The following is a 56969-nucleotide window of genomic DNA, read 5'->3' as shown; positions in this document are numbered from 1 at the left end:
ATTCGCTACTAATGTTATCGATTTTGAATTCTCCTTTCTAAAAAGGATTCTTTCATACGTAAAGGGTTTACGTATGAAAGTTGTACTATATATTATGTGGTAAGGGATTATAAGGCGAGTGTTTTCACGTGAAAATAAGCCAAATAACACATGTGGAAAATGAATTGCTTATAAAAGAAGATGTAAATGAAAGGAAATGATCGTATGTATAAGTACACAATTTGCTTCATTAGAAAAGGAGATAATATACTGCTATTAAATAGAAACAAAAAGCCGACAATGGGAATGTGGAATGGTGTCGGAGGGAAAATAGAAGAGTATGAAACGCCATACGAAGGAGTTATTAGAGAAACGTTTGAGGAAACGGGAATAGAGCTTCCAAGTGTAACGTATAAAGGGAATGTTATGTTTCAAGTTAAAGACGAACCTTTGGGTAGTGAGGGAATGTATGTATTCCTTACTGATTTACCAGATGGAGTACATATTGATACGCCAGTAAGCACAGATGAAGGTATATTAGAATGGAAGTCAATTGATTGGATATTAGATGGTGATAATAGAGGTGTAGTTAGCAATTTGCAAAGATATTTACCAAGAGTATTAAAAGAAGAAAACAATTTAGAGCATACATTCACATATGATAACCGGAATATTATTGATTACACAACTACACTTTTGACAGAAGATGATACGAAAAAACGATATGAAAAACATCTCATTTCTCAATAGGATAAGATGCGTTAAAATAATAAGAAAAAGCCAAGTCCTTTATTGGGACTTGGCTTTTTTTGTAGGGAATGCTAATTCAAATTTTACTCTTCATAATTTGCTTTAATAATAAAGCGGTGTTGCTTCACATCGAAATATCCTTTTTGCAAGATGATTTCATGTATGCGATACAATTCCTCGGTATAGCTGTCTACTGTAAATTCAGGAATTTGCCACGGAATTGCTTGCAAGTAATAGACAACAGAACCGACATCATAAAAACGCTGAAGAGGGAACTCTTCCTTCGCTTCTAAAATTGTAAATCCGCTTTTTCTCAATTCACTACATGCCGTTTCGAGTGACCAACTTGAAAATTCGCTATTCAGCGGTGTGCCAAACTGCTCATTCAGTTCCGCACAATCAAGACCACCGACTTGTTGTGTAAGAAATGTTCCATTGGTGGAAAGACTTCTTTTCACTTCAGAAGCAGAATAGGATTCATGTTGATTCACAATTAAATCAAACTGACCATCTTGAAATGGTAAAGCAGTATCATCAGTCACTTCTACGACTATAACTCCTAAAGGTTCTAATTTCTTTCGTGCAATTGGGACATTCGGAGCATAGCCCTCAGTCGCATAAATAGTTGACGGGAACGGTTGTAACATAGATAAAAACTCTCCGCCACCAGTCCCCATATCTAGCATTGATTTTGCACGTTGCATAAGCTGGAAAGCAGTGCTACCGTATGACCATGATAGGGGCTCGCTATTCATACGGCCAGTTTCTGAAATGAAAGAAAAATCCCAGCCGCTAAAGTTAGTCTTTGCACTTTCTAATAGTGCTGAAAATAATGGATCACGTTTCATAATATGTCCTCCTATTTCGTTAATGAATGATATAGTAAGAACAGAGAAATGGAGGACCTCTTGTAAAGATGAAGAGGTTTTACGTTTCGTGTTCGAATAGATTCATACAAATTCGCTCCTTGCGAGAATAATTATTTATATATTCGGGATAATCGAGTGAAAATCCTTTGAACTATAAAGGGAAGGTAGATATTTAATGAAGAATTGGATTGAGTTTACAGACAAAGAGTACGACCGAATATGGGATAGGGTATATAGTGATTTTGAGTTTTCACCAAGTATGTCTATATTCCCATCATTTAAGGTGCCAAGTCCTTTTATAACATATGATATTTCTCATTACTTTGGAGAATCGGTAGATTTAAATGTATATGACGATCTGGAAGAAAAAGCATTACTAGTTTTTAAAGAGAATACAGTATCGAATGAATATATAATGGCACTTGATTGGCAACATGAATGTTACTGGGTAAATTCACATTTAAAGTTCGATAGAAATGAATTTGATGAGTGGACAATCCCGATTTTTCCAACTGGAGATTACTATTTCTTTATTCAGAAGGACTTTAAGTGGGGGTATTTAGGGCATCCGTGGGAGGAGAGTATAACGATATTTGGAAAAGAATTAATAGATGCTTTTGATCAACATAAACCGGAAATGTTTCATAAGATTTTAAGGCAGGGTTAATGTTTAAAAGAGAAAAAACGTTTATACTTCCAAATGAAGTATAAACGTTTTTATTATTAGCTGTTTTCATATAGATTGTTGCTTTCTTTACAAATACTTAAAAACAAAAATCTTTTGGTAAAGTGCCATTTTTTATCACCGTTCTTAATCCATGTTTCATAATCCAAGGATTAACAGGATGGTTTTTATCGAGTAATTCTCGCAACCATCGAAAAACGAGTTCTTTATCTTCTTTCGTAATATCATTAATGTGATTGGCTACAGATTTTTGAACATAATTAGAAGGGTCATTCATTAATGGCTCAAGAAGCTTTAAATTATTTCTGAAGTCACCTTTCAAAGCTCCTATTTTTTTTGCCCAAGGAAGTCTTGGCCTAGTACCTTCTGAAGCTAATCTTCTAATGTGGCTGTTTTCATCACGTAACCATTGCTGCAATATGTCCAAGGTTTCTTCATGGTATTTTTCAAGATAAGGACGAATGGCATATTCAGCAGTATTTCTTTTTGTTATTTCATACATTGCGTTGAATGAGGAGTCAAAATCGTTAAGCCCATATTTTTCAACGTATTTTGCGATAGGCATATACATATAACCCTTTGTAAATGTGCCGACTTCTGTTGTATTTTCTGGTCCTAATGTTTTCAGTAATATATGTATTGCTTCATTAAAATCTTTTTGTAATGCATTGTGTAATTCATCTGCTATTACTTCTATACGTTGCTTTAACTCTAAATTTTCAACTTTATATGTTACGGTAGATACAAAGTTTCTTTTAGAGAAATTAGGATCGTGTTTACAAATAGAATCAGCCATTTTTTCTGCTAATTCTTTGTTAAATAAAAATTTTAACGGAACATATTTGCCCATTTTTTCACCCCATTGGTCGGATAAAAACAATGTTTATTTTTTAATCGACAATCCATACACCAAAGTCTCACTAGGAGTCGTAATACTAAAACCTGTCGTCTTATAATCAAGTTTCACCGTATCACCAGTGTAATCTGTCGTGAATGAATCCATTTGTACGATAAGCTCCGCATCTTCATATACAACATCATCCGCATTATATGTATCCCAAATTAAATCGACATCAACGAAAATACTGCAAGAGTTTGTCATAGTTCCTCTAATGCGAATGATCTTTTTGTCTTCACGTACTAGTCTATGTATAGCTGCTTTTGCTTCATCAGTAATACGAATGTTCATGTAATCCCAACCTTTATTTATATTTCCTCTATTATTGCAAAAACAGGAGAAATAGGGAAGGGAGAAGCATTGCATTAAAAAAACGAGCAAACAATTTTGTTTGCTCGTTTTACTTTATTTCAGTTCACATTTATCAAGTGGAATGACTTTCGTTTTCTTAGTAAATTTATAACCTAACCATAGTACTAAGAAGAGTGGTAAACCGATGTAAGAAACGAGTACACCGTTCCAGTCGATAGATGCTCCTGTAAATGCTCCGTAGTTTTGACCTAAAATAACAATAACACAAAGTGTAAATGCAAAGATTGGACCGAACGGGAACCATTTCGCTTGATATGGTAAATCTTTCAAATCTTTCCCTTGTGCAATATAGGCTTTACGGAAACGGTAATGACTAATAGCAATCCCTACCCAAGCAATAAATCCTGACATCCCAGAAGCATTTAATAACCAAATGTATACAACACCGTCACCGAATAAAGAAGCGATGAAAGCGACGCTACCAACTACTGATGTTGCGATTAATGCGTTAACAGGTACACCGCGGCTATCTAATTTCCCTAAGAACTTTGGTGCTTTTCCTTGGCGAGCTAAATCCCAAAGCATACGAGTTGATGCATACATTCCAGAGTTACCAGCAGAAAGTACTGCAGTTAAAATAACAGCGTTCATAACAGAAGCAGCGAAGGCAACGCCCGCTTTTTCAAATACAAGTGTAAATGGACTTACTGTAACATCACTTGCTGCAAGGCTTTCAGTCGTATAAGGAATTAATAAACCGATAACGAGAATTGCTAAAATATAGAATAATAAAATGCGCCAAAAGATAGAACGAATTGCTTTCGGAATATTGCGTTCTGGATCAGCAGTTTCACCAGCAGCTACTCCTAATAATTCAGTTCCTTGGAATGAGAAACCAGCAGCCATAAATACACCGATAATTGCCATGATGCCGCCATTAAATGGTGCATCTGCAACAGTGAAGTTTTTAAAGCCAACAGATTCGCCGCCCATAATTCCAAAAATCATCATAAAACCGACAATTAAAAAGATAATAATAGTAACTACTTTAATAAGTGCGAACCAATATTCAGATTCACCAAAACCTTTAACAGATAAATAGTTTAAGAGAAAAATAATAGCTAAACAAAGTCCACTCCAAATAAGAGAAGGGGTATCTGGGAACCAAAATTTCATAATTAATGTTACGGCCGCTAGTTCAGCTGCAATCGTAATCGCCCAGTTATACCAATAGTTCCATCCAAGTGCAAAACCAAGTGATGGATCAACAAATTTTGTTGCATAAGTACTAAAAGATCCAGTAACAGGCATGTAAGCCGCGAGTTCTGCTAAGCTTGTCATTAAAAAATAAACCATAATTCCAATTGCGGCATATGCGACTAATGCACCGCCAGGACCAGCTGAATGGATAACACCACCACTGGCAAGAAATAATCCGGTACCGATTGTACCACCGAGAGAAATCATCGTAAGGTGACGAGATTTTAATCCGCGTTTTAATTCACCTTGTCCTTGTGTAGTTTGCGTTTTAGAGGTAGATTGATTTGTTGCGCTATTCATGTTCAACACTCCTTTTCTTGTAGGTTAGGAAGGAGCGGGGGAGAAAAATACAAAAAACCGCCAAAGGAATTAGGCGGAACGTTTCACAAATAACCACCCCATCATACCCTTCCGTTAAGATAGCACACCACGTTTACACGGTAATTTTGTAAACGTGACAGTTCTGTTCCTTTCGGAAACAGCCCCAGCTCATATTTCCAGAGAAGAAATATAAACTTCGGCAACTTTTCCTTTCAAACGGAGTCAGTGACATTCGCTGTGTCTCGTCCATTTTACTTTTAAAAGTCGCAACCTCTACCTCATCGGATTGATGAGGATTTATATATTGCTAAGATATTTAATATATGGCAATTGTAATGACTTTCTGAATATATTGCAAGGAATTTTGTTAGGAAAAGTCAAAAAATATCGGTTATTGTATAGGAAACGCTTGCAAAACTCCACCCGAACCTACTATTATGTAGCAATAAGCAAAGAAAAAATTGTTATACAAATGTTTCGCAAAAAATATTGAAAAACCCTTTAAAATTAAAAGAAAATTCAGAAAATATAATTCGACATAACTATCAGAAGGGGATTATTCCTTAAATTCGTTTCAAAGAATAAGTATAAATTCGATAAATAGAATGAATATTCTTTTTATTTCTGATAAAATTGAGGTATTGTTTAATTGAAAAGGGGATATCATTATGAAATTAGAAACGGAAAGATTATATATAGTACCGTGTACAGAAGAATGGATTCAAATTGCGGATAATCAAGGATACAATAGTGGTCCGCATATTGTAGGACATATAGAAAATATGAAACGAGATGCGGCTTCATTACCGTGGGGACCGTGGTATGTTATTCGGAAAGAGGATGATGTTGTTCTAGGTGATATAGGATTTAAAGGGAAACCGAATGAGCAACATACGGTAGAAATTGGTTACGGATTTATTGAGAAATATTGGAATAAAGGGTATGCAACAGAAGCAGTTAGTGAATTAATGAAATGGGCTTTTCAAACAGGGGAAGTGGAAACGATTATAGCGGAGACACTCCTTGATAATTATAGCTCTATTCGTGTCTTAGAGAAATTACATATGAAAAGAGTAAATAGTACTGAAACGATGGTCAATTGGAAAATAGAAAAATAAAAAATACCGCTCGAAGTAAATCGGGCGGTATTATTATTAATTATGGTAGCATTTGTTTTTGATCTTTCGGATAGCCGGCTGTCGATACGTTAGAACGATTGGAATGATTACGAACAGCAATAAAAATAGATATAATAACGACAAGACCAACTGCAACGTAAGAAAGTGAAATAATAGTTGGATCTACTTTAAATGTAGTAAGCAGTGTACGTATATTCGTAAAGATAATAAGTCCGCCAACGAGTACGCCAAGTAAATGAGAAGGAACGATGCGTACTAACCATGCGGCGATTGGTGCGGCAACAATACCACCAAGCATGAGGGCAAATACCCAAACCCAGCTTACTTGTTCCCAGCCAAGTGAAATGAAAAAGCCAATCGTTGCAGCGAGTGAAACAGGAAATTCACTCGTATCTACAGATCCAATAACTTTTCTAGCTTCATTTCCTCTTGCAAGAAGAACAGGTGTCGTAATCGGCCCCCAACCACCGCCGCCAGTTGAATCGACGAATCCAGCGAATAAGCCAAGTGGTACAAGTTGTTTAGCAGACATACGCTTATTTGAAGAAACAATTTGTTTTTGAATGATGAATCGTAATAAAATATAAACCCCTAAAGTAAATAAAAATATGGAAATGTACGGTTTAATTACATCACCAGGTAAATTGCTTAAAAAACATGCCCCAATAAATGCGCCAATTGCTCCTGGTAATGTAAGTCTGGAAACTGTATATTTATCAACGTTTCCAAATTTGATATGAGATGCACCAGAAGCGGCGGTTGTAACGACTTCAGCTAAATGAACTGATGCGGAAGCTACAGCTGGTGCGATACCAAACATTAATAATAGTGAGGTAGACGTTACCCCGTACGCCATACCAAGTGCGCCATCAATCAATTGAGCGAAAAATCCAATAATAGCAAAGACAATTAATTTCTGCATAAATAATCCCCCTGTAATAATAAATGAAAAAGACACTTTTCCCGTATGAGAAAAGTGCCTTTGGTTTTTCCAATCAGCAATAATTAAATTTGTTTTATTATAATACACATTAATCGTATAAATCAACTGGGTTTTAAAGTTTTTTGAATTGAACGAAAGAAAAATAAAATATACAATAAAAGGATGGAGAGAAAGGGGAGAAAGACTATGTTAGCATTTGATCATCTCGTTCACGCAGTGCATTGTACACCGGAAGAAGCAGCAAAACAAATGCAGGAGCATGGATTTCATACTGCATTAGGCGGTGAGCATACGACTTGGGGTACTTGGAATAGTTTATGTTATTTTGATTTATCATATATAGAATTTTTAGCAGTTCAGCATGAAGAAAAAGCGAAAGAAGCAGAAAATCCATTAGTACAAGAAACAGTGGTGAAATTAAAAAATGGAGAAGGGATGCTACAAATCGCAATTCGAACAGATGCAATTGAAGAACTAGCAGTTAAATTTAGTAAGCACGGCTTACATACGATAGGACCATTTGAAGGGAAACGGATGAGAAAAGATGGCCGGCTTTTAGAATGGAAAATGTTATTTGTAAAGCAAGAAGAGAATGGACCGAAATTACCATTCTTTATACAGTGGAATGAAACGGATGAAGAAAGAAGAAACGATTTACGTAAAATAGGGACGATCACTGAACATAAAAATAAAGTACAAGAAATTGAAACGATTCATTATACGGTGAAAAATGTTCGAGAAACAGTGCGGAAATGGAAAGAAGTAATGGAGCTAACTGCAAATTCAATCATACAAAATGAAGAATGGAATGCTGAGTGTCAAAGTGTATCGTTTGGTGATGTTCATGTGCAGTTTTGTGAACCAGTTGGAGAAGGGCTAGTACTAGAACGTTTGAAGCATCATGGCGAATATCCATTTGCAGTGGAGTTTAAAGGGGAAAATAAACGAGAGTATGAAGTGTTAGGTAGTTTGTTCGTATATTAATAGAGGTGAGTTTTGTGGAAGAAATGTTAAGAGAGATAGAAAGAAAACTAGAGTGGTCACGTATTGTAAAATGTACAGTTATTACAAAAGGTTTTTCACATGAAGAGAAGTATAAAATTGACCTAGAGAATCGAGAAACTTATTTTGTAAAAGTGTGTGATTCTTCTAATTATGAACGAAAACAAGAAGAATATATGTATATGAAACAATTGGAGTTATTACATATTCCAACGCCGAAGTTAATTCATTTCATAAAACTTGAGGGATTAAATAAATGTGTTCAAGTATTTGAATGGACCCAAGGTGTAAATGGTCAAGAGAGCTTAAGCAAGCTATCGGTGGAAGAACAGTATAATGCAGGAAGAAAAGCAGGGGAAATATTAAAGAGAATTCACTCGATAGAAAGAGAAAGTGCAAGTAATAAATGGGAAATATTTAGGTGGAATAAGTATGAAAGGTACATAGAGGCATTAGCAGATTATGAGGTGAATTTTCTGGATTTGAAGCCAGTATTAACCTTTGTAGAAAATCATAAAGACTTATTGAAAAATCGGCCTATCACATTTTTACACGATGATTACCACCCAGCAAATAGTATGATTCATAATAATGAATTTATCGTTATCGATTTTAGTGGATATGATTTTGGCGATCCAATACACGATTTTTATAACGTAGCGATTTTTACTACAAGAATAAGCAAACCATTTGCGGTTGGACAAGTTCACGGTTATTGCGGAGGCGATCCGTCAATCCACTTTTGGAAACTGTATTCATTATATGCAGCGATGACATTCCCAGCGGATATCGTATGGACAAACCGAACTACACCACATTTAGTAGAGGATATGAAAGAAAGATTGAACCGAATTATAGAAGATCATAATCATTTTTCATCTTATATTCCAAAATGGTATCAATCACAACATGAGGATATAATAAACAATAAATAACGGAGGGATTCATTTGGATAAAATTGCGGTAATTTCAGATATACATGGTAATATTCCGGCATTAGAATCAGTACTGAAAGATATTAAATTAAGAGGAATCGAACGTATTATTTGTCTTGGAGATTTAGTAGGAAAAGGTCCGCATTCTAGCGAAGTAATTGAAATCGTTCGTAAAGAATGTGAAGGAACCGTAATGGGAAACTGGGATGATTTCATTACAAAACCGACTGAATTTGAAGCGTTAAAATGGCATCAAAAACAATTGTCAGAAGAACAAAATGAGTATTTAAGAAGCTTACCATTTTCAATCGAGTTTTATATGAGTGGGAAACTGATTCGTATGTTCCACGCTTCACCGAGAAGTTTGTATGAAAGAATTCAACCACATGCAACAAGAGAAGAGCGTATTAGTATGTTCGAAAATAGTGAGCTCACAGAGAATATAGAAGGGGAAAGAAAACCAGATGTCGTTTGTTACGGTGACGTTCATCAGGCGTATGTGCAAAATTTTAGAGGGAAAACGTTATGTAATGCTGGTAGTGTAGGTAATCCACTTGAAATTACACAAGCTTCCTATTTAATTTTTGAAGGAACATACAATGAAAAAGAAGCAGCAAGCTTTTCCATTCAACTCGTACGTGTACCATATGATATTGAACTAGCCATCCGATTAGCTGAAGAGTTGGATATGCCAGAAATTGAGGAATACAAGCAGGAGTTACGGACTGCTTTATATCGAGGGTTTAAAGGGAAATAAGGAAAATATAAATCAATAAAAATATATCTATCATAACTTAAAATATATCAACGATTTTTTTAAATATATCGATTTACCAACAAATAGCGATGAATTTAATTTACTGCAATTATATTATGTAAACAATATACAGGAGGGAATGTCATGCTCCGAAAACAATACATGAAAGAAATTGCTGATCATATTTTAAATTTAAATTTAACTCATCCAACAAGAGTTGGAGTGAGTGGTATTACAGCTTCAGGAAAGACAACATTTGCAAACGAACTGGCAGAGGAAATGAAAAATCGGGGAGTGCAAGTAATACGCACCAGCATTGACGATTTTCATAACCCGAGAGTGATTCGTTATGCACAAGGAAAAGAGTCTGCAAGAGGGTATTATGAAGATGCACACGATTATACAGCTTTCAAAGAAAGGCTATTAAAACCTTTAGGACCTAACGGGAATTTACAGTATGAAACGATTTCTCATAACTTAATAACGGACATGCCTGTACATAATACGCCGCTAGTGGCGCCGCAAACTATGGTGCTAATAGTAGATGGAACATTTTTATTGAAAAAAGAAATTGAGTATCTATTTGACTATAAAATTTTCATAGATACAGATTTTGAGATTGCGAGAAAACGTGGTGCAGAGCGCGAGACTGAGGCTTTTGGAAGTTATGAAGAAGCAGAGAAAATGTTTATAAACAGATATCATGCGGCTTGTAAGATGTATATAGATGAGCATAATGCGAAAGAATGTGCAAATGTTATATTTCAGAATAGTAATTTTGATGATCCGGTAGTTGTATTTAAAGGAATTTAAAATCTTTTATATAACAAAAAGTTCGTGAAAGGGGATGCGTCGGGTGGATAAAAAAGATAATCCGAACGATTGGCCTGTATGGGCGAATGAGTCAGTAGAGATAGTTAATGCAAATCCTGATTGGCAAGATAAAGGCCGATATGAAGAACAGCAACTTTATGAACTGCTTACTCCTCTCGGTATTAGCAAAGTAATACATATAGGAAGTACATCCATACCTGGTTTACCTGCAAAACCTATCATTGATCTAATGGCTGAAACAGACTCATTTGATAGAGTGCTCGATATTTCAGCAAAATTGGCTATATATGATTGGCATTATGTAGGCCCGGAATTAGATGAAAGACCTTGGAGAAGGTTCTTTGTGAAAGTGAAGAATAATAGGCGTGTAGCTCATCTGCATTTGATGGTTAAAGGAACTGAACGATGGGAGCAACAACTTTTATTTCGTAACCGCTTACGAGAAAATCCACAATTAGTTTATGATTATTCAAATCTAAAGCAAGAGTTAGCAAAAAAGTTTAACCAAGATAGAGAAGCATACACAAAAGCTAAAACAGAATTTATTAAACAAGTTCTAAAATGATTTAATTTTTGATTGTAACTACGTTTGAATATAAATGAAAAAAATACTTTATTTTATAGCCTAAACTTACATGAAATGCATGTAAACAAAGTGAGAAGCTTTGGTGTTCCAATGTATTTCCTTTTATTTCTCGGGAGAAATTTATATAATTGAATCAAGTTCATAGAAAGATAGGGACTAAAACTATATTAAAAGTCGACTTAATTTATGAGGGGAATTACAGGGGATAAGGCGAAAATAAGTTAAAAAACGTAAAAAGGGGACAGGGAATATAATGACAGAAGTGCTAGAACTAAAAGAAGAATTACAACAAATTCAAAATAATAATTATGCTGTGCCAGAAGACGTAGACGCATATCCATATGCACAGTGGATGTTAGATTATATCGGATCACCTGATGCTGAATTACGTGATGATTTGATTTATAGTACGCTTCACAAATGGATTACAAATGATGTATTTAGACAAAAAGAATTACGAGGATTAATGTTACAAGCAATTAGTCCTGATTATTTATTTTATAAAATTGGTGAAAAGGGCACAGATTCTGTTTTTAAACGTGCGTTCTCTGTTTTAATTCCACCACTTATTTTATCTGTTCATGAAAGAGAACCATTGTTATCTGAAGAACAACTGTACAGTGTAGCAGAACAAGTTCTGGAATATGTCTATTTAGAAGAAGATGTAAGGGGTTACGTAGAAGGAAAAGGCTGGGCGCATTCTACTGCACATGCGGCAGATGCACTAGATGCTTTAGCACGTACAATACAAAATCGTGAGTTTTCATATGCAATACTAGCTGCTGTTCGTCAGAAGGTTCGATTGAATGACTACGTATACATACACTTTGAGGATGAGAGATTAGTAACGCCAATTATGTCGTTGCGTAACCAAAATATTTTAACTGAAGAAGAGTGGAGCAATTGGCTACATAGTATAGCAATTGTTGAAGATATCCCACATCCTCAACATGATATTTTAGTACAAAATATTAGAGCTTTCTTAAGAAGTTTATATTTCAGAGCTTTAGAGAAAGAGGGCGCTACTGCCTTTACAGATGATATATTGGAGACTTTGGAGAAATTGCGTAGATATTAAAAAAGCAGAATATCTAGTCTATCACTAGATTCCATTATAAATGAGCATGTAAGCAAAGAATAAGATTAAAAAACCGATTATACCTGTAGGTTCCCTACAAAAATAATCGGTTTTTTTAGTTGAATTGAAATTTTAGACTTAAATATACACGAGCTTATATGTAATAACGAATGTATTAAATATGTAGTTGTGGATTTTCCTCATATAAACTATTAACATACTGTTTTAAATTCTTGATGAATAATAGAATCTCTTGACTAGGCATTCTAGCATGTTGAAGATGAAATATGTTTCCTTTTCCGATTTCTAATTCATTTGAAGTCAAAGTAATAGGGATATTCCTAAAGACATGCCATGGAAAATACAAGTGTACAAAAGTTTCTCTAAAATATATACCTGATTGACAAATTAATACTCCATCGGATCCTTTACTCAAATTACCAAGGACAGATGTATCTAAAAAAGCAATGATTTCTTCTTCTTTTGAAACAATGTAACGTGCCCCAATTTCTTTTAATTTTTTGTGTGAAATATGAGTGTCTACAAATAACCCATTATCAGGTTCTAATAATTCATTGTACGTCTCAAACAAAGAACAGGTTGATTTTATCTCATCAACTTTTATAACTGGATGTATATCATTTTGCTTTGAATTTTGGAATGAATTTGTAAGAGTTATAAGTAATTCTTTAAATAACAGTGGAGGATAATCACTTCCGTTAATATTAAAGCTTTTTTGTGCATCAAAAGATAAAAAGCTATCTTTATCAATTTCAATTTTTTGCACTTTATTTAATTGATCCCATTTAATATTTCCTTTACCTAACAGCCAATTTTTCCAGTATAAACCTGAATTTGTAAAGTAAACACCATATTTTCCTGATCCAAACAAGTTACAACTTAAAAAAGCAAAAATTTGGTCATCCGTTGGTATAGAAAAACGTTTTTTGGCAATTGATAAGAAATCTTTAGGGATTTTAGTAACATAAAATCTAGACTGCTGATACTCTAAACAAATATCAGTTAAACGATTAATATCTATATTCAACATAATCATTCTCCATTTCATATTTCTTTTCGATATAAATAAATTATAATATTATCAGGAAAATATTAACACTTAAATTAAGAGATACTCTATAGGATTCTAAAATGAATTTGTATTAGATTGAAAAAATTATGATCCGGGTTATCTCTTTGAGGGAGTGTGTTTTTGTGAACTTGATGGAGGAAGCACATAAAACCAACACCTTCCAAACATACTAATAAAATGTGTTGGAGGTGAAATTTATGGACAATAAAGACTTTGAAAAAGTTTATAATGATTACTTACATCAAGGAGAAGAGCAAGCTCAATTTGAAGTAGACAATGAAGTCAATTCAGGAGCAGAACAAATTGTTGCCGTTCGTAAAAATGATGATGGGGATTTAATTGCTTTTAAGACAAGTAGCGGGAGAGAGTTAGATTATATTACTGCTCTTAGTGAAGCGAAATCAGGGAAGTTAGCTCATGTGGACGTATTTCATAAGTATGGTAGAGATATTATACGTAGTGAACCTGATGGAATAAAGGAAAATAACTTAGATAATTTACCTTCATTTTAAACAGGTAAACCTCAAGAAGAGAATGTTCATTTGGATATTCTCTTCTTTGTTTTGCGAAGTTTTCCTTGCAAATAGACGGTTCATTTTTTAAGTTCGATTATACTTTTAAAGAGCACTCTAAACTTCTCTTTATCTTCTGCTGTAAATGGTTTCGGTCCCTTTGTACGCTTACCGCTTTTTCGAACCATTGCACTTAAATACCGTGTTTGTAACAATTGTTCAATGTTTTCATTCGTATACTTATAGCCTTTATGGTGTAGAACGATACAGCCTTTTGCTAAAGCAAGCGAAGCAAGACCGTAATCTTGCGTTACGATTAAATCTTCTTTTTTTGCTAACTGCATAATCCGATAATCCGCAGCATCTGCTCCAGAATCAACATAAATTGTTTCTACACCTTTTGGTTGTTCCGCATTAGAATAATGAGAAAAGCTAGTAACGAGGGTAACGGGAATTTCTGCATTCGTAGCCTCATAAATAATCACATCTTTTACAGGACAAGCATCTGCATCAACGTAAATCTTCATTTTATCACTCCTATGAATAGGTTCGTGTTGATAATAATGGTAGATTTTGCTTTTGTCAAACGAGACTTCTTTACATAATGTTATTTCCCACAAACCAAAATAGCCTCACGCAAACGAGAAATACCTTTTTCAATTTGATCAATATTCACTTTCCCGTAAGATAAACGAATATAACCGTCTTTAGCACCGAAAATACTACCCGGCATAAAGGCGATTTCTTGTTTTAAGCTTTGCATAATAAGTTGTTTTTCGTTTATAGGTTCGTTTAATTTTCCCCATATGTATATACCACCGGTCGGGCTTGAGAAAGAGATTTTATCGTGAAGTTGCTCGTTTAGGGCACGAACGATAATGTCTCTTTTTTCTGCAAGTTGTTTTCGTAACGGTACGATATGCGACTGAAATGGTACAGTTTCGAAAAATTGTTGTATAAGCCACTGCGGGAATATACTCATCCCTAATTCCATTTGGTGACGTGCATCTGATAATCGCTCTACGACAGACTGCGGAGCGACAAGCCAGCCAACTCGTAACCCTGGCGCAATCATTTTTGATAAGGAATGAACATAAATGACAGTTCCGTTTTCATCAATCGATTTTAAAGTAGGGCAAGGTTGTTTATTTTCTAACGTAAGTAAACTAGACGGATCATCTTCAACGATCGCAATTCGTAAGTCTGCGCAAAGTGATAGCAGTTTCTTTCTACGGTTTGGATGCAGCATCGTTCCCGTAGGGTTTTGGAAATTTGGATTTAAAAAGATCATTTTAATACGATGCTTTCTATATAACTCTTGCACATCGTCTGGATTAATACCGTGTTCATCGACAGGTAATGGAAAAATACGAATACCTGCCGATTGGAATAACGGTAATGAATAACAGTGTGAAGGGCTTTCGAAAGCGACTGCGTCACCTGGATTTAATAAACATTGTACGATAAGGTGAAGTGCTTGTTGGGCGCCGGATGTAATCATTATGGATTGTTCGGTCGCTTCAACTTTTAAATATTCCTTCATATATTTTACTACCGCTTGTCTTAGCGGGAGATACCCCTGGGGATGATCGTAACTTAATGACTGCGTTAACGGTTGTTCTCGCAAAATTGTTTGTAGTTGATCGTGAGGATAGAGATTACAACCGAGCTCTCCGTTTGCGAAATCTATAATGTTCTCATTTTGTTGTACTTCTGCCCGAATATGGCGAAGTAACGGTAAGTTTGGTAAAAAAGTACCACCTTGTACGAAACCTCTCCAGTTCGGCGTTAATGTTGGAGAAACGCCCCACATATGTGTACTCACACGTGTACCTTTACCAGTCGTACTTTCTACAATTCCCATAGCACGTAGTTCATTATAAGCAGTTGTTACCGTACTTCGGTTTACATTTAACTGCGTAGCTAATTTCCGTTCTGAAGGGAGGAAGCTACCTGGGGGAAGTTCTCCGTATGTAATACGTTTTTCAATAAAGTCAACAACTTGCTGATAAATTGGGATTTTACTGTCGTTATCTAGCTTCCATTCCATACAAACGCCTCCGCAAATCTTATATACATTAAGTATAACAAATTGGCTGGGTAAAAAAACAGCCAATTGGATGGTGTTATATCCAGCCAATTTTACTATGCTAAATAGGGAAGGGGAGATTCGGATGAAACGATGGCAAATGGAATGGCTCCTAGTATCAGTAGCATTAGTATGGGGAGCAAATTATACAATTGGAAAGTATGGCGTGGCATATATGTCATCCATTCAATTTAATAGTTTACGATTTTTAGTAGCATCACCGGTATTATTACTTATTACATTTTTAATGGAACGCTCATTACGTATTGAAAGAAAAGATTGGTTACGATTACTAGCAGTCGGTATCGTTGGAACGACAATGTATCAAACGATGTTTATGCTATCTGTAAAATATACTTCAGCAACGAACGCCTCATTATTAATTGCGATGTCACCTATATTTACAGGGATATTAGCAGTATTGCACAAACAAGAACGTTTTTCGATGAAAGTACAAATTGGTTCAATAGTAGCGTTTATTGGTGCAGCATTCGTTTTATTAACAGGGCATACGGGAGGAGCTACATACGAGTATGCGTGGCTCGGAAATGTAATTGGATTAGTCGCAGCAATTGCGTGGGGATGGTATCCCATTTTAGCGCAACCACTTATCACAAAATACTCCGCAATGAGAGTCACATCATGGTCTACTTTAATTGGAATTGTACCTCTCGTTATATACTGTTTATTCAACGTAAATACATTAACGTGGCCAGTAGATACGCCAAGCTGGGGATCACTAGCATATTCAATCGTCTTTGCGACAATCTTCGGACTTGCAATGTGGTATGTCGGTATTAGTAAAATAGGTTCAACGAAAGTAATGGTTTATATGTATCTCGTACCATTGTTCGCAGTTATCTTTGCAGCTGTAACAATTGGAGAGCAAATCAATATGATGCAACTTGTTGGCGGTCTTATAATCTTCATCGGCTTATATGTTGTAAAAAAAGGCGGAATCAAAAAGCCAGCTCTCAATTTGAAAAAAGTGAGCTAACAGTAAAAAGGATCTCTTTCATATAGAAGGAGATCCTTTTTTATTTCGAAATAAAAGTGCTTGTTCAACGGCCCATTTTTGATGATCATGAATTAAATGTTCTATAGCAAGCGATGGAGACATCCATTGTAAAATATGGTCTTCTTCATGAACTTCAACTTCATGTATCTTCTTTTTCGGCATAAAAATATCGTGCTGCATTACCGATAGAACGATCAATTTCAATCGCCCAACCTAATTCCTCTAGTAATTCACGATGTAAACATGCTTCTTTCGTTTCCGTACTTTCCATACCGTCACCAGGTAAAAAGTAATGTTCTCCTTTTTCGATGATAGCTATTTTTGAGCAAGTATTGTTAAAAATAACCGCATAGCAACTAGGCCGTAATACATACTGGACGGTAGGGTTTTTAGAGATAAATGTCGGTTTCGAAATCATAAAACACGACCTTTCTCTATAAAATACATAAAAGGGATATTAAGGTAAATGTAGAATTATGTAAGTATAATCTTATATGAGTGGAGTGATATCAACATGATAAATCGAAAGTGTTCACGATGTAAAGAAATAACAGGTACATTGCATGGTGGTAAAAAAATTAAAGAAGAATTTCTATGTGAAGACTGTTTGCAAAAAGGAATTGCGAGTGGGGAAATCGAATTATCACAAGTGGAGCAAGAACAAACCTCGTATCTTTCTATAAAAATATTAAAAATAATGAGTGTTATTTATTTAATAGTATCTATTATAACTGCTTTTTCTGCTGGAGCACTTATACAGGATCCAGGGCTTGGTGGAATATCATTTTCAATAACAGGTGCAGTTGGTGTTATGATAATTGGATCGATATTCCAGTCTGTTCTTGTATTTTCAGGTATTTGGGTATTCATTCTGTTAGTCGAAACGGTTATTAAAATATATGAAAAAATGAAGTGAGTGAGAGGGAGAAATACATGCGAGTAAGAAACATTCAAGGGGAAGATTATGTAAAGATTCATTCTGTATTAAATGATTGGTGGGGCGGAAGAGACATGGCTAGTATGTTGCCAAAATTGTTTTTCGTCCATTTTCAAGAAACGAGTTTTATCATTGAAGAAGATGGCGAAACGTTAGGTTTCTTATGTGGATTCTTTTCACAAACATATAAAGATGAAGCATATGTTCATTTTATCGGTGTAAATCCGAAGTTTAGACGAAAAGGAATCGCATCGACGTTATATTCTTATTTCTTCGATGTCGCTCGTGCAAATAACCGTAAATTTGTAAAAGCGATAACGTCACCAGTTAATAAAAAGTCAATTGAATTTCATCAAGAAATCGGATTTCAAATTGAAGATGGGGATGATGAAATAGAAGGTGTATCCGTACATACAAATTATGATGGGAACGGCGGGAGTAGAGTATTATTTTTAAAAAATGTGTAAAGTAGGCTGACGTAAAGTTAGCCTTTTTGTTGTGAGGAGGGATAAATATGGAGAGTTCTCAAAGTAGAAACGAGTATTTACGACGTGTTTATAAAGTGCAAGACTATATAGAATCACATATAAATGATTCACTTTCAATTGAAGATTTAGCTAATGTGGCAGGCTTTTCAAAATTTCATTTTCATAGAATTTTTAAAGGGATGATGGATGAGCCGTTATCTCGGTATGTGAATCGTTTGAAATTAGAGAGGGCAACACACCTTCTTACTTATCGTACAGATATGACGCTTACAGACATTGCGTATTACTTCGGGTTCACAGATTCAGCAGTTTTCTCCCGGACATTTAAAAGTTATTACGGAGTAAGTCCGTCTCACTATAGAAATCACAATAGCAAGAATTGCAAAGACGTAAGTGAAACTTCTCAATACAATGAGTGTAAGAAGGTTCGAGGAGAGGTCGAAATTGTAACAGCGGACAAAGTAAACGTCGCATACATAAGACATGTAGGTACATATAAAGATTTAGCTATAGATTTTCCGAAAATGATAGAAAAACTATTTCATTACGCATCGGAGCAAAATTATCATGTATTTGAGGATACGAAAGTATTAACCATTTACCACGATCATCATGAATTTACTGAGGACTATCATTTAAGAACAAGTCTATGTATAACAATTCCAGATGAGTCCGCAGTAGAAACGAGCGACATTGGAATAATGGTAATACCTTCAGGCAAGTATGCGGTAGGTCATTTTGAAATATTCCAAGATGAATATAAAGGAGTATGGAATTTCTTGTACGGTGAATGGTTGCCAAATAGCGGATATAAACCGAAAGATTCGTATCCTTTCGAAGTATATAGAAATGATCCAAGGCAGCATCCCGAACATAAACATATAGTTGATATATATGTACCTATCGAACCTTTTTAATCATAGATTAAGGGGGAAGAACGATGAAAACTGCTGAACAGTTAGATTGGACTATAAAAGAAAACTATAAAAATATAAATGGTGTATTCGTTGTACAAAAAGGTAATGTTACTTTTGAAAATTATTATAATGGTTACGGTCCAGATGATGCACGTCATGTAGCATCTGTCACAAAGACGATAATCTCCGCGTTAATTGGGATATGTGTAGATAAAGGGTATATAAAGAGCGTTGATCAAAAAGTAATAGAATTTTTCCCAGAATATAATTGTAATTCATCTGAAATAACAGTACGACACCTTCTTACAATGACAGCGCCACATCCTTTCGTAGATTGGCAGGAACCGTTAGAAGAATTATGCACACAAAAGGATTGGGTGCAGTATACGTTAAATAGGGTAGGGAAAGGCGGAGAAATTGGATTTTTTAAATATTCATCTGCAGGAGCTCATTTATTATCAGCAATTATTACGAGCGCAACAGGAAAAAGTGCGCGTGAATTTGCGAATGAATACTTATTTCAGCCGCTTGGCATGAGAGAAATTCCAAACTACAATATGAAATCTTTTGAATTCGATGACTTATTCGGAAAAGATGTGAAAGGATGGGTTCACGATCCAAATGGTATTTCGACGGGCGGCTGGGGACTAACGTTAACAGTTAAAGATATGGCTAAGTTTGGACAGATGTATTTGAATGAAGGTATTCATAATGGAAAGGAAATTCTTTCAAAATCGTGGGTACAAGAATCAATAGCGATGAATTCAAATCAATACGGTTACTTATGGTGGTTACGAGAAGAAGATGGGGTCTTTTCATACTGTGCCATGGGTGATGGTGGGAATATGATTTGTTGTATTCCGGAGAAGGAATTGGTGGTGGCGATTGCATCTGAGATTATACCGGAAGCGAAGGATATATGGGGGGAGCTAATTTCAAAATATATTCTTTCTAGTGTACAGTCAAATAATTAAATTTAGTTTAAAATATGGTATGAATTGGAATTTTGTACCATATTTTTTGCTATTATATATAAGTAAGAGATTTCACTAGATGGATAAAAGACGTTGTTTGAAAGGTGAGGGTATGATGACAAAGTCTAATGTTGTAGAAATCATTTCAGCTTTAGTAGCTATTATCGGTGTGTATGTACTAATAAATGCACCAGAAATGGGGAGTAAGGCAACAAGTGAATCTGTTGCAGAGCAGGGCGGTCATATGGATACAAGTACGTATTTAGCTTTATTACAAGGATACGGAAATTCTTATACAATTCTAGGCGCGACTTGTTTATTTATGGGGTTGCTCAGTTTAATTTCGATCATTTCAATTCAAGTATATAAAAGTAAATAGAGGTTGAAAAAACAATGCTCCTGCCAAATTGACAGGAGCATTGCTCGTATAAATAAGTATTTTCGTAGATGTGTACTTATCACTATGACTTAGTTGAAATATTTTTCAACCCCTCTTTATCGTCTTCATTACTGTCGAATTCGATAAAAAGTTATGTCACAAGTTGCAAATTTGGATGACGTTATATTAACTATAGAAAAAAATGAAAAATACCCGTAACTTTTTACAAGGGAAAATCGTTAAACAAAAGAAAAGGTTTTTAATCATGCGCTTGATTGAATGGGGGAAAAAGAATGAAGATTCTAATACTGGGCGGTACACGTTTTTTAGGAAGGGCTTTCGTAGAAGAGGCTCTGAATAGAGGGCATGAAGTTACATTATTCAATCGTGGAACAAATAAAGAAATTTTTCCTGAAGTGGAGCAGTTAATTGGTGATAGAACTGATGATGTTTCAAGTTTAGAAAATCGAAAATGGGATATGGTCATAGATACATGTGGATTTTCTCCTCATCACATTAGGAATGTAGGAGAAGTACTTAAAGATAATATAAAGCACTATACATTCATCTCAAGCCTTTCCGTATATAAAGATTGGATCCCGCATCACATAAAAGAAGATTATAAATTACTACCTGAACCACCAAGTGATAAGGTAAAAGCTGTAGAGAATGGTGAAATATCTCCTTATGAGTATTACGGTGCGCTTAAAGTATTATGTGAAAAAGAAGCAGAGAAGTATTGGCCGGGGCGTGTTTTACATGTAAGAGCAGGACTTCTTTCAGGAATGTTTGATTATACAGATCGGCTTCCATACTGGATTCAGCGCGTAGCAAAGGGAGGAAAAGTGTTAGTTCCAGGAAGGAAAGACCGTCCAGTGCAGTTCGTTGATATAAAAGACGTCGCAAGCTTTGGACTAAACATGGCAGAAAACAATAAAGTAGGTACATTTAATGTAACGGGTCCGAAAGATGAGCTGACGATGGAAGAGCTATTAAATATGAGTAAAAAGGTTACGAATAGCGACGCTGCATTCGTTTGGGTTGATGAATCGTTTATGCATGAGAATAAAGTACAGCCATGGACGGAAATGCCATTGTGGCTTCCAGAAACTTTTTCATTAGAAGGTGAAACAGATCCGTGGAAAGGTGGATTCTCTATTAATATAGAGAGCGCAGTTAAAGAGGGTCTTACTTTTAGAAGGTTAGAAGATACTGTTACAGACGTGTATGCGTGGATGAAGAGTATGGACGAATGGGAATTAAAAGCAGGTATTTCAGGCGAGAGGGAGAAGGATTTGTTAGAAAAGTGGTATCAATAAATTTAGAGGAGCCACATTGTATATACTGGATTGAACATAAGGGACCGCAAGGAGGAAAAAGGTTATGTGGAAAAATACCATTCGCAGTATTTCATCAAACTTAAGTTTGAAAAATCCCGCTACGAAGGATGAACTCGCTGAAGTTCAAAAAAATTTGCAGTTGGAGTTACCGAATGATTTATATCAATTATTACAGGAAACAAATGGTATAGAAGGTGAATATGGACAATTTATTTGGGATGCCTCAAAAATTAAAATTGAAAATATGAATATGAGAAATATAGTTGATTTTAAAGATTTATATATGCCTTTTGACTGTTTATTATTTTTTGCTGATGGCGGAAATGGTGATTTGTTTGGCTATTCCATTTTGAATGGAATAGTGCAAAGAGATGATATATATGTATGGAACCATGAAAATGATAGCAGAACGTGGGTTGCGCCTTCTTTAAAGATTTTTATGGTGTGGTGGGAGAGTGGAAAGATAACAATTTAAACATAGTATCAAGAAAAAACGCCTTGTTAATAAAGAAACAAGGCGTTTTTCGTATATAAATCTACCACTCAATCGGTCTTTCTCCATACATTTCCCATAGCATAGGAAACATCTTTTTCAATCCTTCCTCGTCACCTTCATACCAGTCTAACTTGATATCAACTTCCTCAGATTGTTCTTCTGTTTCAAACTCTTTTGCTTTCACACTATCAGCTGTGCCAATTTCTCCGTAAAACACAACGTAGTCTTTATACCGCATTAGATAGCAGTAAGACCTCCACCTCAAAATCGAGCAAATACGAGGAAGACCCGTATAAATAAGTTGTATGAATTACATTTATTATTAGATTGTGTTTGTGACTATATTTTGGAAATTTTCTGTTGATTTACAATGTACGATAGTATATATTGTATATAAAGTATATATACAATATTTTTAAAAAGAGGTACTTGCATGCAAATCGTTATTACGAACACTTCAAAGGAACCTATTTATGAACAAATTGGTGTCCAAATAAAAAAACTTATTTTACTAGGTGATTTAAAGCAAGGAGATGCTCTTCCTTCAATGCGTCAGTTAGCAAAAGATTTAAGAGTAAGTATTATTACAACGAAAAGAGCATATGAAGAACTGGAAAAAGACGGTTTTATTTATTCAATTGTCGGAAGGGGGTCCTTTGTAGCAGAACAAAACATTGAAACTATGAAAGAAAAAAAATTAAAGACAGTTGAAGAAAAGTTGTGTGAAGCGATTCAAAATGCTAAACAAATGGATGTTTCTTTAAATGATCTAAAAGAAATGCTTACAATTTTATACGAGGAGGAAAACTCTTGGAAAACGTAATAGAACTTCAAAATGTCAGTAAATCTTTTAAAGGATTTCAAATTAAAAATTTTTCGATGGAAGTAAAAAAAGGATTTGTTACGGGTTTTATTGGGGGGAATGGATCAGGTAAATCTACAACGATTAAAATGATTATGAATCTAATGAACCCGGATAGTGGAAATGTCTCCTTATTTGGCATGAACTATTCGACTGATGCGAAGCGAATTAAAGAAAGAATTGGTTTCGTTTATGACGATAATGTGTTTTATGATGAACTCACATTAAAGGAAATTACTAAAATTATTGCGCCTGCTTATAAAAAATGGGATTTTAACCAATTTACATATTATAAAGATCTGTTCGAATTACCATTAAATAAAAAAATGAAAACATTCTCCAAAGGAATGAAAATGAAAGCCTCTCTTGCAATTGCCCTTTCACATCATGCTGAACTAATTATTATGGATGAGCCTACTTCCGGACTCGATCCGGTATTTAGAAGAGAATTATTGGATGTTTTACAAAATATTATGCAGGATGGTGAGAAAACTATCTTTTTCTCATCTCATATTACAACGGATTTAGACCGCATTGCCGATTATATTACATTTATTCAAAATGGGAAGCATATTTTTACAAAAGATATTTATGCCATTGCAGAAGATTATATTTTGGTCAAAGGACCACTAGATATGTTAGATTTTGATACCGAGCGTGAATTTATATCTGTATGTAAGGCAAATACAGGTTTCGAGGGATTGATTGAAAATGTAAATTCTATCGAAACTTTATTTAATAAAGAAGTGGTGATTGAAAAACCAAGTTTAGAGGATATTATGTATTTCATGAAAAAGGGGGAGTCAAGATGCTTAATTTAATTAAAAAGGATTTGATTTTACAAAAAACTTTTTTACCTGCTTATCTCTTATTTCTAGTTACCTATTTGTGGGCCGGCATGGATGTAGCATATGTCATAATCATTTGTAGTGCCGTTTTTGTAATTAACACATATCAATCTGATGATAAAGATAATGCTAATATTTTAGTAAACTCATTACCGTATACTAGGAAGGAAATTATAAGTTCAAAATACGTTGGAACCTTATTTTTTACAATAGTAATCATCCCATTTTGTTTAGTTGGAAAATATTTCATTTTAGACAGCATGGAATTTCAACTTTCCTTAGAAAGTTACATCCTAGGCTTCTTGGCAGTCATGCTGATTACTGCATTTTACATCCCATTTTTTGTTGCATTTAAAGTGAAAACACTTGTACCAGTTTTTATACTTTTATCTATTGGAGTTATATATTTAATGCGAAATACTCCATATTTATTAAATAAATATGCTAATGGCGTACTGACCTTTTTAAAAGAGATTTCAGATTTGAAATTATTTCTTATATTTGCTGTCATAGCAGTGGGGTGCTATGGGGTTTCATGGATATTATCTATTCGTATCTATCAGAACAAGGCTCTTTAATAGCAAGTTCTAAAAGGAGGATCATTTAAATGACATCAAAAAAAGGGCGTCCTATTCGAATACGAAATTGGCTGAAAACTCTTGGAGCATTTTTCGTTATGCAACTAATTTTTATCATCCTTGATATGAATTCGTGGATACTGAACTTCAAGGAAGGAGGAGTTGGGGAGCGTCTCGTTAATTCAGAGTTCTTTACGGAATGGTTCGCTCCTTATAAAACAAAGCAATTTAACGTATTAACGGTAGTTATGGCTATTTTATTATTCCTAAATGTATTAACAAGTGCAATAAAAGACGCTTTTTCTAGAAAAAGAATTAATTAGCACATAAGTTGACCTTGCGTCTTTTTTAATAATGTCTTAACAATATTTAAAAACAATAGGGGAAAGATAAAAACTCCATTTATTGAAGTTTTACTTTATCTTTTATAATGATTCCTTAGAAATTATTTGATTTTTCAGTTTTATGTATTGACAATGTTTCCATTCGTCCCCCATAATGCTTCTCTAGTGTGTGCAGTGATTGTGACATATGTATTTATACTTGTGATGACAAATGATGCGTATTGTTTTTGGAAAGTTAAAAAATAATTGAATGAAATAGAAAAATTTAGTAATCTTATTTGTACAGCACATACATAATAGTTTTGTAATGATACATTGGAGGGGTTTGTTGTGGATCTTACGTTTAAAGTAGAGGAAAAATGTTTTAATTACCGAGTCGGAGCAATTTGTAAACAAGGTAGTAAAATACTTATCCTTCAAGATGAAGGTGAAGAGTATTGGTACGTACCAGGCGGAAGAGTGAAAATGCTAGAAAATAGTGAAGATGCATTAAAACGAGAGCTTGCAGAAGAACTAGGCGTACCTATTGAAGTGAAGAGATTAATATGGTCAGTAGAAAACTTCTTTACACTTTCTGAGCGAAAGTTTCATGAGATTAGTTTTTATTATGAAGTAGAATTGCATGAATTACCTGCAAATGGGGCGGATCAATATATTCTTGAAGAAGAAGGTAGAAAATATTTATTTAAGTGGGTGCCGGTAGAAGAGTTACATGCATATAACTTACAGCCAGCGTTTATAAAAGATAAAGTAAAGGATGTATCAGTTCATACAGAACATATCGTTTTACAAAAGTAAACGTGTTTGGAGGGGGAAACGGTGAAGGGGACTAAAAAGGAAATACATATAGACGACAAAGTCATTCGTTACACACATATCGAAAAAGGTTCTAATACGGTTTGTTTTATGTTTTCAGGTTCCGGTTACAATTATGATAAACCATTATTCTATTATGCAACGATGCTTATGCTTGAAAATAAAATAGATGTAGTACATATTCATTATTCCTACGATGGACAATTAATGGAAAAACCAATGGAAGAAATAACGAAAATAATGATGGATGATATTAATCCAATAATGAATGAAGTAACACAAAATGAGCAGTACAACTATACTATGTTTTTAGGGAAATCACTTGGAACGATTCCAATTGCGAATGATTTAATGAAGAGAGAAGAATTTTTACGGTCAAAAATGATGTTGCTTACACCATTACTAACTTTTGATTCTATTTTTGATTCGATCTTACATAGTCATCACGAAGGGCTTTTAGTAATTGGAGATAAAGATCATCAATATAATGCAAATCAAATAAATCAGTTACATAAAACGAATTTACAGATTGAAGTTGTCAAAAACGCTAACCATTCTGTAAATGTTGGAGAATTTGAAACCGAGAATTCGATTGAAGCGATAGCAAAAATAATAGAAAAACTTAAAGAAGTTGTTAGGAAAAACTAACCTATCAATACATGCAAAAAGAGGTGCGAATGGCACCTCTTTTTTATTTAATAAGCCTTCAAAACACGAAGCAAATAATCCTTCCGATTTAGCGGATTAAAGTCAACACGTTTTCGAGTAGGGAAGGGAGCCTTCAGTTTATTGTAACCAGATGGCTTCGTTGTGAAGATACCTTCTCCTTCAGTAAATGAATGGAGCATTCGTTTAAAATCCTCTGTTTTTGCAACAGGTAATGATCCTGTTAAATGGTAAGAATCATTATGCAACGTAGGCTCTGCAAAAGTTGCTGGGATAGCAGCTAGTTTATACATTGCGGTACTAATTGCGTGCTCTGGAACAGTTAATTCAAATTCATTTATTGGTTCAAATACAAATGTTTTGGCTTGTTTTAAAGCATCCATTAATACGAGCGGTGTTAAATTTCTAAAGTCACTCGCTGTTGTAACAGGACTGGCATAGCCGGTATGTGTTAATGTGACGATAATGTCCGTAACTTCCCATCCAAATAAACCTTGTTTTAACGTTTGAAATACTGTATCTTCAATCGCTTTATGAAATGCTAAAGGCAGTGATCCAAGTTCAACACCTAAGTTATACGTTATGCCAGAGTTAAGCGCGCCACGTTCAACTTTGAACCCAATTGTTGCGTAAAAAAGATTTTCTTTTTCACCCATTACTTCAACGCTATTCCCTAAGTCAATTGGTTTTTCAATACATACAACTCGCGTGTTTGAAAAGGTAACTTGTAGACGGTATTTTTCATAAAGTGTTGTTTCAATAACTTCTTTTTGCACTTCACCGAAAAGGCGAATGTATAGTTCATTATGAACATTGTCTTTCCAAACCTTAATGAGAGGATCTTCTTCGCATAGCTCCATAAGTGCAGCGTATAAATCATGAATTCGTTCTTTAGGCACTGCTTCAATAGCAGCTTCCATTTGTGGTTCGGCAAAGTGAATATCCTTTATATAATCCGTCCGCTTACCGATAATATCACCAATTTTAATATTCGTAAGTCCCCACACTTTGCAAAACTCTCCGCTTTGAACAGTAGAAGATTGAACGGCATCTCCATTATGAAACATGCACATTTTTTTAATCTTTTCCTTATGTGGTAGAGACTCTCCACGCTGTATATCAACATATTTTCTAACGTGTAAACAACCAGAAAATAGTCTTACGTAAGCAATCTTTTCGCCAGAAGATTCACGTTCAATTTTAAAAACAACACCGGATAATGTTTCATCTTGTGCCGATTTAGTAGCTGGAATTAAGGCTGAAATATTTTTAAGTAATTCAGTTACTCCTATACCTGTCATTGCTGAACCAAAAAAGATAGGAAACACATTTGCTTGCTGTATTTGCTTTTCGAGTTCTTTTCTTAATAGTGCATCCGGTATTATTTCGTTATTTACATATGACTCAAGCAATGATTCGTTAAATGGTGCTAATCGTTCAATACAATCGTCATAGGATTTATATTCAATAATCCGAGCGTCCTTTGTACCTTCGTTTTCTACAGAGTAGAAGGGGGATGCTTCATTTGAAAGAAGCTCTTTTATTTGTTTCACAACTTTTTCAGTATTTGCGCCACTACGGTCTATTTTATTAACAAATAATATAGTAGGTATGTTTAATTTCTGTAATGTCCGCATTAAAATCTTCGTTTGTGCTTGCACACCTTCAACGGCAGAGATAACTAAAATCGCACCGTCTAAAACGCGGAATGATCGCTCCACTTCAGCGATAAAATCAGCATGTCCAGGTGTATCAATAACATTTACTTTTAAATCATCAATAAAGAAAGAAACGACAGATGCTTTAATCGTAATTCCGCGTTGTCTTTCTAATTCCATTGAGTCAGTTTGCGTATTACCACTATCTACTCGGCCAATTTCTTTAATCACATTCGTCTCATAAAGAATTCGCTCAGTCAAACTCGTCTTGCCAGCGTCTACGTGCGCGACAATCCCTATATTTATTGTTGTCATATATAAATATCCTCATTTCATTTTCCATGTTCATTTCCTCATTTCTATTTGTGTATTGCCGCATTACAATCACTCTCCAGTCATTTGAATTATTACTATTATAATGTAATTTACATTTTTTGTAACGTCATAAAACGTCTTATTTTGGAAAAATATTAATAGACGAATTTTAAAAAAATAAATAGTGAAAACAAAATGCTTGCATTATAAATCGATATAGATTATATTAATTGACATATCAACTATTGATACATCAAATATTTTTGTTTTGCATGTAAAGGAGGGGTAATTTGACAAGTTCATGCTCAAAAGAAGCAATAATTTTATATAAATTACACTTTCTAAATAAAGAAGTAAGTTCGAAGTTTGAAGGGTGTACGGGTATGAGTCAATCTAGACTAGAGCTTATACTTCAGTTATATGAAGTAGATGAAATTAGTCAAAAAGCACTTCAGCAAGAAGTGAATATTGATAATGCCGCGATTACGAGGCATTTAAAACAGCTGGAAGCAAACGGAATGATTACAAGACGTAAAAATCCAGATGATAACAGAATTACGTTAGTTTCTCTTACAGAAGAGGGGCGAAATAAAATTCAAGTGTATCAAGAGGAAAAAGAGCGTTTCGCTACTTCAGCATTTAAAGGATTAAGTGAAGAAGAACGCGACAATCTTTTAACGATGTTAGACCGCATTCAAGAAAATATAAAAGAACTTTAAAAAAGGGAGAATACAACCATGACTAACTTAGTAAAAACAAATGATTTTAACGAAATTTTAACAGGACGTCGTTCAATTCGTAAGTACGATCCTTCAGTAAAAATTAGCAAAGAAGAAATGACAGAAATTCTTACAGAAGCAACACTTGCACCATCTTCAGTAAACATGCAACCATGGAGATTCCTTGTTATTGAAAGTGACGAAGCAAAAGCAACACTGGCTCCACTTGCAAAATTCAATCAATCTCAAGTAGAAACATCTTCAGCGATGATTGCTGTATTTGGTGACTTAAACAACTTTGATAACGCAGAAGAAATTTACGGTACAGCAGTAGAGCGCGGACTTATGCCAGCTGAAGTAAAAGAAGATCAAATGAAAAAACTTTCAGGTTACTTCTCAATGGTTACACCAGAAGTAATGAAAGATACTGTACTAATTGACGGTGGTCTTGTAGCGATGCAATTTATGTTAGCAGCACGTGCTCACGGCTATGATACTTGCCCAATTGGTGGATTTGAAAAAGACCAAATCGCAGAAGCTTTCGGATTAGACAAAGAGCGTCACGTACCAGTTATGTTAATTTCAATCGGAAAAGCTGCTGACAGTGGTTATCCATCAGTACGTCTTCCAATTGAAAAAGTTGCTGAGTGGAAGTAATTTTATAAAAAAACAGAAATAAGTGAGATATGAGAGGGGAAACACCATGATTATTATTCACGCAATATTTCAAGTAGATCCAGCAAAACAACAATCATTTTTAGAAGAAATTCAGCCACTACTTCATGGTTCAAGAGAAGAAAGTGGAAATGTATCTTACGATTTATATAAAGATACTGAAAAAGAAAGTGTTTATACGATGGTAGAAGTATGGAAAGATGAAGCAGCAGTTGCGAGTCATAATACGAGTGAACACTTCACATCTTTCGTTAGTAAAGCATCACAGTTTTTAACTGCTCCGCTTGATATAAAGGTTTATAGCGGTGAACTAGTAAAATAATATGGTTATAGAAGATGACTTTGGCGTATGCTGAGGTCATCTTTTTTATTTACTTATATTTAATTGCATGTTAATGTATACTTAATTTTTTAATATCTCTACCAATGGAAAAAGAATATACAAGCTATATGGAACTCTTTGTAGAGTATTGCTTCTTTAATTGTTCATGAGTATATCTTTGTTTTATTAATATAGAATGAAAAAAGGATACGTTAGAGCTAAACGATTAATGGGTAGCATGTTAATAAAAAATTACATGAGTTTAGTAAAAACTTATAATTTATTTTTAAGGGTGTGAAAATATAATGAAACCGGTATTGAAAAGCATACTTATTTCCTTTGCTTTTTCTGCAGTAGGGATGTGTTGGTTGCTGTTCATGTTATTTAGAGGAGGCGGAGACTGGTTATTGTCTTGGATAGGTGTATTAATGGCATATTTATCTTTATACACTTTAATAGATTTGTATTGTAAAAATACATACGAAAAAACATTAAATATAGTGCTTATAAAATCAACAGTTACTACCTTTAGTTTTGGAGTATTAGGAATCATATTTGGTATAATACACGAGCTATTAACACCATGGAGTCTCAGTTTAATGGTTTGGTATTGGTTGCTAACTCTACTTTTATTTTTAACGACCATAATATTATTAGTTATTTTAGTATTTGTAAATCGTAAAGATCAAAATTTCCCCGGGGTATATAGATTACTTATACTTCTAAATTTACTGCTTACGTTAGGACCAGTATTGTGGCCACTATTTCTTACTATTATTGGAAATGGCATGAACGCTAGTGCAGGATGGTAAAAGTGAATGAAATAAAAAGTTGATATAGGGTTTTAAGTATGTAAGAGAACGTGTTCTGATAAATTGAAAACACGTTCTTTTTTATTGTTAATCTTAATATGAACTCCTTAAATTTATAAGATAATTCGATTGGGAAAAAGATATGTTATTGGAACAAACATATATGTACCTTTGAAACGAACACAATTAATGAATCATCTTAAAAATAATAAAGACGAGGTGAAATGAAAATAAGGGCAGTTAAGTGGCTGTCCTTATTTTATATGCCCTTTTTATTTTCATGCATAGCTCTTTCTCAGTTTATCGTATCAAAATTTGAACGTAAGTATTTCGTAAGGAATGGATAAGAAAAAAGAGAGTTTTATCATATAGGATTAAAGTATAACTTGAATTAATCCTATATTAATAGAGGAGAGGGAGTCTTATGAAAAAATGTAATTCAATTAAGTTAGCAAGTTTGGCAGTTTTATTAGCGGGTACTACTCTATTCACACCAGGTTTTACTGTGAAAGCAGAGTCTGTTCAAAATTTATCTAGTCCGTCACAATCACATGATCAAAAGAATCGGAATGGTTGGAAACAAGTAATGCAGGAAACAGTACAGCTTGGAACCCCAGGAATATTAGCGAAGACGTCTAACAATGGAAAGATTAGTAGTTATACTGCTGGCGTCGCGGATTTAAATACAAAGAAAACAATGAAATCGGATTATCGTTTTCGGATTGGGAGTGTGACGAAGACTTTTACCGCTACGACTGTTCTTCAATTAGTAGGAGAAAATCGCGTGCAACTTGACGATCCAATTGAAAAGTGGCTACCGGGTCTCATTCAAGGAAATGGGTATGATGGCAATCAAATTACGATACGTCAACTTTTGAATCATACGAGTGGTATAGCTGAATATTTAAAGTCAAAAGACGCTGACATAATGAATTCGAGAAAAACGTATACAGCAGAAGAAATAGTGAAAATAGGACTTTCTCTACCCCCAGATTTTTCGCCAGGTAAAGGATGGGCGTATTCAAACACAGGATACGTAATATTGGGAATGCTTATTGAAAAAATAAGTGGCAATAGTTATGCAGAAGAAATTGAAAAACGAATTATTGAACCTTTGGATCTGTCAAATACGTTTTTACCAGGGAATTCACCCGTTATTCCAGGAAAGGATCATGCTCGTGGGTATATGAAAATAGACGAAACAAGTGAATTGAAAGACATGACGTATTATAATCCGAGTTTAGCTAATGCAGCTGGAGATATGATTTCAAATGCGGACGATTTAAATACGTTCTTTGCATCTTTACTCGGTGGTAAGTTACTGAAAGAACGCGAGCTAAAAGAAATGCTTACTACAGTTCCTATAGAAGGAAAAGGTCTTGGTGATGGATATGGTCTTGGGATCTATGAGACGAAACTTTCAAATGGTGTTTCAATTTGGGGTCATGGAGGGTCGATTCCTGGATTTACAACTTTTGTTGGCGGAGTAATTGGAGGCAAACATACATTGGCTGTCAGTATTAACTCTTTAGGTGCGATTGATATTTTAACACAGTTTAATAAAATGATGCAAGTTGAATTTAAGAAATAGATGAAAAGAAAGCGAATGGAATCCGGCTTTAGTTGTAAATAAAAGAGATGCTTTTTAATTTTGCAAATAAGGACAGTATTAGCATTCATGGTATGGCAGCAATCAAGTATATGTAGAACATAAATACGGATACAAGTGTAATTCAATCTTATAGTCTAGTATAAAAAAGATGTCAGTTGCATGACATCTTTTTTATTTTGGATCAAAGAGATATATTATAAATTTTGAAAATTGTTATTTTTGTAATCATTCCATATAATAAAGAGTATAGGGGATATACAGGGGAGTTAGGAATGGATAATACTTTAGTTAGTTAATTATTTTTGTTTTAATAAATAAAAGTAAATTGATGTGGAGTGAAATACATTGGGACAAAATCAGTTTAGATGGAGTAACACACAATTACGAGAACATGTTGAAGTAATAGATGGCACAAGAAGCCCGCACATTTTATTCAAGAATGCAACATATTTAAATTCCTATATGCGCGAGTGGGTGCAAGCAAATATTTGGATCTATGATGACCGCATTATATATGTAGGAGAAAAACTACCAGAGCAACTACACGAATGTGAAGTCATTGATTGTGATGGAAAGTATGTAGTTCCTAGTTACATAGAACCGCATGCACATCCATATCAATTATATAATCCTGAAACTTTAGCAAATCATGCGATGCAATTTGGTACAACAACTTTCATTAATGATAATTTAACTTTGTTTTTCACATTACAACGGGAAGTAGCGTTTCGTTTATTAGATGAATTTAAAAAGATTCCAGCAAGTATGTATTGGTGGTGTCGTTTCGATGGACAGACTGAACTACAGAATGGGGAATCTTTATTTAATAGTGAAGAAATAATGGAATGGCTGAAGCATGAAGATGTTCTTCAGGGCGGCGAGTTAACAGCATGGCCGAAACTATTACATGGCGATGATGAAATGTTAAATTGGGTGCAGGAAACAAAGCGGTTACAGAAAAAAGTAGAAGGTCATTTTCCCGGTGCGTCTGAATCAACGTTAGCGAAGTTAAAGTTACTAGGTGCTGATTGCGATCATGAAGCGATGACAGGACAGGAAGCATTAACACGCCTTATGCAAGGTTACACCGTTACTCTTAGAAACTCTTCTATCCGTCCAGATTTAGAAGTTTTACTGAAAGAATTGCTGGAATTAGGTGTCAAGCAATTTGATAGATTCATGTTCACAACAGATGGTTCACATCCGTCATTTTATGAAAACGGAATGACGAATAGGATGATAGAAATCGCGATAAAGCAAGGAATACCAGTAATTGATGCCTATAATATGGCAAGCTATAACATTGCTCGTTATTATAATATGGAGCATTTACACGGCGCGATCGCGACAGGAAGAATTGCAAATATTAATATTTTGGAAAGTAAAGAAAATCCGATTCCAATAAGTGTAATTGCAAAGGGGAAATGGATGAAGCGTGACGGAATAAACAAAAATGCATCATTACATATAGACTGGAGTAAATTCAAAGTAACTCCATTATCATTAGACTGGTCTTTAAAGAAAGAAGATATGATTTTTTCTGAAACAACAGGTATAAAATTATTAAATGATGTTATTTCAAAACCATATGTAACTGAAATCGACTTAAACGGTGAAGAACTTTCTATTGAGCATGATGAATGTTTCCTTATGATGATTGCTCGTGATGGCACTTGGCGAGTGAATACAGTTGTGAAAGGTTTTGCGAATGGATTAGGAGGTCTTGCTAGCTCTTATTCTGGTACAGGTGACATCATTCTTATTGGAAAAAGGAAAGAAGATATGCTTACAGCTTTTCATAGAGTAAAAGAGCTTGGCGGGGGAATGGTAATAGCGGAAAGAAATGAAGTGTTACACGAAATTGCATTACCATTGCTCGGGATTATGTCTAATTTAAAAATGAGTGAATTAATACAGGAAGAAAAACAGATGGTGAAATTGCTACAAGAGCGTGGCTACGCGTATGACGATCCGGCATTTACGATTTTATTCTTTTCTGCGACGCACTTGCCTTTTATACGAGTAACGCCTATAGGATTATATGATGTGAAAAGTAGTAAGGTACTTGCTTCGCCGATGAAACTGATAAATCAATATTAAAAGGAAAGGCCCTATAAAAAGTCTATTTTATAGGACCTTTCTCATTCTTAGCATAAGAATATCCTAAGCCTCAAATAATATAGTATCTAAATCATTTGAGGTGATACTTAAATATGAAAAAACTATTGTATGTTTTAAGTGTATTTATTTTGTGCGTATCTATACAGCATGTGGTACATTCTCAGTCAAATGCACCAAGGTTATCTTCAGATTGTCTGGAAGAAAGTAAAATGCGTGATGAAAAGTATGTGAAAAACATTATGAATGACATCATATCTACGTTTGATTTAAATATTGATGAAAATAGTTTTATGGAAGTCAGCAAAAGAGATCTAGAGGCTGCACATTTGATGTATGGTGGGCGGGTTGATGATTCTTATTATAATTCACTAACTAAAATTTATGATAGTGGTGGATATAGAGGAGAGCCTAGGTTGTTTGTGAGGGCGCAAGAAGCATTTTTACTTTATAAAGAAATTGACGATACTAATGTAATGAAACGCTTAAACCTTGAAAAAGGGGAATGGATTGTTACCGAAACGAAAAAGAAGCAAGGGAAAATCGTGGAATACAAACCGTTACAATGTGAAAAAGATTATCTGAAAAAGAGAAATGAGTACCATAATATGAAATGAGATAACGAAAATCTTGAAGGGGAAAGATTTCGTTAATAAATGTACAGTGGTCGATAGAAATCACTAGTAAGTTCGCCATAAAAAAACGTCATTTTCATCATTAAAAATGACGTTTTTTATATTTTTAAAGCCTTTGCATCGCACTCTCAATCCTATTCACCAAATCAGCTGAAACTTTATAAAAATACCCTAAAACTACCTTTCTTATATCCTCAGATATAACTTTCAAATCACTAGCTAAGTTTTCGGCAAGATGTTCTTTTTCTATCGGTTGTAACTTCACATAAAATTCACCAGCCTGCTTAAAGTCATCTTGTTTAGTTATAGAAGTCCTTTCGAGTTTACCTTCAATGTACCTTCCGTCACCGCTTGTTATTTGGTTAGCTGGTGTCCAATCTTGCTGCTGGTTAACCTGTAATTTACGAAATTCAGCCCCAATTCTTCTTCTTTGAGAATCACTATAAATGTTAGCACGGCCTTGCAGTATTTTATCATCAGATAATTCTGTGCCGTCTAGTAAATTAGAAGGGGAGAAGGCGACTTTTTCTACTTGTTCCATATAATTATCAGGATTTTTATTTAATACCATTTTGCCTACTGGTATTAGGGGATACTCTTTTTCATCCCATACTTTTGTATCGTCTAAAGGATCATAAGAAAGATTTGCTTCATCCTTAGGGTCCATAAGCTGAACATATAGGCCATATTCCACCGGTTTGCCACCCGCAATCGCATCGTATAAATCTTTACCAGCGTAATCAGGATTTTCAGCGGCTAGTCTATTTGCTTCTTCGCGACTAATGTATTGTACACCTTCAAATGGGTACCAATGGTATTTAACGTACTTTCTAATACCTTGAGCATTTCTCCAAACATATGTATTTACACTATGTCCTGGAATGTGGCGAAGACTTTTTATCGTACCAGCATCAGAGTATAAACGTACAATAAAATGAATCGATTCAGGCGCTCTTGCTACAAAGCCCCAAGACCTATCAGGATCAATTAAATTATTTTTAGGTGAAGGTAAGAATGCTTTAATAAATTCTGGGAAACGCATCGGATCACGAATAGAAAAGACAGGAATGTGATTACATATAAGGTCAAAAATGCCTTCTTCTGTATAAAATTTTGTAGCAAAGCCACTTACATTTCTAGATGTATCAGGTGTTCCTTTTATACCGACAGCTAAAGAAAAGCGAACCATAACAGGAACTTTCTCATTAGAATTTTGTAAAAATATTAGTTTTGTATGCTCAGACATCGGATATATCGTTTGGAAATAACCAAATGCACCAAATCCTTTTACATGAACAGGTCTTTCTAAAATTTTTTCATGAATGAATTCTTGTAACGCCTCGTGCAGTACACTATCTTGCTTTAAAACAGGTCCACGTGAGCCAACTGTTTGAGAGTGAAGTTTAGCTGGTTCATTAAGTTCTCGATTTTGGTTAAAGTCTTCTCCTAATAAAGATTGCCTCTGTTTATCATATTTTTCATTCATCGATTTAGCCTCCAAATTTTTTTCGTCGATTGTTACTAAATATGATTCTTTAGCCTTGATTATGTATTACATACAAAGTTCAAATTGTTAACATACCGCTAGATGAAAAAAACGCACATGCAGTGGACCTGTTGAAATAGAAGAAATTATGGAAAAATGAATATCGGGAAGAAAATTACTATTAAAATTACAATCTTAAAAATGAATTTATACATGACTTTATAGAGAATGAACATAAATAAACAGGGAAAATAACTAGGAGGAATTTAAAATGTCGGATTGGTTTCAATTAGATAAAGAATATATGATGCCTACGTATTGTCGTACGAAGGTTGCAATAGAAAGAGGAGAAGGGTGCAAGCTTTATGATGTGGATGGTAAAGAGTATGTAGATTTATTTTCTGGTGTCGGAGTGAACGTATTAGGGTATAATCACCCGAAAATCGTGCAAACGACAATGGAACAAGTTACGAAATCTCTGCATCTTCCGTTTCATTTTTTAAACCCAGTTGCGATTGAGTATGCAAAGAAATTAGTTGATTGCTCTTTAAAAAATGGAAAAGTCTTTTTTACAAACTCTGGTACGGAAGCGACAGAAACAACGTTGAAATTAATTGATAAATATAGAGCGAATACGCATGAGGAACGTGAAGGAATCGTAGTGCTGAAGAATAGCTTCCACGGGCGTACGTTAGGGGCACTTCATTTTACGAGACAAGAAAGTGTATATCAAAATTTCCCTAAAACATCGATTCCTGTATATGAAGTAGAGCGCGAGAATATAGAGCAATTAGAAGAAACAATTGTTAAAGAAAATCCAATTGCGATTATGCTAGAGCCTGTATTAGGTAGCGGGGGGATATACCCTTTATCGGGTGAATATTTACATGGTGTTCAAAACTTATGTGATAAATATAATGTCATTCTTATCGTTGATGAAGTTCAAAGTGGTATGGGGAGAACTGGTAAACTATTTGCTTATCAAAATTTCAATATTACACCTGATATTATTCAAATTGGTAAAGGAGCAGGAGGCGGGATACCGCTAGGGGGAATCATTGTAGGTGAAAAGCTATGTGATGTATTTTCACCAGGAGATCATGGTACAACGTTTGCTCATTCTTCAATGGGAACAGCTTTAGGGTTAACGGTTTTAAATACATTGATTGACGATGGTTTAATGCAAGAAGCTTATGAAATGTCACTATATTTAAATGATAAATTGCGAGAAATTCAGAATGAAAATTCTTATTATATTCAGGAAGTACGTCATGCTGGAATGATGTTTGGAATTAGTTTGAATGATACGAATACAAATGTAAAGAAATTACAGGTAGAGCTAATGGAGAAAGGGATGTTAGTTGACGTTACACAAGGGAACATCATCCGTTTACTTCCTCCATATATAATTACAAAAGAAGAGATTGATGCATTTATTTATGAGTTTATCTCCTGTATTCATAGCTTATCAGCTATAGCAAGTGTTTAAAAAGCTTTATGAAAAAGCACCTTATTTTTAATTCAAATAGGAAGAAAATAGGGGTGAAAAAAATAAATTTACATATTAAAATAAAAAGCTGAAAAAGGTACTCGTATAGCGCCTTCTTCAGCTTTTTAAAATAGTAAATTACTTAACCTAGGGATCATCTCATTGGACAAATAATTAATTATGTGAAACAATAATAACAGATAAGGAGACGTTGCTTTTCCTTAAGTGCTTCGTATTGAATTTATTCTAGTAAGAGAAGGTGTGCTTAAAGAAGTTAAATTAAATAAGGAGCTGTTTTACTATATGCAACAAAATAATGATTTAAATTTTGAACCTCAAGACGTTAATATTGTCAATCCTAAACAAGCGAGGAAAGCAGTTGTTGCTACTGGCATTGGGAATGCAATGGAGTGGTTTGACTTTGGATTATACGCGTATTTAGCGGTAATATTAAGTCAATTATTCTTCTCAGGTGTGGATAATAGTGGTTTGCAACTTGTACTTACATTTGGTACATTTGCAGCGGCCTTTCTCGTTCGACCAATCGGAGGTATTTTCTTTGGTAGAATAGGAGATAAGTATGGCCGAAAGATTGTTTTAAGTACAACTATTATTTTAATGGCACTTTCTACATTATTCATCGCATTACTACCAACCTATGAACAAATTGGTGTATGGGCACCAATACTACTTTTAATTGCTCGAATGATTCAAGGCTTCTCTACAGGCGGCGAATATTCAGGTGCAATGGTTTATATCGCAGAATCTTCTCCAGATAAAAAGCGTGGTATACTCGGTAGTGGTCTTGAAATTGGAACACTCTCAGGTTACATTGCTGCCTCGGTAATTGTTACCATTTTAACGTTATTATTAACAGATGAGCAAATGCTCAGCTGGGGATGGCGTATTCCTTTCTTAATTGCTGCACCAATTGGTTTGGTCGGTTTATATTTACGACGTCATTTAGATGAATCTCCAATCTTTCAAGAGATGGAAAAAGCACAAGAGGAATCTGAAGACAACGAACAATTTTCATTTATGGATATATTAAAATATCACAAAAAAGACTTCTTATTAAGCACAGTAATTGTTGCCTTCTTTAACATTACAAACTATATGATCCTTTCGTATATTCCTTCTTATTTAACACAAGTACTAAAAGTCAAAGAAACAACGGGCTTATTAATTATTTCAATTACGATGGCACTTATGATTCCACTGGCACTTTATTTCGGTAAATTAAGTGATAAAGTAGGTAATAAACGCGTAGTACAAATTGGCTTACTTGGTTTAGCATTATGTTCAATTCCAGCATTTTTATTAATTGGTAACGGACATATTGTAGCCATGTTTGCGGGTATTTTCATTTTAGGTTTCTTCCTTAGTGTATATGAAGGAACATTGCCTTCGTTATTACCAGCACTCTTTTTCACCGATGTACGTTATCGTGCGCTTTCTATCTCCTTTAATATTTCTGTATCTATATTCGGTGGTACAACGCCGCTTGTATGTTCATACTTAGTTCATGCTACTGGTAATCCACTGGCACCAGCATTTTATTTAACTGGTGTAAGTGTAATTGGATTAATTGTGTTTAGTGTACTGTTTGTCACAACATCAGGACGTGCACTAAAAGGTTCTTACCCTACTGTCGAATCGAAAAAAGAAGCACATCAAATTGCTAAAGAGGATCCTGAAGAAACACTTTGGTGGCATGAAGAATCTTTAGAAATTGAAGCAGGAAAAAAAGCATAATTTGTGAAAAGCAACGTGGACTTTTACACAAAAAGACTCCTAGTTTAATAGGAGTCTTTTTGTATACATCATTTTCTCTTCTTCAAACTCTTCTGATACGCATAAAGCTTATAAACCTCTTCCTTAAATTCATGCAGAAGTACAGTGTTTTCACCATTTGAATAACGCACTGCATTATACGCGTCTATAATAATATGACTCTGAATATTTACCTCTTCTTCAACATTAATTCTCTCTAGCCAAGCTTCAACAGTTTCTCCTCGTTCTCGGTTTAAAGGAGGAGATAGCTTACTCTCGAGTTTGAAAATTTCTTTTCGAATTTCGTTATGTGGTGGTTTATTTCGTTTGAAGCGTTTTTGGCTAATGCCTTCTTTATCAGTAATGATTGTAGATTCAAAGACAGGCATATTTGGTAAACTTAAATGTTTTCGTTTTTTTACTATTTTCCAAACGACGTAAATAGCGATGGCTGTACAGGCTATTATTGTAATGCTATTTATGAGAGTTGGATCAAAAGGACGCTGCCCCAATTCTTCTTTAATTTGAGGATCTTTTAAATTTCCTTTATTCGACCAAAAGTCGTCTGTATCTTTTAATGCAGCTGCCGAGAACAATGGATTTAAAGCATAACCAAATCCTAAGGCAACTACTTGTATGATATAAGAAAAAAGAAGCCGAATATAAGGAAATACCGGAATAAGTAAAGCGCTAATTATTCCAATCGTAATAATAGAAGTGAAACGTAATAGCTGTTGATTACGATTGGAACCTGTTAACCAAAATGTAATCATAATGTGTAAAGTTAATAGTAACAATTTCCACAATGGCGGAAAGGGGGCATAAAATATAGCTGAAACGACAAACCATACAATACCGCCTAACGATTTTTGTACTGGATATCCCGGTCCAACAGAGTGTACGATAAAGAAAAACAGTGGTAATAATATTGTGCCTAAAATAGAGAAAGGTAGAAATAAAGAACAACCGATTATTTGAATAACTAACAGTAGTACAAAACCTGTTGTTTTTTTCTTCATAAATTTATGAATAAGAAATACTCCTACATAACCGGTCACTAAAAATATTGCAATACCAATGAGCTCATCTCTTTCCGTTAATAATGAAAGAAGGAGGAGCAGAATAAAGTCATTAACGTGATAGAGCCAAGTTTTCAAGCTTTTCCACCATCCCTTCATTATTAATGAGGAACGTAGGCTGAGATAGAAGAGGGAGCTCCTTTTTCTGCAAACCAATGTATATCATTGTAGATGAGCGTTCCCTTTTTCTCGTTACATAGTGAAGAAATCCTTGTTTCGGAAGTAGCGTACTATCATCTGAAATACGTGCTAATTCTTCTAACGCTTTGGCGTAATGTGTTTGTCCTTCGTTTAATGGTAAAAGCAAAGGGCCACCTTCTGCTAAAACGCTAATAAATAACTCAAACGGAATTTGATGCTTCGTTGCGAATTGACAAATGTACGTTGTAAATGAAATAAGGTCTTCTACATTTTCTTTCCAACCAAACCCACGATCAGCAGCTAAAGAAAGACAAATCGTCCAACTATAATTTTTTACAGGTTCATATTGCTTCGCTTGTAACGCCTGCATTTTAGCAGATGCTTTCCAATGAATAGAGCGGAAAGATTCACGTTCATATCGTTTAACACCGATAATGGATGTTTCATCATTGTAAAAAGAGAAATTCGTTCGATACGAACCTGTTAATAGTTGCTGAAGTTCTTGTAAACCGGCTACCTCTTTAGGAGAAGGGTACACAATAATTTCAGTCTTTAACTTATCGAAAACAGGTAAATGTACAGTTAAAAGATGAAAAGGATCTTTTAAAACACATTCGAACTGTTCAATTTGAAACACACCACGCTTCGTTGCGGTTAATGTTAAATCCCATTTTTGTGCTGAATGAGCAGGTTGTGAAAATGGGAAAGAAAATAACGTTTTCGATATTTGTTCAATCCCTTGATCCTTATGCGGTATAAGAGATGAATTTAAATGAAAATAACAAACGCCGTTAACGAGTGGTATATTTGCACCATTTTTCAAATGAATAAAAAACTGTCCAGATTCATCTGGGAAAAGACGTGTAGTGTGCTTCTCATTTATAATTTGAAACCGTTTCTCTATGTAAGCGACATATTTATAAATGAAAATCGCAAATAAATAGTAGAAGAAAAAGAGAAACATAATAATTCGTTGCGGCAGAAAAAACGTAAAAAGTAAAGCGATGGGCACAGTTAATTGAATAATGTGGATTTGAAAAAATAAAGGTACAGTTACAACGCGCTGTCCATTCATGCTTGTTCAATCTCCACAGGTACGTCAACTTCTTTTAAAATCCTTTGCATTAATTCATTTTTTGTCGTACGTAAAGCTCCTTCCATTGACAAGACGATACGGTGATTCCAAACGGAAGGAACTAAAAATTGTATATCTTCAGGTGTGCAATATTCTCTGCCGCGTAAAAAGGCTAGTGCTTGAACGGTACGTACTAAAGCTAATGTAGCACGCGGGCTTACACCGTTAGCAATGTAATCATGATTTCTTGTAGCGTGAGCAAGCTTAATAATGTAATGTTCTAACGGTTCTGATACGAAAATTTCTTTCACTTGTTTCTGTGCTTCTAAAATGTCTTCTAAAGAAATGACAGATGTGACGCTTTCTAACGGTGCATTGTTACGAAAACGGCGCATCATTTTTAATTCATCTTCAGGAGACGGATAACCAATTGAAATCGTCATTAAAAAACGATCAAGTTGTGCATCTGGAAGAGGGAAAGTTCCTTGTGATTCAATCGGGTTTTGCGTCGCAATAACAAAGAACGGTTTCGGAAGAGGAGTAGACTGCTTTTCAAGCGTTACTTGTCGTTCTTCCATCGCTTCTAACAAACTAGATTGTGTTCTCGGCATCGCGCGGTTAATTTCATCTGCGAGTAGTATATTTGTCATAACTGGTCCAAGTCTTAATTCGAATTCACTAGTTTTTGGATTGAAATATTCAATACCTGTTACATCACTCGGAAGTACATCAGGGGTAAATTGAACGCGAGAAAAATTACCACCAATGCTTTTAGAAATTGTTTTTGCTAGTAATGTTTTTCCAGTACCAGGTACGTCTTTAAGCAGTACATGTCCATCAGCAAGCAGTGAAACGAGGAGTAAATCAATTACATTTTCTTTACCGACAAAAACAGATCCTATGTTTTCTTTTAATTTATTTATCATATGTATCATTCCTTTCAAAATAAAAGTGGATATTTCTATATTTTAACAAATTATTCAGAAAATTGGTATGATTTTTTAATCCGAAGAAATAGATATTTAATTATTAAATTACTATTGCATATTTTGGAATATGATTATACAATATCGATATACGATGTATCGCGAGTCGATATATCATGAAGCGATGTATCGGAGGTAGTTATAATGAATGCGAAAGCGCAAAAATACATTCCATTAACTGAGGCGACATATTACATATTGTTGTCACTTGTAAAGCCAATGCATGGTTATGGAATTATGCAAATGGTAGAAGAGATGACAAATGGGGAAGTAAAACTCGGTCCTGGTACTTTATATGGGAATACGACGAAGTTATTAAAAGAGAAATTGATTGTTGAAGTTGCCTCTACAGACAGAAAGAAGTGCTATGAGTTAACACCATTTGGGAGAGAAGTGTTAGAGCTAGAGTATAACAGGTTACAGAGATCTGTAAGAAATGGAAACAGTATATTAGGGGAGTGAATGGAAGATGGAGACAAAGAAGGTATTTAAATTTTTCACGGCATGGAATTTAGAAAAAGAAGAAGTTTTTTTACGAAAGATGCATCAGCAAGGCTGGGCGTTACAAAAATATAATATGATGTATACGTTTAAGAAAACTGAGCCGAAAGATGTAATATATAAAGCAGATTTTAGATTGGTTTATAGAGATTCAAAAGAAAAACAACAAGAGTACTTCGAAATATATGAAATGTCTGCTTGGAAACGCGTAACGAGTTTTACAAGATGGAATTATTTTTGTAAAGAAGTAGAAGAGGAAAATGAGTTACCTGACATATATTCAGAGAAGGACACGAAGGTGCAAAAAATGAAGGAGTTATTACAATTTTTTGCATTTATTTCAATAGCTATGTTACCGTTAATGTTTAACACATTTTTAAATTCAACAGAATCAATAGTGCCAATGTGGGCGAAAGTTATGATGGGGCTTGTTAGTTGTATGTATGTTTATTTCTTTATAAGGATCTCTTGGAAAATTAAGAAATTGAAAAGTGAAATATTATAATAAAGAGTGGATTTTAAAAGAAGATGATTTCGTAGATATTATACGGGAATCATCTTCTTTCATTTCTATGTAATTTTATTTTGTTCACTCTTTTTTACATAATAAAAGACTGTATATTTAAGGCATAGAACTAACAGTTATAAAGATAGTACTAGTAATAATACCTAAAAAAATCATAAATGATGAAGAAACGATTAATAATAATGAACTACTGATTAATACTATTTTATTAGAGTTTTGATGTTTAAAGTGGTAATAAAGTAAAAAGCCGCAAACAGTAGAAACAATCCATATAGCTAGACCGTAAGGAGTTGTTATCTTCTTCCAATCGAAAATCCAAAAGTAAAAAATACCTATGTGACAAGTTAATAGTAGAAATGTAGAGGGAATCATTAACTTTTTATTTAAAATCATTTATTTCACCTCTCTTATGTAAATATTACCAGAAGAGTATGGAGTTTAAAATATAATATGGAAGTGAATAAGGTTTTCACTTAAAGAAACTACGAGATGAGTAAGAGATATTTCTAAATCAATTTCCATTTGCATGGGAATTTAATTGGAAAAAGAACCATATAAAATTATGAAGGGAGGAGAGTCATAAAATGCAGAGAATGAACAATTATTTTCGTGCTCGTGCGAGTATGGTATACATGATGACTAATAATGAAGTAATGAATCACATTGTTGCTTTTCATATGGATACGAATGGAATGCTCACCTTTGTGGGTTCTTACCGAACTTACGGAAGAGGTACTGGTATAAAGGAAGTTTCTACAGAAACGGCAAACGATGGTATAGATCCTCTAGCATCACAAGGTTCTCTGACTTTGTCCCGTGATGGTCGTTTCCTATTTGCAGTTAACGCAGGCAGTCATAGTATCAGTAGTTTTATCATAGCAGATAACGGGGTGCCGACTTTCGTGGATGTAAAGCCATCAGGAGGTGCTCAGCCCAATAGCATTGGTGTGTATGATAATCTTCTCTATGTCTCCAATGTAGGTAATGCTGCAAACAATTTTGCATCAAATATTACTGGATTTCACATAGATGATAAGGGAAACCTTACACCTATTCCACGATCCACTCATGCTCTCAGTACCTTTAATGCTCAGCCCGCACAAGTTCTCTTCACCCCGGATGGTAGTAAAATTGTTGTCTCCGAGCTTACATCAAACCATCTCAGTGTCTTCCATGTAAATAAAGATGGTACGGTCACAGGACCAATTGTTAATGATTCTTACGGTAAAGGCCCATTGGGTGCTTACTTTCTATCGTCCGGAATTCTCTTAGTTACAGAAGCAGTTTCAAATGCGTTGTCATCTTATTCATTGAGCAATGATGGTACTCTTCATGTAATCAGCGGCTCTGTACAAAACGGATATAAAACTGCCTGTTGGGTTATAACAACGAAGGATGAACGTTTTGCCTACACTACGAACACTTTAAGTGGCACCATCTCCACCTACCAAATCGCCCCCAATGGAGTACTGTCAGTAGTAAGGCATATTACTAGTACACCGCCGGGGACAGCACCGGGTCTTCCGATGGATGTTGGAGTGAGTAAAGATGGACGACATTTTTACACCCTTAATGGAAATCAGGGCACAGTGTCAGTATTTAATATTCAAAGTGATGGTAGTCTAGTAAGGTTGCAGGTTGTTGCTTCATCAAATTTTCCTTACTTTGGGTCGCAAGGCTTAGCTGTTCTTTGATTCTATTGGACCGCTATATTTGTGTGGAAAAGAAAAATATATGACGGTGTATGAATAGTAGACATGTAGATGAATTAGGAACCTTTGATTAAACAGCAATTGTCCACCTTGCTTACGTAAAACGGAAAAACCCCCTATAGAAAATTGATAGGGGGTAGGGAAATGTTTAAGAGAAAGACTGATTTTGCGCAGGTTTTATAAATTGTTCTGGGTTTTCAACAAGCCCACATACAGCACATTGGACGCGGTAAGTAGGTCCTTGATAAGCCATATGAAAAGCGTTCATCGTTTCATTCGTGTATTCTTCTTCTACATGACCAGTTTGTGGATTTAATTTTACTGGTTTTACTTGTTGCTCGAGAATATTAAAGCGAGTTCGGTTCGTTTTACAACTTGGACAAAGCATTGGTTCCATATGTATACACCTCCATTTGTAGCATTTCTTAAGCGGTATGATTTTATGCAAGTAAAAAAACTTTCTCAACATAAATAGGTATTTATTATATTTAAAATTCAGAAAAAATAAAATATAATGAATGTAAGAACTGGTTATGTCCAAACCAAATCTCCTGTTTTATGCCAATAAGCTGGGGGGCCGAGAAATCGGCCTCATTTTTTTGTGCTCATCTCAATAAGGTACAAGGTTTTTAAAAACATTTGTCGAATTTTTAGAGGTGAAGGTTAAGGGGGAATAATTATGAACTTAAAAATGAAATACATTATTTTATATGTGGAAAAGTTTGAGCAATGTCTTCAGTTTTATAAAGAAATTTTAAGATTACCAATAAGAGCAGAGCACGGTACATATATTGAATTTGAAACAGGAGCAACAATTTTAGCGATGAATACACGAGAGGATGTTAAGGAGTTAACGGGACTACCTCTTACAGAAGGTGTACTACAATCTTCTCATTTTGAGTTAGGGTTTGTTGTAGAAGATGTAAAGGGAACGATTGAGAAATTAAAAGAACAAGGGGTTAAAGTTCTAGTTGAGCCAATCGTAAAACCGTGGGGACAAACAATTGCTTACATTGCCGATCCAGACGGTAATTATATTGAAATTTGTAGTTCATTAGAATAGAAGGAGAAAAAGAGGATGGGGTTTCCAAAATTAGAGACAGAACGTTTACTATTAAGAGAACTTACACTATTAGATGCAGAAGCGATGTTCCATTATTTTTCAAAAGAATCCGTTATTCGTTATTTCGGAATGGACTCTTTCGAAAATATTGAGCAAGCGAAAACGACTATTCAAACGTTTAGAAAGCGTAATGAAGAGGGAAGTGTATTTCGCTGGGGAATAGAGAAGAAAGGCACGGATCAATTAATTGGTACGTGTGGGTTTCATTTAATTAACAATCATCATAAACGAGCTGAAATTGGTTATGAGCTAGATGATACATATTGGGGACAAGGATACGCAACCGAAGCACTGCAAGCAATGCTAGCTTACGGATTTGAAACGTTGCACTTTATAAGAATTGCAGCTGTCGTATATATAGAAAATGAAGCTTCCCGTAATTTATTAAAAAAAGCCGGATTTCAAGAAGAAGGATTACTTCGAAAATATATGATTCAAAATGATGTTGCTCATGACACGGTCGTTTATTCATTATTAAAAGAAGATTGGAAAAAGTAATGAGCACAAATGAAATAATGAAAGTTATTAAGGAACATAAAGATGAGCGATTTATACTAGGTATAGACGGACTAAGTCGTTCGGGTAAAACAACTTTGGTTAAAGAGTTGGAAGCAGATATGAAGCAAAGTGGAATCCCGTTTCATATTTTTCATATTGACGATCACATTACCGAGCGTAACAAGCGATATAATACTGGATTTGCAGAATGGTATGAGTACTACAACCTTCAATGGGATATAGAGTGGTTGCAGCGAAACTTTTTTTGGAAGTTACAAAGCGATATACAAGTACAATTGCCTTTCTATCATGATGAAACAGACATATGTGAAATGAAAGAAATACAGCTTCCTTTAGTAGGTGTAATAATTGTTGAAGGTGTTTTTCTGCAGCGAAAAGAATGGAGAAATTTCTTTCATTATATGGTGTATTTGGATTGTTCAAGAGAGACAAGGTTTCTTCGCGAGAGTGAGGAAACGCAGAAGAACCTTCCAAAGTTTCAAAGTAGGTATTGGAAAGCTGAGGAGTATTATTTGGAAGCGGAATTGCCGAGGGATAGGGCGGATTTAGTCGTTACAAAATGAAGCTAAGTATAAAGAAGTGCATGAAAAATTTGATAGTAAGATGAAAACCGCATTATCAGAGGAGAAAATGAAAGATCTTACTCCTGTAATTGAAAAAGCTGGTTTATATATTAAATAAAAAACAGATAAAGTGGAAGTGTCCGCTTTATCTGTTTTTTATTATTTTAACCAAATTATGGTTATTCATGCTAATATGAACTCATAGCTATATAGAAGGGGTGGGTAATTATGAAAACAGAAATAGTTTCCAAAAAGAAGTACAGCATAATAAGCTATGTATCTTTACTCATCGGAATTATGTGTTTTTTATTCGTTTTTATAACTCCGACGAGAATAGCGAATGCGGGTAATATAGTGGGAGATTATATTACAATTGCTCTGACAGGCGTAGGTATTATACTTTCAACAATTGGAATCACGAAACAAACAGAAAAGAAGGCAATTGCAATTATCTCATTAATACTTTCCTCATCGTTCTTTATTTTTTGGATTATCGCGATTATCTTATTGTTTACTGGCCAAATAAATTTTGCGCCGTAATGAGCAATAAAAAGAGTCCTTCATATAAGAAGGACTCTTTTTATTCGGTATCTTCAGGTTGATATTCTAAAAGATCCCCAGGTTGGCATTCTAATGCTTTACAAATAGCATCTAAAGTTGTAATTCTAATTGCTTTTGCTTTTCCATTTTTTAATATAGAAAGGTTAGCCATTGTAATTCCAACCTTCTCTGAAAGTTCAGTTACGCTCATTTTTCTTTTCGCTAGCATTACATCAATATTAATTATTATTGCCATGTTATTCACCTCAGACCGTTAAATCATTTTCTGATTTTATATCTATCGCATCTTTTAAAAGTCTTTGGAGAACGGCAGCAAAGACTGCGATAACCATTGAAGCAAAGATTAGGAGCATGCCAAGTATAATAATACCTGGTGCATCATCTCTTTCCGCCACAAGATAGAAGAGTGGCATACCTACCACATATAAAATACTGATTGTTACTGCACATTGTTTTATCTTCTTTAAAGCTCTAACAGATAATTTCGAGAAAGCGTTACCCTTATCAATGAAGCTTACAAGTTTAAAAGCTTGATACAGAGCGAAATAAAAAGGTACCACCGTTGCATACAGATTGATTAAAATAAGATATTTTATATATGCAATATCGGGATACAATTCCGCTGCATAATTCCCTATGTTAGGAACTAAAAATATACACAAAGCAAGAACAGGGATTCCAATCAGAATAATAGCTGTCTTTAAAAAGAGTGTTGATCTTTGTTTCATATAAAGCACCTCATTTATTAATTATCTATTTAATCTAACATGAAATTTATCGTTTAACAATAAAATTTTATTTATTATAATCGTGTTTTTATTGTTAAGTAAATTTGAATTTCAGATGAAAATAAAAAGTACTGCTCTTTATAAAAAAGGGTGCCAAACAAATAGACTTCTTGTAATAAAAAAGTATGGTGAATATGGTGATATATACCATTGTTCCTTTGACGAAATATAGTACAGATAATCGTTCCTTCTTTCTGTAAATGATGTTATGTTAAAAGTAACGATTAAGTCGTTCTAATAATAAGAGTTTTTAGAAAAACAATATTTTTCGTAATTTGAAGAGGTGTTAATGAAATGAAATCGTACACGCAATTTGAACGTAGAAAACACATACTAGATGAGTTAGAAAAGTACAACCGAGTTATGGTAAATGATTTAGCGAAGGTACTAAATGTTACAACAGAAACGATACGAAGAGATTTAGATATGTTGCACAAGGAAGGGCAGCTTACGAAAATACATGGTGGTGCAATTAAGAAAAAAGATCAAACACTAGAATTTCATTTTGATAGGCGCCGAGCTGAGAATATTGAAGAAAAACGAAAAATTGCAATGGAAGCAAGTAAACTCGTAGAAGATAATGATATTATCGCAATTGAAATTGGGACAACCACAATGCAAATTTTGGATTACATACACGATAAAAAGAATTTGACGATTTTAACAAACTCGATACCAGCTGTTAATAAAATTATTGAGCTTAAAGAACAATATGATTCCTTTGATTGCAGGTTAATAGTCATTGGAGGAATATTGAATACAAATTCATTAGCATTGTCTGGAGAAATGACGTTAAACTATCTTGACCATTTCACTGTTAATAAGTTATTTGCTTCTTGTGATGGAATTTCTTTAGAGAAAGAACTAACATGTTCGTATATTGAAGATGCACAAATATATAAGCAGTTAAAGAATAATGCAAAACAAGTTGTCATGATGGCTGATGAGTCAAAGTTTAATTTAACAAAGTTCTATAAAAGCGGGAATTTCAGTGACATCGATGCATTATATACAAACGCTAAGCTCGATGAGGCGTGGCACAATGTGTTAACAAGTAATGGGGTAGAAGTAATAACAGTATAGAAAACAAAAAGAAGACTATTTCTTAGTAAGTTGAGAAATAGTCTTCTTTTTGTTTATATGTTGTTTTATTTTGTTTATTTGTTGTTTTTACAATTAGTTAACAAATTAACAACATTGTGTTAATAATATACTCGTACAATATGAATTAGGAGGTGGCAAGAATGCAAATAAAACTATCAAAAGCTGTGTTCTTTTTACTACCAGTTGGAATACCTCTAATATTGTTTTGGATTATTCCGAATTTCATTAGCTTAGGTATTAGTTTTACTGATTGGGATTTTATGACGAATGATTTTAACTTTGTTGGTTTAGAAAACTATTTCAATTTATTTACACAAGATTCTTTTATGCAAGCATTGCTAAATACGTTTTATTTCGGAATTGGAACAGTGATTCCAACGATTGCATTAGGTTTAGGATTCGCATTATTCTTCCGAAAAAAATTTAAAGGTTCTGCATTGTACCAATTAATGATTTTTTCACCTTGGGTAACGCCAACAATAGCTGTATCCATTGTGTGGTCACTTTTATATGAACCTCAATTTGGAGTTATTAATAAAGTTCTAAACTTTTTTGGGATACCAGGTTTGGACTGGCTTCAAAGTAGTCAAACAGCGATGTTAGCAGTCATTATTGTGACAGTTTGGAAATTAGTTGGTTGGACGATGATCTTCTATATTGGCGCATTAGAAAAAGTTCCAGATAGTTTATATGAAGCAGCTAGTATTGATGGAGCAAATTCATGGCAGAAATTTCGATATGTAACACTGCCAATGGTTTCATCAACAACTTTCTTCTTAGTTGTTGTCAATACAATTTCTTCAGTGCAGGCTTACGATCAAATAAAAATTTTAACACAAGGTGGACCTAGTGGTTCGACGCGTACGTTACTTTATTTATTCTTCCAACAAGGGTTTGAACAATTTGATATGGGATCTGCAACAGCAATCGCATTTATCATACTAATCATTACAATACTACTATCTGTTATAAACAAAATAATAGGTGACAAGTGGGTGAACTATTAAGGTGAATAATATGAAAAAAGGTCCATTAATCGTAAAGCATCTCTTTCTAGCGTTATCAAGTATACTATTTATTTTTCCATTCATATGGATGGTGCTTGGTTCGTTTAAAACATCTAGTGAAGTATTACAAGGAGGTTTTTGGCCTAAAGAATTTCACTGGGAAAATTATCAGCAAGTATTAGATATACTTCCATTTAGCACATATTTATTTAATAGTTTCTATACTTCTTTCATCATTACTATATATGTACTTGTTTCGTCAGCGCTTTTTGCTTATATGTTGGCATTTTATAAGTTTAAAGGCAAGAATATTACGTTTAGTGTTGTGATGGCAACCTATATGATCCCTGGAGCTGTATCGTATGTTCCTGTATATGTAATGTTAGGGAAATTTGGTTTGCTTGATTCACATTTTGGATACATGATTTCTATGGCTGTTAGCGTATTCGGTATTTTCTATTTGAAACAAACGTTCCATAAAGTTGGTTTTGAAATAGTAGAAGCAGCCAAAATTGACGGAGCGAGTGATTGGCGAATTCTTTGGAAGATTATTTTTCCAATGACACGATCATCATTTGTAACTCTAGGATTGGTCACATTTATTGGTAACTATAATAATTACATTTGGCCAGCTCTTATTTTGAAAGATAATACACAAAAACTAATTACGAATGGAATTGCTGATTATTTCATTAATAGTTCTTTAGGACGAGATTGGTCACACATTATGGTTGCAAGTACAATCGCAACGGTGCCGCTCTTAATCGTATTTTTAATTCTACAAAAATGGTTCTTATCTGGTGTTACTGATTCAGGAATAAAGGGGTAATTAAATAGTAAAGGAGATATGTGGGATGAAAAAACTATTCATGCTTCTAACAGTTTTAACATTGTTTGTTAGTGCACTTGCGGGTTGTTCAGGTGGAAAAGGAAGTACGGTTAAAGCGAGTAAAGAAGGGGAGAAGGTTGTTGTTCCATTCATTAATGGAGTAGGGGGCTCTCTTGCAGATCGTGTAGATAAGATTGTGGAAGAATACAATAAAAGTCAGGACAAATATGTAGTGAAAACGACAAAAGCGGGTAGCTACGATGAGTCATATCAAAAGCTACAAAGTGGATTTGCAGCGAATAACCAAGAAGCAATTGCATTACTAGGTTCTGATGTCATTCAAGAATATGCTAAAAAACAGTTAATCGTACCTATAGATGAATATGTTAAAAATGATACTAATTTAAAAAAGGAAGATTATGGAAAAAGATTTATAGAGCAAGCAACAATTGACGAGAAGTTATATGGCATTCCGTTTTACGGTACAACGCAAATTTTTTATTACAATAAAAAAGCATTGGCGGAGAATGGCTTTACAAAAGAGGATTTAAAGACGTGGGAAGGTGTAGAAAAGGTAGCAAAAACAGTCGCAAAACGTGGTGAAAACGGAAATGTTTCATATGCTGGCTGGATGCCAATGTGGGGGACGTCAAACTTAATTGATGCAGTTCGCAGTGCTGGCGGTAATGTATTAAGTGAAGATGGTAAAAAAGTATTAATTAACGATGATACTTGGGTTACGGTATGGGAGGAATTCCGCACATGGCTTCATGAAGATAAAATTATGAAAATACATTCAGGTGGTACTGGATGGGAATATTGGGATAAAACAGTAATTGATTTAGTAGAAGGCAGAACATTAGGGTTTACAGGATCATCTGGTGACCAAGGATTTGTTTTCAAATCATTAGGTAAAGGAATGACGGAAGAAGAACGTCTTAACACGTTTGACGCATTGCCACAACCAGCTTGGGGTAATAATAAACCAGCGCCAAAATTAGAAACATATTTATTCACATTAACGAGAAATATTGATCCAGAAGTAGCGAAAGGTGCATATGACTTTATGAAATTTGCGACAAGTACGGAGAAAACGGCTGAATGGTCAATGGCAACAGGCTATATTCCTGTTCGTAACAATGTAACAGAGTACGGTCCATATGCTGAATTTGTTAAAAAACAACCACAAGCATTAGTTCCGTTAGAACAAGCCAACAATAATGGAGTGGGACCATTTGTAGATCCAACGGGCGGAAAAATCAATGACGCTTTAAATGTAGCAAAAGATAAAGTAGAGATTGAAGGGGTTCCAGCAAAGAAAGCATTAGATGAAGCAGCTAAAGTTGCGCAAGAAGAGTTAGATAAAGTTTTGAAAAAGAAGAAGTAAACCTGTTTGTAGTACGAACGTGAGGTGCTTTTGAACGAAGGAAGTGCCTCTAAAATTCACTTGAAAAGGTGTGAGAACTATGATCGAAATAACAAGTACGATAACACTCTCTCCATTCGTAAAAAATAAACACTGTTTCCAAATGGATGAAACTGATATTACAAACTTTACATTAACAATTGATCAAGGGGATAGCCGAAAAATTCCGCTTTTACTAATCTTAAGAGATCCTAACGGTTATGTACGTATACAATATCAAACTCCAATTGTAAATGAAAAACTAGTCGTTTCGAAAGATTCAAAGTTTTGTTCTGCTGGTTGTATTGGAGGAGACATACAGTCAGGTAATTGGGAATTAGAAGTCGTATATATCCCTCATTGTGCAAAGAAAGTAGTGAAATTTACTGGGGAAAAAGTTGACTATACAGTAAATATAGAAGTGAATGATCAGTTGGAGCGAAAGTATAATAGAGAGCATTTTTGTAAGGGCAATGTTTTTATCGATGAAGACCGTTTTAATAAGGTAGTAAATGAAGAACATCGCTGGTACAAAGGGGATTTTCATGAACATACAGATTTAACAGATGGCGAGATAGATGATGAACTTGGAATGGGAGTATGTGAAAAACAAGAATTAGATTTTTTATATGCGACGGAGCACAATATTGTTATGCCATCATATCAAAAAGGAAACACATTAATTATACCATCTATGGAACTTACAACTCCTTATGGTCATTACAACATATTTGGTATAAGAGAATTCATTGATTTTACAGAGTATATAGATGAATCATTTAGCGCTGAAAAAATGAATGCACTATTTTCACTCATGAAAGAAAAAGGCTATTTATTGAGTGTGAATCATCCATTTATGAAGCCTTGGGCGAACCAAGTTAATATTAATTTAGAAAATGTTCATACGATGGAAATTATGTGTGATCCAACTTATAAAAAAAGTAAATCATCTACTTTAGAAGCTTTACGTTGTTTCGATCAAATGTGGTCAAATGGTCTTAAAATCTGGGGAATAGGAGGAAGTGACTCTCATTTACATCCGTCTAAAACATTCCCAGGATCAAAAGACCCATCCATTTACGGTGATCCAGGAACATATGTATTATGTAACGGTTTATCAATTAAAAACTTGAAATTTGCGATCAAAAACGGAAGAATTTATTTCTCTCGATTTAGAAAACTAGCGATAGATATTCAAAACGAAGGTGAAACGATTGCTGTCGGCGATGAGGCTAAAGGAAATATTGTCTATAACGTTCAAACAGATAAACCGTGTGAGTGGAGACTACTTATAAATGGAAGAACGATTGAAAAAGAATACGGCAGCGATGCAACTTTTGCATTCTCTTTAAATGAAGGGGCGTACGCTAGAGTTGAGGGATGGGAAGAGGACGAATTAGTGGCGTTTATTAATCCTATTCATAATAAAGTTCAGATTAAAAATATAAAAACATGGAATGAAGTTATAGGGGGAATAAAGGGTGAATAAAGCGATTATTTTTGATAAAGATGGAACATTAATACAGTTAGATTCAGTTTGGTACAAAATTGTGCATCGTGTGTTAGATGATATATTTCAAACGTATCCAAATGAAAAAAGTAAACGAGATGACTACTTAACGATTATTGGTATGAATGATAACGATTTTGAGAGTACGAGTTTACTAGCTTGTCGCACAAATTACTTTATTGCGGCTGCATGGTATTCGTTGCTAGAAAATCAACATGTGAATAAAGAGGGTTTTATTCAAAATGTATGTCTTCTATTCAAAAAGTACTCTACTGCAGATGATCTTGTATTTACAGAAGTGGAAGGTGCAAAGGAAACGTTACGATATTTAAAAGACAATGAATATATTATTGGGGTTGTTACGGCAGACGATGTTGATGCAGCTATTCATTCTCTGAAAATGACTGAGTTATATGATTATGTAGATTTTTTAGGTGCAGATGATGGTGTGAATAGAACAAAACCTGAAAGTGACTTTTATCATATGTTTAAAGAAAAATTTTCACTAACTGAAGAAGATGTGCTTATGGTAGGTGATACATTAACAGACGTTACATTTGCAAGAAATAGTAACATTAAAGTAGTGGGCGTCTTATCGGGTGCGAGCAGGAAGGAAGATTTAGAAGGAAAAGCGGATTATATTTTAAACAGTATGAAGGATATTTCGAAGATTTTATAATTCATGTCATCATAATTTTTAACAATATCTATAAATATAGCTCGAATTCTAGGAGGATATTATGGCTCAACTATCATTCAAAAACATTTACAAAAAATATGATCATGATGTGACAATCGTAAAAGATTTTAACCTAGAAGTAAATGATGGAGAATTTATCGTTTTGGTTGGCCCTTCAGGGTGTGGGAAATCTACAACATTACGTATGATTGCAGGACTTGAGGAGATTTCAGAGGGCGACTTTTATATTGATGGAAAGCGTGTAAATGATGTTACACCGAAAGATAGAGATATTGCAATGGTATTTCAAAACTATGCGCTTTATCCGCATATGAGTGTGTATGAAAACATGGCGTTTGGATTAAAACTACGAAAATATAGTAAAGAAGAAATTGACCAGCGTGTGCAACATGCAGCAAAAATTCTTGGACTTGAGCAGTATTTAAGCCGAAAGCCAAAAGCACTTTCAGGTGGGCAACGTCAGCGTGTTGCCTTAGGCCGAGCGATTGTTCGAAATGCAAAAGTATTTTTAATGGACGAGC

At 34.5% G+C, this 56969-nt stretch carries 66 protein-coding genes, 1 pseudogene and 1 riboswitch (2 of these 68 running past the window's edge); of the genes and pseudogenes, 47 read left to right on the top strand and 20 right to left on the bottom strand.

Annotated features, from left to right (window positions below):
• Nucleotides 1-22, bottom strand: partial view of a cephalosporin hydroxylase family protein gene (locus tag LCF45_RS14940; RefSeq protein ID WP_078178857.1) — the 5' end (the start) only. The gene continues 602 nt to the left of window position 1, outside the view; the window shows 22 of its 624 coding nt (coding positions 1-22); its start codon is at nucleotides 20-22; the stop codon falls past the left edge of the window.
• Between the two features lie 182 nt (nucleotides 23-204).
• On the opposite strand from LCF45_RS14940, the gene LCF45_RS14935 reads away from it, so the two are divergent.
• The gene (locus tag LCF45_RS14935) at nucleotides 205-729 is read left to right on the top strand and encodes an NUDIX hydrolase (protein ID WP_002127986.1); all 525 of its coding nucleotides are present in this window, start codon (nucleotides 205-207) and stop codon (nucleotides 727-729) included.
• Between the two features lie 83 nt (nucleotides 730-812).
• Here LCF45_RS14935 and LCF45_RS14930 read toward each other — a convergent pair whose 3' ends face one another.
• Entirely contained in the window at nucleotides 813-1577 is a 765-nt protein-coding gene (locus LCF45_RS14930) for a class I SAM-dependent methyltransferase (RefSeq protein WP_002127984.1), read from the bottom strand.
• Between the two features lie 196 nt (nucleotides 1578-1773).
• Here LCF45_RS14930 and LCF45_RS14925 point away from each other — a divergent pair, with 196 nt between their 5' ends.
• The gene (locus LCF45_RS14925; RefSeq protein ID WP_002165521.1) at nucleotides 1774-2265 is read left to right on the top strand and encodes a DUF2716 domain-containing protein; all 492 of its coding nucleotides are present in this window, start codon (nucleotides 1774-1776) and stop codon (nucleotides 2263-2265) included.
• A gap of 97 nt (nucleotides 2266-2362) precedes the next feature.
• Here LCF45_RS14925 and LCF45_RS14920 read toward each other — a convergent pair whose 3' ends face one another.
• The 3 genes from LCF45_RS14920 to LCF45_RS14910 form a co-directional block, all read right to left on the bottom strand.
• Nucleotides 2363-3133, bottom strand: a complete 771-nt coding sequence (locus tag LCF45_RS14920) for a DNA alkylation repair protein (protein ID WP_002127980.1) — start codon at nucleotides 3131-3133, stop codon at nucleotides 2363-2365.
• A 33-nt stretch (nucleotides 3134-3166) separates the two neighbouring features.
• Nucleotides 3167-3472 (bottom strand): iron-sulfur cluster biosynthesis family protein, encoded by a 306-nt coding sequence (locus tag LCF45_RS14915; RefSeq protein ID WP_002127979.1) that lies wholly within the window; start codon nucleotides 3470-3472, stop codon nucleotides 3167-3169.
• A gap of 114 nt (nucleotides 3473-3586) precedes the next feature.
• The gene (locus LCF45_RS14910) at nucleotides 3587-5053 is read right to left on the bottom strand and encodes an amino acid permease (RefSeq protein ID WP_002013597.1); all 1467 of its coding nucleotides are present in this window, start codon (nucleotides 5051-5053) and stop codon (nucleotides 3587-3589) included.
• A 112-nt stretch (nucleotides 5054-5165) separates the two neighbouring features.
• A riboswitch (Lysine riboswitch) is annotated at nucleotides 5166-5358 on the bottom strand.
• 384 nt (nucleotides 5359-5742) lie between these two features.
• Here LCF45_RS14910 and LCF45_RS14905 point away from each other — a divergent pair.
• Complete coding sequence (locus tag LCF45_RS14905) at nucleotides 5743-6192, top strand: GNAT family N-acetyltransferase (protein ID WP_002127978.1); 450 nt, start codon at nucleotides 5743-5745, stop codon at nucleotides 6190-6192.
• A gap of 40 nt (nucleotides 6193-6232) precedes the next feature.
• Here LCF45_RS14905 and LCF45_RS14900 read toward each other — a convergent pair whose 3' ends face one another.
• A complete protein-coding gene (locus LCF45_RS14900) occupies nucleotides 6233-7135 on the bottom strand; it encodes a sulfite exporter TauE/SafE family protein (protein ID WP_002127976.1) in 903 nt (300 codons plus the stop codon).
• Between the two features lie 207 nt (nucleotides 7136-7342).
• Here LCF45_RS14900 and LCF45_RS14895 point away from each other — a divergent pair, with 207 nt between their 5' ends.
• The 6 genes from LCF45_RS14895 to LCF45_RS14870 all read left to right on the top strand — a co-directional run bounded on the left by LCF45_RS14895 (nucleotide 7343) and on the right by LCF45_RS14870 (nucleotide 12348).
• Complete coding sequence (locus tag LCF45_RS14895) at nucleotides 7343-8140, top strand: VOC family protein (protein ID WP_002032964.1); 798 nt, start codon at nucleotides 7343-7345, stop codon at nucleotides 8138-8140.
• Nucleotides 8141-8154: 14 nt separating this feature from the next.
• Complete coding sequence (locus tag LCF45_RS14890) at nucleotides 8155-9093, top strand: aminoglycoside phosphotransferase family protein (protein WP_215585458.1); 939 nt, start codon at nucleotides 8155-8157, stop codon at nucleotides 9091-9093.
• Nucleotides 9094-9106: 13 nt separating this feature from the next.
• The gene (locus LCF45_RS14885) at nucleotides 9107-9850 is read left to right on the top strand and encodes a metallophosphoesterase family protein (RefSeq protein ID WP_002013591.1); all 744 of its coding nucleotides are present in this window, start codon (nucleotides 9107-9109) and stop codon (nucleotides 9848-9850) included.
• 144 nt (nucleotides 9851-9994) lie between these two features.
• Complete coding sequence (locus LCF45_RS14880; protein WP_002127973.1) at nucleotides 9995-10663, top strand: AAA family ATPase; 669 nt, start codon at nucleotides 9995-9997, stop codon at nucleotides 10661-10663.
• A 43-nt stretch (nucleotides 10664-10706) separates the two neighbouring features.
• Entirely contained in the window at nucleotides 10707-11249 is a 543-nt protein-coding gene (locus tag LCF45_RS14875; protein WP_002127972.1) for a GrpB family protein, read from the top strand.
• A 274-nt stretch (nucleotides 11250-11523) separates the two neighbouring features.
• The gene (locus tag LCF45_RS14870) at nucleotides 11524-12348 is read left to right on the top strand and encodes a DUF2785 domain-containing protein (RefSeq protein ID WP_002013583.1); all 825 of its coding nucleotides are present in this window, start codon (nucleotides 11524-11526) and stop codon (nucleotides 12346-12348) included.
• A 175-nt stretch (nucleotides 12349-12523) separates the two neighbouring features.
• Here LCF45_RS14870 and LCF45_RS14865 read toward each other — a convergent pair whose 3' ends face one another.
• Nucleotides 12524-13399 (bottom strand): hypothetical protein, encoded by an 876-nt coding sequence (locus LCF45_RS14865; RefSeq protein ID WP_002127971.1) that lies wholly within the window; start codon nucleotides 13397-13399, stop codon nucleotides 12524-12526.
• 239 nt (nucleotides 13400-13638) lie between these two features.
• Here LCF45_RS14865 and LCF45_RS14860 point away from each other — a divergent pair, with 239 nt between their 5' ends.
• Nucleotides 13639-13953 carry a DUF3892 domain-containing protein gene (locus tag LCF45_RS14860; RefSeq protein ID WP_078203526.1) on the top strand — a complete coding sequence of 105 codons (315 nt, stop codon included), beginning with the start codon at nucleotides 13639-13641 and terminating at the stop codon, nucleotides 13951-13953.
• A gap of 80 nt (nucleotides 13954-14033) precedes the next feature.
• On the opposite strand, the gene LCF45_RS14855 is transcribed toward LCF45_RS14860, so the two are convergent.
• Together LCF45_RS14855 and LCF45_RS14850 are read right to left on the bottom strand one after the other, a co-directional pair.
• Nucleotides 14034-14480: a YaiI/YqxD family protein gene (locus LCF45_RS14855; protein ID WP_078203525.1), complete on the bottom strand. Its 447-nt coding sequence runs from the start codon at nucleotides 14478-14480 to the stop codon at nucleotides 14034-14036.
• A gap of 80 nt (nucleotides 14481-14560) precedes the next feature.
• Entirely contained in the window at nucleotides 14561-16003 is a 1443-nt protein-coding gene (locus tag LCF45_RS14850) for a MocR-like pyridoxine biosynthesis transcription factor PdxR (RefSeq protein WP_263892887.1), read from the bottom strand.
• 124 nt (nucleotides 16004-16127) lie between these two features.
• Here LCF45_RS14850 and LCF45_RS14845 point away from each other — a divergent pair, with 124 nt between their 5' ends.
• A complete protein-coding gene (locus LCF45_RS14845; RefSeq protein ID WP_002168110.1) occupies nucleotides 16128-17039 on the top strand; it encodes a DMT family transporter in 912 nt (303 codons plus the stop codon).
• An 18-nt stretch (nucleotides 17040-17057) separates the two neighbouring features.
• On the opposite strand, the pseudogene LCF45_RS14840 reads toward LCF45_RS14845, so the two are convergent.
• Nucleotides 17058-17478, bottom strand: a pseudogene (locus LCF45_RS14840) (NUDIX domain-containing protein).
• A gap of 96 nt (nucleotides 17479-17574) precedes the next feature.
• Here LCF45_RS14840 and LCF45_RS14835 point away from each other — a divergent pair.
• The 7 genes from LCF45_RS14835 (at nucleotide 17575) to LCF45_RS14805 (ending at nucleotide 22570) form a co-directional block, all read left to right on the top strand.
• Nucleotides 17575-17976 (top strand): DUF3980 domain-containing protein, encoded by a 402-nt coding sequence (locus LCF45_RS14835; protein ID WP_002013574.1) that lies wholly within the window; start codon nucleotides 17575-17577, stop codon nucleotides 17974-17976.
• A 17-nt stretch (nucleotides 17977-17993) separates the two neighbouring features.
• Nucleotides 17994-18464: a GNAT family N-acetyltransferase gene (locus tag LCF45_RS14830; protein ID WP_263892884.1), complete on the top strand. Its 471-nt coding sequence runs from the start codon at nucleotides 17994-17996 to the stop codon at nucleotides 18462-18464.
• A 47-nt stretch (nucleotides 18465-18511) separates the two neighbouring features.
• Nucleotides 18512-19402 (top strand): AraC family transcriptional regulator, encoded by an 891-nt coding sequence (locus tag LCF45_RS14825; protein ID WP_263892882.1) that lies wholly within the window; start codon nucleotides 18512-18514, stop codon nucleotides 19400-19402.
• Nucleotides 19403-19425: 23 nt separating this feature from the next.
• Complete coding sequence (locus LCF45_RS14820; protein WP_002127961.1) at nucleotides 19426-20376, top strand: serine hydrolase domain-containing protein; 951 nt, start codon at nucleotides 19426-19428, stop codon at nucleotides 20374-20376.
• A 79-nt stretch (nucleotides 20377-20455) separates the two neighbouring features.
• Nucleotides 20456-20755 (top strand): hypothetical protein, encoded by a 300-nt coding sequence (locus LCF45_RS14815; RefSeq protein WP_000361375.1) that lies wholly within the window; start codon nucleotides 20456-20458, stop codon nucleotides 20753-20755.
• Between the two features lie 293 nt (nucleotides 20756-21048).
• Nucleotides 21049-22074 carry an SDR family oxidoreductase gene (locus tag LCF45_RS14810; protein WP_002127960.1) on the top strand — a complete coding sequence of 342 codons (1026 nt, stop codon included), beginning with the start codon at nucleotides 21049-21051 and terminating at the stop codon, nucleotides 22072-22074.
• A 64-nt stretch (nucleotides 22075-22138) separates the two neighbouring features.
• The gene (locus tag LCF45_RS14805) at nucleotides 22139-22570 is read left to right on the top strand and encodes an SMI1/KNR4 family protein (RefSeq protein ID WP_000265815.1); all 432 of its coding nucleotides are present in this window, start codon (nucleotides 22139-22141) and stop codon (nucleotides 22568-22570) included.
• A 61-nt stretch (nucleotides 22571-22631) separates the two neighbouring features.
• On the opposite strand, the gene LCF45_RS14800 is transcribed toward LCF45_RS14805, so the two are convergent.
• Entirely contained in the window at nucleotides 22632-22829 is a 198-nt protein-coding gene (locus LCF45_RS14800) for a hypothetical protein (RefSeq protein ID WP_003190161.1), read from the bottom strand.
• A 195-nt stretch (nucleotides 22830-23024) separates the two neighbouring features.
• Between LCF45_RS14800 and LCF45_RS14795 the strand changes: the two genes are divergently transcribed.
• From LCF45_RS14795 to LCF45_RS14770, 6 genes are all read left to right on the top strand, one after another.
• On the top strand, nucleotides 23025-23414 hold the full coding sequence (locus LCF45_RS14795; RefSeq protein ID WP_001167593.1) for a GntR family transcriptional regulator: 390 nt from the start codon (nucleotides 23025-23027) through the stop codon (nucleotides 23412-23414).
• Complete coding sequence (locus LCF45_RS14790) at nucleotides 23402-24274, top strand: ABC transporter ATP-binding protein (protein ID WP_000432454.1); 873 nt, start codon at nucleotides 23402-23404, stop codon at nucleotides 24272-24274. Before LCF45_RS14795 ends, LCF45_RS14790 begins: the two co-directional genes overlap by 13 nt.
• Complete coding sequence (locus LCF45_RS14785; protein ID WP_002127955.1) at nucleotides 24262-24879, top strand: ABC-2 transporter permease; 618 nt, start codon at nucleotides 24262-24264, stop codon at nucleotides 24877-24879. The genes LCF45_RS14790 and LCF45_RS14785 overlap by 13 nt, the downstream gene beginning before the upstream one ends.
• Before the next feature lie 29 nt (nucleotides 24880-24908).
• Nucleotides 24909-25202, top strand: a complete 294-nt coding sequence (locus tag LCF45_RS14780; protein ID WP_263892875.1) for a YfzA family protein — start codon at nucleotides 24909-24911, stop codon at nucleotides 25200-25202.
• Between the two features lie 351 nt (nucleotides 25203-25553).
• On the top strand, nucleotides 25554-26021 hold the full coding sequence (locus LCF45_RS14775; protein WP_002127953.1) for an NUDIX hydrolase: 468 nt from the start codon (nucleotides 25554-25556) through the stop codon (nucleotides 26019-26021).
• Between the two features lie 21 nt (nucleotides 26022-26042).
• On the top strand, nucleotides 26043-26687 hold the full coding sequence (locus tag LCF45_RS14770) for a hypothetical protein (protein ID WP_002127952.1): 645 nt from the start codon (nucleotides 26043-26045) through the stop codon (nucleotides 26685-26687).
• Between the two features lie 47 nt (nucleotides 26688-26734).
• Here LCF45_RS14770 and tet read toward each other — a convergent pair whose 3' ends face one another.
• On the bottom strand, nucleotides 26735-28678 hold the full coding sequence (gene tet / locus LCF45_RS14765) for a tetracycline resistance ribosomal protection protein (RefSeq protein WP_263892874.1): 1944 nt from the start codon (nucleotides 28676-28678) through the stop codon (nucleotides 26735-26737).
• A 290-nt stretch (nucleotides 28679-28968) separates the two neighbouring features.
• Between tet and LCF45_RS14760 the strand changes: the two genes are divergently transcribed.
• The 7 genes from LCF45_RS14760 (at nucleotide 28969) to LCF45_RS14730 (ending at nucleotide 35553) form a co-directional block, all read left to right on the top strand.
• The gene (locus LCF45_RS14760; RefSeq protein WP_000204168.1) at nucleotides 28969-29397 is read left to right on the top strand and encodes a MarR family winged helix-turn-helix transcriptional regulator; all 429 of its coding nucleotides are present in this window, start codon (nucleotides 28969-28971) and stop codon (nucleotides 29395-29397) included.
• 18 nt (nucleotides 29398-29415) lie between these two features.
• Nucleotides 29416-30054 (top strand): nitroreductase family protein, encoded by a 639-nt coding sequence (locus LCF45_RS14755; RefSeq protein ID WP_063225766.1) that lies wholly within the window; start codon nucleotides 29416-29418, stop codon nucleotides 30052-30054.
• Between the two features lie 46 nt (nucleotides 30055-30100).
• Nucleotides 30101-30394, top strand: coding sequence for a putative quinol monooxygenase (locus tag LCF45_RS14750; RefSeq protein ID WP_000583822.1), 294 nt, complete (start codon nucleotides 30101-30103; stop codon nucleotides 30392-30394).
• 305 nt (nucleotides 30395-30699) lie between these two features.
• Nucleotides 30700-31206, top strand: a complete 507-nt coding sequence (locus LCF45_RS14745) for a DUF3902 family protein (protein WP_002127948.1) — start codon at nucleotides 30700-30702, stop codon at nucleotides 31204-31206.
• Nucleotides 31207-31630: 424 nt separating this feature from the next.
• Complete coding sequence (locus LCF45_RS14740) at nucleotides 31631-32797, top strand: serine hydrolase domain-containing protein (protein WP_002127946.1); 1167 nt, start codon at nucleotides 31631-31633, stop codon at nucleotides 32795-32797.
• 366 nt (nucleotides 32798-33163) lie between these two features.
• Nucleotides 33164-34918, top strand: a complete 1755-nt coding sequence (locus tag LCF45_RS14735) for an adenine deaminase C-terminal domain-containing protein (RefSeq protein WP_263892871.1) — start codon at nucleotides 33164-33166, stop codon at nucleotides 34916-34918.
• Between the two features lie 113 nt (nucleotides 34919-35031).
• Nucleotides 35032-35553 (top strand): hypothetical protein, encoded by a 522-nt coding sequence (locus LCF45_RS14730; protein ID WP_002185533.1) that lies wholly within the window; start codon nucleotides 35032-35034, stop codon nucleotides 35551-35553.
• A gap of 124 nt (nucleotides 35554-35677) precedes the next feature.
• Here the strand turns inward: LCF45_RS14730 and LCF45_RS14725 are convergent, their stop codons facing one another.
• Nucleotides 35678-37057 (bottom strand): catalase, encoded by a 1380-nt coding sequence (locus LCF45_RS14725; RefSeq protein WP_078422433.1) that lies wholly within the window; start codon nucleotides 37055-37057, stop codon nucleotides 35678-35680.
• A gap of 271 nt (nucleotides 37058-37328) precedes the next feature.
• On the opposite strand from LCF45_RS14725, the gene LCF45_RS14720 reads away from it, so the two are divergent.
• Together LCF45_RS14720 and LCF45_RS14715 are read left to right on the top strand one after the other, a co-directional pair.
• Nucleotides 37329-38546: an aspartate aminotransferase family protein gene (locus LCF45_RS14720; RefSeq protein WP_002127942.1), complete on the top strand. Its 1218-nt coding sequence runs from the start codon at nucleotides 37329-37331 to the stop codon at nucleotides 38544-38546.
• A gap of 303 nt (nucleotides 38547-38849) precedes the next feature.
• A complete protein-coding gene (locus tag LCF45_RS14715) occupies nucleotides 38850-40301 on the top strand; it encodes an MFS transporter (RefSeq protein ID WP_002185536.1) in 1452 nt (483 codons plus the stop codon).
• 68 nt (nucleotides 40302-40369) lie between these two features.
• Here the strand turns inward: LCF45_RS14715 and LCF45_RS14710 are convergent, their stop codons facing one another.
• Genes LCF45_RS14710 through LCF45_RS14700 form a run of 3 tightly spaced genes read right to left on the bottom strand, consistent with a single transcriptional unit; the run spans nucleotide 40370 to nucleotide 43540 of the window.
• Nucleotides 40370-41476: a DUF4018 domain-containing protein gene (locus LCF45_RS14710; RefSeq protein WP_078203517.1), complete on the bottom strand. Its 1107-nt coding sequence runs from the start codon at nucleotides 41474-41476 to the stop codon at nucleotides 40370-40372.
• A complete protein-coding gene (locus tag LCF45_RS14705) occupies nucleotides 41451-42614 on the bottom strand; it encodes a DUF58 domain-containing protein (RefSeq protein WP_078203516.1) in 1164 nt (387 codons plus the stop codon). Before LCF45_RS14705 ends, LCF45_RS14710 begins: the two co-directional genes overlap by 26 nt.
• Nucleotides 42611-43540: an AAA family ATPase gene (locus LCF45_RS14700; protein WP_263892865.1), complete on the bottom strand. Its 930-nt coding sequence runs from the start codon at nucleotides 43538-43540 to the stop codon at nucleotides 42611-42613. The genes LCF45_RS14705 and LCF45_RS14700 overlap by 4 nt, the downstream gene beginning before the upstream one ends.
• Before the next feature lie 204 nt (nucleotides 43541-43744).
• Between LCF45_RS14700 and LCF45_RS14695 the strand changes: the two genes are divergently transcribed.
• Nucleotides 43745-44062, top strand: coding sequence for a PadR family transcriptional regulator (locus tag LCF45_RS14695; RefSeq protein WP_000991891.1), 318 nt, complete (start codon nucleotides 43745-43747; stop codon nucleotides 44060-44062).
• Between the two features lie 7 nt (nucleotides 44063-44069).
• Nucleotides 44070-44606 carry a DUF2812 domain-containing protein gene (locus LCF45_RS14690; RefSeq protein WP_263892861.1) on the top strand — a complete coding sequence of 179 codons (537 nt, stop codon included), beginning with the start codon at nucleotides 44070-44072 and terminating at the stop codon, nucleotides 44604-44606.
• 117 nt (nucleotides 44607-44723) lie between these two features.
• Here LCF45_RS14690 and LCF45_RS14685 read toward each other — a convergent pair whose 3' ends face one another.
• Nucleotides 44724-45020, bottom strand: a complete 297-nt coding sequence (locus LCF45_RS14685) for a hypothetical protein (protein WP_016127184.1) — start codon at nucleotides 45018-45020, stop codon at nucleotides 44724-44726.
• A 191-nt stretch (nucleotides 45021-45211) separates the two neighbouring features.
• Here LCF45_RS14685 and LCF45_RS14680 point away from each other — a divergent pair, with 191 nt between their 5' ends.
• Entirely contained in the window at nucleotides 45212-46321 is a 1110-nt protein-coding gene (locus LCF45_RS14680) for a lactonase family protein (RefSeq protein WP_002013536.1), read from the top strand.
• A gap of 166 nt (nucleotides 46322-46487) precedes the next feature.
• On the opposite strand, the gene LCF45_RS14675 is transcribed toward LCF45_RS14680, so the two are convergent.
• On the bottom strand, nucleotides 46488-46736 hold the full coding sequence (locus tag LCF45_RS14675; RefSeq protein ID WP_002013535.1) for a hypothetical protein: 249 nt from the start codon (nucleotides 46734-46736) through the stop codon (nucleotides 46488-46490).
• A gap of 282 nt (nucleotides 46737-47018) precedes the next feature.
• Here LCF45_RS14675 and LCF45_RS14670 point away from each other — a divergent pair, with 282 nt between their 5' ends.
• The 4 genes from LCF45_RS14670 (at nucleotide 47019) to LCF45_RS14655 (ending at nucleotide 49084) form a co-directional block, all read left to right on the top strand.
• Nucleotides 47019-47402, top strand: coding sequence for a VOC family protein (locus LCF45_RS14670; protein ID WP_002013534.1), 384 nt, complete (start codon nucleotides 47019-47021; stop codon nucleotides 47400-47402).
• Nucleotides 47403-47417: 15 nt separating this feature from the next.
• Nucleotides 47418-47960: a GNAT family N-acetyltransferase gene (locus LCF45_RS14665; protein WP_003190206.1), complete on the top strand. Its 543-nt coding sequence runs from the start codon at nucleotides 47418-47420 to the stop codon at nucleotides 47958-47960.
• Nucleotides 47960-48544, top strand: coding sequence for a kinase (locus LCF45_RS14660; protein ID WP_078203515.1), 585 nt, complete (start codon nucleotides 47960-47962; stop codon nucleotides 48542-48544). The genes LCF45_RS14665 and LCF45_RS14660 overlap by 1 nt, the downstream gene beginning before the upstream one ends.
• Before the next feature lie 228 nt (nucleotides 48545-48772).
• Nucleotides 48773-49084, top strand: coding sequence for a hypothetical protein (locus tag LCF45_RS14655; RefSeq protein WP_002110521.1), 312 nt, complete (start codon nucleotides 48773-48775; stop codon nucleotides 49082-49084).
• Between the two features lie 40 nt (nucleotides 49085-49124).
• Here the strand turns inward: LCF45_RS14655 and LCF45_RS14650 are convergent, their stop codons facing one another.
• A complete protein-coding gene (locus tag LCF45_RS14650; RefSeq protein ID WP_002168132.1) occupies nucleotides 49125-49340 on the bottom strand; it encodes a helix-turn-helix domain-containing protein in 216 nt (71 codons plus the stop codon).
• Between the two features lie 10 nt (nucleotides 49341-49350).
• Nucleotides 49351-49833: a DUF2975 domain-containing protein gene (locus tag LCF45_RS14645; RefSeq protein WP_002127922.1), complete on the bottom strand. Its 483-nt coding sequence runs from the start codon at nucleotides 49831-49833 to the stop codon at nucleotides 49351-49353.
• Between the two features lie 354 nt (nucleotides 49834-50187).
• Here LCF45_RS14645 and LCF45_RS14640 point away from each other — a divergent pair, with 354 nt between their 5' ends.
• The 7 genes from LCF45_RS14640 to LCF45_RS14610 form a co-directional block, all read left to right on the top strand.
• Nucleotides 50188-50976 (top strand): DeoR/GlpR family DNA-binding transcription regulator, encoded by a 789-nt coding sequence (locus LCF45_RS14640; protein WP_002127921.1) that lies wholly within the window; start codon nucleotides 50188-50190, stop codon nucleotides 50974-50976.
• A gap of 161 nt (nucleotides 50977-51137) precedes the next feature.
• Nucleotides 51138-52004: a carbohydrate ABC transporter permease gene (locus LCF45_RS14635; protein WP_002165547.1), complete on the top strand. Its 867-nt coding sequence runs from the start codon at nucleotides 51138-51140 to the stop codon at nucleotides 52002-52004.
• Nucleotides 52005-52014: 10 nt separating this feature from the next.
• Nucleotides 52015-52833, top strand: coding sequence for a carbohydrate ABC transporter permease (locus LCF45_RS14630; protein WP_002110514.1), 819 nt, complete (start codon nucleotides 52015-52017; stop codon nucleotides 52831-52833).
• 25 nt (nucleotides 52834-52858) lie between these two features.
• A complete protein-coding gene (locus LCF45_RS14625; RefSeq protein ID WP_078422427.1) occupies nucleotides 52859-54220 on the top strand; it encodes an extracellular solute-binding protein in 1362 nt (453 codons plus the stop codon).
• A gap of 79 nt (nucleotides 54221-54299) precedes the next feature.
• Nucleotides 54300-55727 (top strand): CehA/McbA family metallohydrolase, encoded by a 1428-nt coding sequence (locus tag LCF45_RS14620; RefSeq protein ID WP_002165549.1) that lies wholly within the window; start codon nucleotides 54300-54302, stop codon nucleotides 55725-55727.
• Nucleotides 55720-56427: an HAD family hydrolase gene (locus tag LCF45_RS14615; RefSeq protein ID WP_002110510.1), complete on the top strand. Its 708-nt coding sequence runs from the start codon at nucleotides 55720-55722 to the stop codon at nucleotides 56425-56427. Before LCF45_RS14620 ends, LCF45_RS14615 begins: the two co-directional genes overlap by 8 nt.
• Before the next feature lie 61 nt (nucleotides 56428-56488).
• A protein-coding gene (locus LCF45_RS14610) for an ABC transporter ATP-binding protein (RefSeq protein WP_002165550.1) crosses the window boundary here: on the top strand, nucleotides 56489-56969 show its start. 620 nt of this gene lie beyond the right edge of the window; only the first 481 of its 1101 coding nucleotides appear in the window; it begins with the start codon at nucleotides 56489-56491; the stop codon falls past the right edge of the window.

Source organism: Bacillus sp. 41-22 (assembly GCF_025809295.1).
In the GTDB taxonomy this organism is placed as follows: domain Bacteria; phylum Bacillota; class Bacilli; order Bacillales; family Bacillaceae_G; genus Bacillus_A; species Bacillus_A mycoides.
This window is presented reverse-complemented; position numbering and strand designations above follow the sequence as displayed.

Bases quoted from the DNA above. Each gene is read 5' to 3' on its own strand.
- LCF45_RS14740 (WP_002127946.1), top strand. From the start codon at position 31,631: ATGAAAAAATGTAATTCAATTAAGTTAGCAAGTTTGGCAGTTTTATTA.
- LCF45_RS14675 (WP_002013535.1), bottom strand. From the start codon at position 46,736: ATGGAACCAATGCTTTGTCCAAGTTGTAAAACGAACCGAACTCGCTTT.
- LCF45_RS14650 (WP_002168132.1), bottom strand. From the start codon at position 49,340: ATGGCAATAATAATTAATATTGATGTAATGCTAGCGAAAAGAAAAATG.
- LCF45_RS14810 (WP_002127960.1), top strand. From the start codon at position 21,049: ATGAAGATTCTAATACTGGGCGGTACACGTTTTTTAGGAAGGGCTTTC.
- LCF45_RS14860 (WP_078203526.1), top strand. From the start codon at position 13,639: ATGGACAATAAAGACTTTGAAAAAGTTTATAATGATTACTTACATCAA.
- LCF45_RS14645 (WP_002127922.1), bottom strand. From the start codon at position 49,833: ATGAAACAAAGATCAACACTCTTTTTAAAGACAGCTATTATTCTGATT.
- LCF45_RS14870 (WP_002013583.1), top strand. From the start codon at position 11,524: ATGACAGAAGTGCTAGAACTAAAAGAAGAATTACAACAAATTCAAAAT.
- LCF45_RS14925 (WP_002165521.1), top strand. From the start codon at position 1,774: ATGAAGAATTGGATTGAGTTTACAGACAAAGAGTACGACCGAATATGG.
- LCF45_RS14655 (WP_002110521.1), top strand. From the start codon at position 48,773: ATGAAAACAGAAATAGTTTCCAAAAAGAAGTACAGCATAATAAGCTAT.
- LCF45_RS14910 (WP_002013597.1), bottom strand. From the start codon at position 5,053: ATGAATAGCGCAACAAATCAATCTACCTCTAAAACGCAAACTACACAA.
- LCF45_RS14855 (WP_078203525.1), bottom strand. From the start codon at position 14,480: ATGAAGATTTACGTTGATGCAGATGCTTGTCCTGTAAAAGATGTGATT.
- LCF45_RS14755 (WP_063225766.1), top strand. From the start codon at position 29,416: ATGACTAACTTAGTAAAAACAAATGATTTTAACGAAATTTTAACAGGA.
- LCF45_RS14660 (WP_078203515.1), top strand. From the start codon at position 47,960: ATGAGCACAAATGAAATAATGAAAGTTATTAAGGAACATAAAGATGAG.
- LCF45_RS14930 (WP_002127984.1), bottom strand. From the start codon at position 1,577: ATGAAACGTGATCCATTATTTTCAGCACTATTAGAAAGTGCAAAGACT.
- LCF45_RS14685 (WP_016127184.1), bottom strand. From the start codon at position 45,020: ATGATTTTAAATAAAAAGTTAATGATTCCCTCTACATTTCTACTATTA.
- LCF45_RS14720 (WP_002127942.1), top strand. From the start codon at position 37,329: ATGTCGGATTGGTTTCAATTAGATAAAGAATATATGATGCCTACGTAT.
- LCF45_RS14725 (WP_078422433.1), bottom strand. From the start codon at position 37,057: ATGAATGAAAAATATGATAAACAGAGGCAATCTTTATTAGGAGAAGAC.
- LCF45_RS14625 (WP_078422427.1), top strand. From the start codon at position 52,859: ATGAAAAAACTATTCATGCTTCTAACAGTTTTAACATTGTTTGTTAGT.
- LCF45_RS14825 (WP_263892882.1), top strand. From the start codon at position 18,512: ATGGAGAGTTCTCAAAGTAGAAACGAGTATTTACGACGTGTTTATAAA.
- LCF45_RS14920 (WP_002127980.1), bottom strand. From the start codon at position 3,133: ATGGGCAAATATGTTCCGTTAAAATTTTTATTTAACAAAGAATTAGCA.
- LCF45_RS14895 (WP_002032964.1), top strand. From the start codon at position 7,343: ATGTTAGCATTTGATCATCTCGTTCACGCAGTGCATTGTACACCGGAA.
- LCF45_RS14795 (WP_001167593.1), top strand. From the start codon at position 23,025: ATGCAAATCGTTATTACGAACACTTCAAAGGAACCTATTTATGAACAA.
- LCF45_RS14845 (WP_002168110.1), top strand. From the start codon at position 16,128: ATGAAACGATGGCAAATGGAATGGCTCCTAGTATCAGTAGCATTAGTA.
- LCF45_RS14785 (WP_002127955.1), top strand. From the start codon at position 24,262: ATGCTTAATTTAATTAAAAAGGATTTGATTTTACAAAAAACTTTTTTA.
- LCF45_RS14900 (WP_002127976.1), bottom strand. From the start codon at position 7,135: ATGCAGAAATTAATTGTCTTTGCTATTATTGGATTTTTCGCTCAATTG.
- LCF45_RS14745 (WP_002127948.1), top strand. From the start codon at position 30,700: ATGAAACCGGTATTGAAAAGCATACTTATTTCCTTTGCTTTTTCTGCA.
- LCF45_RS14800 (WP_003190161.1), bottom strand. From the start codon at position 22,829: ATGCGGTATAAAGACTACGTTGTGTTTTACGGAGAAATTGGCACAGCT.
- LCF45_RS14640 (WP_002127921.1), top strand. From the start codon at position 50,188: ATGAAATCGTACACGCAATTTGAACGTAGAAAACACATACTAGATGAG.
- LCF45_RS14715 (WP_002185536.1), top strand. From the start codon at position 38,850: ATGCAACAAAATAATGATTTAAATTTTGAACCTCAAGACGTTAATATT.
- LCF45_RS14700 (WP_263892865.1), bottom strand. From the start codon at position 43,540: ATGATAAATAAATTAAAAGAAAACATAGGATCTGTTTTTGTCGGTAAA.
- LCF45_RS14830 (WP_263892884.1), top strand. From the start codon at position 17,994: ATGCGAGTAAGAAACATTCAAGGGGAAGATTATGTAAAGATTCATTCT.
- LCF45_RS14730 (WP_002185533.1), top strand. From the start codon at position 35,032: ATGAAAAAACTATTGTATGTTTTAAGTGTATTTATTTTGTGCGTATCT.
- LCF45_RS14815 (WP_000361375.1), top strand. From the start codon at position 20,456: ATGGATAAAAGACGTTGTTTGAAAGGTGAGGGTATGATGACAAAGTCT.
- LCF45_RS14695 (WP_000991891.1), top strand. From the start codon at position 43,745: ATGAATGCGAAAGCGCAAAAATACATTCCATTAACTGAGGCGACATAT.
- LCF45_RS14915 (WP_002127979.1), bottom strand. From the start codon at position 3,472: ATGAACATTCGTATTACTGATGAAGCAAAAGCAGCTATACATAGACTA.
- LCF45_RS14750 (WP_000583822.1), top strand. From the start codon at position 30,101: ATGATTATTATTCACGCAATATTTCAAGTAGATCCAGCAAAACAACAA.
- LCF45_RS14835 (WP_002013574.1), top strand. From the start codon at position 17,575: ATGATAAATCGAAAGTGTTCACGATGTAAAGAAATAACAGGTACATTG.
- LCF45_RS14880 (WP_002127973.1), top strand. From the start codon at position 9,995: ATGCTCCGAAAACAATACATGAAAGAAATTGCTGATCATATTTTAAAT.
- LCF45_RS14805 (WP_000265815.1), top strand. From the start codon at position 22,139: ATGTGGAAAAATACCATTCGCAGTATTTCATCAAACTTAAGTTTGAAA.
- LCF45_RS14905 (WP_002127978.1), top strand. From the start codon at position 5,743: ATGAAATTAGAAACGGAAAGATTATATATAGTACCGTGTACAGAAGAA.
- LCF45_RS14705 (WP_078203516.1), bottom strand. From the start codon at position 42,614: ATGAATGGACAGCGCGTTGTAACTGTACCTTTATTTTTTCAAATCCAC.
- LCF45_RS14635 (WP_002165547.1), top strand. From the start codon at position 51,138: ATGCAAATAAAACTATCAAAAGCTGTGTTCTTTTTACTACCAGTTGGA.
- LCF45_RS14780 (WP_263892875.1), top strand. From the start codon at position 24,909: ATGACATCAAAAAAAGGGCGTCCTATTCGAATACGAAATTGGCTGAAA.
- LCF45_RS14665 (WP_003190206.1), top strand. From the start codon at position 47,418: ATGGGGTTTCCAAAATTAGAGACAGAACGTTTACTATTAAGAGAACTT.
- LCF45_RS14850 (WP_263892887.1), bottom strand. From the start codon at position 16,003: ATGGAATGGAAGCTAGATAACGACAGTAAAATCCCAATTTATCAGCAA.
- tet (WP_263892874.1), bottom strand. From the start codon at position 28,678: ATGACAACAATAAATATAGGGATTGTCGCGCACGTAGACGCTGGCAAG.
- LCF45_RS14680 (WP_002013536.1), top strand. From the start codon at position 45,212: ATGCAGAGAATGAACAATTATTTTCGTGCTCGTGCGAGTATGGTATAC.
- LCF45_RS14670 (WP_002013534.1), top strand. From the start codon at position 47,019: ATGAACTTAAAAATGAAATACATTATTTTATATGTGGAAAAGTTTGAG.
- LCF45_RS14630 (WP_002110514.1), top strand. From the start codon at position 52,015: ATGAAAAAAGGTCCATTAATCGTAAAGCATCTCTTTCTAGCGTTATCA.
- LCF45_RS14620 (WP_002165549.1), top strand. From the start codon at position 54,300: ATGATCGAAATAACAAGTACGATAACACTCTCTCCATTCGTAAAAAAT.
- LCF45_RS14690 (WP_263892861.1), top strand. From the start codon at position 44,070: ATGGAGACAAAGAAGGTATTTAAATTTTTCACGGCATGGAATTTAGAA.
- LCF45_RS14865 (WP_002127971.1), bottom strand. From the start codon at position 13,399: ATGTTGAATATAGATATTAATCGTTTAACTGATATTTGTTTAGAGTAT.
- LCF45_RS14820 (WP_002127961.1), top strand. From the start codon at position 19,426: ATGAAAACTGCTGAACAGTTAGATTGGACTATAAAAGAAAACTATAAA.
- LCF45_RS14935 (WP_002127986.1), top strand. From the start codon at position 205: ATGTATAAGTACACAATTTGCTTCATTAGAAAAGGAGATAATATACTG.